This window comes from Bacillus piscicola (genome assembly GCF_022458745.1).
Lineage (GTDB): Bacteria > Bacillota > Bacilli > Bacillales > Marinococcaceae > Alteribacillus_A > Alteribacillus_A piscicola.
The window spans coordinates 1-44,344 of the sequence record NZ_JAJJJF010000017.1 but is presented as its reverse complement, the minus strand read 5'-3'; the positions used below and the strand labels follow the sequence as shown (position 1 = coordinate 44,344).

Below are 44,344 nucleotides of genomic sequence, written 5' to 3'. Positions count from 1 at the left end.
GAGGCAAAGATTCGCGCCTTAAAGGATCTTTTGCTTATAAGAATTGTATCGCAGATACGAGCACAACCTGTGCTAGTTAGTCTGGTGACGATAGCGAAGAGGATCCACCCGTTCCCATGCCGAACACGGAAGTTAAGCTCTTCAGCGCCGATGATAATGAAGGGGCAGCCCTTTGTGAAAGTAGGACGTTACCAGGCTTATATTTTTGTATCGCAATATTTTGTTTCATAAGCTTCCTTAGCTCAGTTGGTAGAGCGCATCCATGGTAAGGATGAGGTCAGCGGTTCGAGCCCGCTAGGAAGCTCCATACTTGTTGAAATTAGCGTCCTATTTCATAGGATGTTTTTTTATGTACGTGCAAGACGTGATAGCTCCAACAAGAAAAGAAAAACAACTTCGAACGCCTTTTATTACGATTGCCGAAATTCGTAACAGAGGGTGTTTTTTTATTAAAAATCTCGTACTTGTCGGTAGAGGCTCTTTACAATACGATGGAGAGGAGTTTATTCATGAATACGAGCTTTCAACTGCCTGAAAATATAACGAAGCTTTTACAGGAAAACCAACGTAAGACAAATAATGAATTTAAAGAGTTAATCCGTGGAAGTGGATATGTACCCCCAAAAAAGGATTTATTCATTGATGCCATTTCCGCACTTGGTTTGGGAAAAAATATATTATTGAAAGGACCTACCGGTTCGGGAAAAACTAAGTTCGCCGAAACACTCTCTCATTTATTTCACCAGCCCATGTTCAGCATTAACTGTTCGGTAGATCTGGATGCAGAAAGCTTAATGGGATTTAAAACATTGTCCTATAAAGATGGCAAACAGGAGATTGAATTTGTTCCGGGTCCTGTAACAACCGCCATGAAAGAAGGAACGTTCCTTTATATTGATGAAGTAAACATGGCGAAGCCAGAGACACTGCCGCTTATTAACGGTGCATTGGATTACCGAAGAACAGTAACAAACCCTTTCACAAATGAATCTATAACGGCCAAAAAAGGTTTTACTGTTATTGCTGCTATCAATGAGGGATACATTGGAACAGTGCCATTAAATGAGGCATTGAAAAATCGCTTTATTATCATTGACGTTCCCTACATTACAGGCGAATCTCTACGTCATTTAATCCGCTCCAATACGACATTGACAGACAAATCTACGATTGATTTGTTTGTGACATTGTCTTCCGATCTTATCCAGGCCGTCGACCAGGGTAAATTAGCCGAAGATGCCGCTTCAATTCGTGCTCTGCTTGACGCTTGTGACTTAAGCACCTTCATCCCTCCAAAGCGTGCTATTCTTCGGGCGATTACTGATAAGCTGGAAGAACAACGTGAAAGAGAATTCGTGAAAAATTTAGCAGAGACATTGTTCTAGAGGGGAGCATGTCAAATGAAGCCTAACCAATGGATACATACAACAGTAGACACCGGGCTCTTTCTGCAATTGCAAGATTTGACAACGATACTTAGTGGTCAGCCAGACTTCACATTTGATTTTTCCTATGGGTCGTTTATCGATAGCAGGAAAAAAATAATGACAGGCAGTCACTTTTGGGATACAAGTAATGAGCAAGACAAAATATCCGGGTATAAAACAGATCTTTTTTTGCGGGCGATTGGTACGTTAAAATATACAGCGGTCAAGGACATGCAAGTCTATTTTCGACAGACTGACCCCTCTGGCTTGTACAAATTTTCAAGACAACTTGTCACCTTACTGGAAGACATGCGCCTTGAAGAGATCATTAAACGAGAAAGGCCGGGCACAAAAAAAGACTTTGCCCGTCGCCGGAATTTTCTATATCATTATTTTGAGACACAACTGGCTGCTACTGTTACAAGAAGCTTAGCTTTGGATGAATTATTTTGCCTTATATACTTGACACTAAATGCAAATCAGCCTGACCCGTCCTTTCCCCAGGCGAGCCAAGCCCAGTTAGACCGGCTTGAAGTGTTAAAACCATATTTATACACTGCATTTGAAGCATCAAACACAAGCAATGTGATACGTCTTGCTGAAGAAATAACCGTTCAATTAGAAGCCTGCTATAAGGATATGTTGAAAGATTATTTCACCTTTCCCATCCATCATATGGAAGAACTCACGACGGATACATTATTTGATGACCTAACTCGAACGGATGAATTGGCTAATGACGATCAGGAAGCTGTTGATAAGAAAAATCAAGAGTCAATCGATGAGACTTTTTCAACTTGGCACCGAGAGAGCAAAAACAAAGATAGAAAACAGACGATGCTGCAAATGGAATTAGAGACGGGGACCAAAACAAGGATGTTGGGGGGCGCGACTAGAGAAACGGAAGATGGCGATCAGGCAATGGGTGCCATTCAGGGGACGTCGGGAAAAACCGGTAAAAATGATTATTCTGATTTAGAAACACTAGAAAAAAAAGAAAAGATTCATGACTCACAAAAGCAGAGAATGCATAAGAATGCTGATAACCAACATGCTGTGGCTGTTTTTAAATACCCGGAAGCCCCGACAGCGGCAGATCAAGCAGCTTATAAGGAGGCTGCACAAACAATTGAGACGTATAAAAGGAAGCTTACTGCAGTGATCGAGAAGACATTAGAACATAAAAGAAACGAGTCGAACGAGAACTTGGTTATGGGGCGTCTATCAAAAAAGATGCTGTCTTTAATTATTGACGATAACCCACGGGTTTTTTATAAAAAAAGGGATCAGTCAAAGGAACTAGATGCAGCGTTTACCTTGCTTATCGACTGCTCGGCTTCGATGCATCAAAAAATGGAAGAGACAAAAAGAAGCATTATTTTGTTCCACGAAGTATTAACCAGATTGAAAGTTCCACATGCTATCGTAGGATTTTGGGAAGACGCCAATGACGTTACGGACAACTATCAGCCAAACTACTTTCACGTTATTCGTTCCCATTCGGATTCTTTTCATCAACCGGAAAGCGCAAAGATCATGCAGCTAGAACCGAAGGAAGATAATCGTGATGGTTTTAGTATTCGTTTGGCAACGAAAACATTGGCAGCAAGAAGGGAGAAAAATAAGTTTCTGCTCGTGTTTTCTGACGGGGAACCAGCCGCAGCCGGGTACAATCAAAATGGAATTGTCGATACAAATGTAGCGGTGTCAGCAGCGCGGAAGAAAGGGGTCCATGTCATTGGTACGTTTTTGGCAGATGGTGACATAGACGAAAGAGAAGATGAAATGATGAAAAATATATACGGTAAAGACCGATTAATGATTCCGAGTATTTCCGACCTGCCAGATTATTTCGCCCCTCTCTTGAAGAGGTTATTATTGAGAACATTTTAGCTGTCATGTTCGGGTGTTATTCAAACTACATAGCATTCGAGAGGACCGAAGAAGACTAAGCGGGGGATGATCAATCATCCCCCGCTGTTAACTAACATTACGTGCTCCTGTGTTTATTTTGTTTAAAGTAGGCAAAGGGTTCCAGAATAGGCTGAGTGATCTTTTTGATTACGGGTGTGGAAAGCAGAAAGGCATAAATGATACAGCCTACAGCAATCAAGCTTATCTCAAAAACAGTGTCAATCCCGTCATAGAAACTCGTCTCCCGTAAATAGCGAAATAAAAATCCATGCAGCAGATAAACATACAGCGTTTGCGTAGCGTAATGAGAAAATGATTGTTTTTCAGCCGGGACTAAGGCTAAAAAAGCTAATGAAACGATTACTGTAAACACATAAGCACAAAGCCGGTAAACTCCTGCGCTGATACCATCAAAGCCCAACTCCTTATAGGATTTACTCCCGTAAAAAAGCTCATAGGGGATATCAAAGGCGTACATGTAAAGGAAAACGCACGTAATCAGAATGACAAGCGTTGCGATTGGCTTCATCCACGGGTGGGAAAGAAAGGATAAGTGACGGCGTTCTAGAAAATAGCCTGCTAAAAAAAACGGAAAAAACACCGCGGTACGAGCCAGGCTGAATACAGGAGTAATGTCCGCGTAACCAATCGCAACTCCAATCACAAGTGCAGCAATAATGAAGTAAGGGCTGAATTTAAAAAGATGCACGAGATAATAAAACGAGAACAATGTTAACAAGAACCATAACGACCAGTGTGGTTCCAGGAGGGAGAAATCAAGCTCTCTCCCATAAACATCATAGTAGAAAAACGTATAAATGATCTGAACGATAAGATAAGGAACGAACAGTTTTTGTATAGGTTTAATCATTTCACGTTTAGCCACTGTTTTTTTCGCAAAATAGCCGGATGCAAAAAGAAATAAAGGCATGTGGAAGCTAAATAAAAGCAAGTATAAGGTTCTAGCAAGTTGGCTTACACCGATAAGCGGTGTGATAGCGTGGCTGAACACCACGAGAATAATCAGGATAAACTTTGCGTTATCAAAAAAATAATCCCGTTGTTTGGGCTGTTCGGGCTGGATAGCTTCTGCTTTCATGCTGTATCACCTGTTTCATATGTGTTTGGATCAATGAAGCTGCTATCGTTTCCCAGGGCGATAGCCTGCTTCTCGTGCCTCCCTTTCGGTGCAGAACATTTCCTCGGCTATTGTCTGCCCATAATGCTGTGACCCGGGCAGATGGTAAATAAAGTCTCCGTTCGAACTGTGATTTCCTTTTATCGCTGGGTTTTCACAACTTTTTTTTGTAGTCGTTTCCGCGGCTTGGTTTTCCTTGAGGATTTCGTTCTGTCTGTTAGATTCTATGGCTTCAGGAATAAATCCTTTTTCTGTTACATACCCTTCTTCCTTCCAGATCCCTTTACCAGCTGACCGGGCTTTTGCTTCGATTTTCAGAAAATCATCCGCATAGCGTGTGTTCGGTTCGATCACATACGCAACCCGGGCGAGACCTTCCTCGAGTAGCATTCGATTAAACATCTTGTCATCGTCTACCCAAATGTAGGCTAAGAAACGCCCATAATCATCTCGAATGGTAGTGTCCACCTCTACGGACACTTCTTTCCCTGCAGGAAGATGTTCCTTAGCAAAGGTACTTGCTTCCGGACCATAAGGTTGTACGGCTTTGTTAGGATGAACGGTTTCGGGAGTATCGACGAGTAAGAGACGGATGGTCTCCGCGGTCCCATCTGCCATCTTCACTTTCAGCGTGTCACCATCCACGATTTCTGTCACGATCGCTTGTTTACTGACCTCTGACGTGCACCCAGCCAAGCTGAGAACGAAGACAATAAAAATAACGCCTATTTTTAGTATTCCAATCCTTTTATTATTCATGAAAAAGCTCCTCCTCCTTCTCAATTTTTTTATGTTAAAATGAGCCAGTAGATCATTACATCATGAAAGAGAAGGAAGATTAGTATGATGAAAAAAAGGTTTGCCGTGGCAGCCTTGATTGTTCCCTTTGTCCTCCAAGCTTGCTCTGTTACGGATGAACAACCAGCTCCTAACGAAGAAATGGAAGAGGCTGCCCCTGTTTCTACTGAGAATGAGCCAGCAGAGAAGGAAACAGTGCCTCCCGCGATAGGCAATGACGGCGTGCTGAAGGATCCAGCTGCCGTGACCGCGTTAGTCAACAAAGAGTACCGTTTGCCCGGCGACTATGAACCAGAAGACTTAACGGTTCCCGACGTTCCGTTTCCGTACGAAGAAGACGTTCCAAAAAAACAACTGCGCGAACCGGCGGCTCGTGCACTTGAGGATTTATTTGCGGCCGCAAAGGAAGAGGGACTTTCTCTTTTTGCCGTGTCCGGTTACCGCTCCTACGCCCGCCAGGAATCTATTTTTACAGCTAATGTTCAGAAGGACGGGGAAGCGGCGGCGAACAAATACAGCGCGCGACCCGGAGAAAGTGAGCATCAGACAGGCCTGACGATGGACGTGAGTTCCCCGTCTAACGATTTTGCGCTCACAACGGCATTCGGAGATACACTAGAAGGGAAGTGGCTCCAGGATAATGCCCATCACTACGGTTTTATTATTCGTTATCCTGCTGACAAAACGGATATCACCGGCTATCAATATGAACCGTGGCATCTTCGCTATGTAGGCGAGAAAGCTGCTGTCGAGATGCACGAGAGCGGCGAAACGTTAGAAGAATATTACGGAATCGGCACAGACTCTTAAAGATCAAGTACGAATCTTAGGAAATGCTGTTCCCAGTAAGCTAGTTGAGCAACAATCTGGGAACGGCGTTTCTTTTATGTCAGAATAAAACAGTCGTCTCGGCAGTGTCGGCATTAAATGAAACGTATCACAAAAGCATTTAAATAGATACTACATAGCTTGTATATCCTTGATTTGTCACATATCACAAGGAAGGAGACAGACATTGATCAAAAAGTGACAAAAAGACAATTCTCGTTTTCCCTCGGATATGATAAGATATATTGGTGTTCTTATGCACAAAAGTGCCCAGATAACTTTATAATAAGAAAAGATAGAAGTTTAAAAGAATGGGAGCGTTTTTAAGTGAATATTGATATAGACGGGGTGAACGTTCATTATCACGTCTCCGGAGAAGGAGCGGACGTTGTGCTTCTTCATGGCTGGGGAGCGAATATTCAGGCTTTTGCTCCTGTGCATCAATCACTAGAGAAGAACTTCAGAGTGTGGTCTCTTGATTTTCCTGGTTTTGGAGAAAGCGACGAGCCGCCGGAGCCGTGGACGGTCGGTGATTATACGGTTATGCTGGAAAAGTTTCTTCAAAAGCTCGAAATTGATCAGCCTATCTTGGTCGGTCACTCGTTTGGAGGACGTGTTTCGATTAAGTATGCTGCCAATCATCCGGTACGGAAAGTTATCCTAGTAGACAGTGCAGGCATTAAACCAAAGCGTAAGCCAATGTATTATGTAAAGGTGTACACGTACAAGACCTTTAAAAAGTTGTTGAAATTGCCGATTATTAATCGTTATGAAAACGACATTTTAACCAAAGTTAAAGGCAAACTCGGCTCCGCCGATTATAAAAACGTTTCGGGCATTATGCAACAGACGATGGTTAAGGTGGTCAATGAAGATCTGCAGCACCATCTTCCCCACATTAAAGCACCGGTTCTCTTAGTTTGGGGCGAGCAAGATGAAGCGACCCCGGTCGCAGATGGGAAGCTGATGGAAAAGTTAATTCCGGATGCGGGCCTTGTCGTGCTTGAAAATGCGGGGCATTATTCTTATTTAGACAAACGGAATGAATTTTTAATTATAATTGATTCTTTCCTTCAAAAAGACAAGGGGGAGAGGAAGTCATGATCACATTATTGACGTTACTTTATTTAGCTGCCTGGGTTTATTTTACAATCAGGCTAATCAAAAAAAGTACGCATATGCTGCAGCTTAACTCTTACCGTAATGAAAGGTATTGGCGCTGGTTGAAAACAAATACAGGAAAAGTGTTTACGTTTCAAGCATTCCTGGCATTGGCAGCGCTACTACCGCTTTTAATGGGGTATCAGGCGCTTGCTCTCTTTCTTGGCATTGTTGTTTTTGGCATCGCCGCCTATTTCTTCCCCGAAGAAAAGGAAAAGAAAAAGCTTGTTATCACGGCACGTGTAAAGCGTCTGTTTGCGACGACAGGAATTCTATATGCACTAACCGCAGTGATTGGTCTTCTGTTGAGTGCAGGAGAGGAGCGAACGCTTGCCTGGTTTTTATTCCTGACCATAGCTGCAAGTATTTTCGCTTACTTCTACACCTTGGCAGCGAATGTTATTAACTGGCCGATTGAAAGACAAATCAATCAGCATTATTTCCATGATGCGGAGCGGATTATTAAATCGATGCCCCAGCTTGAGGTTATCGGGATTACCGGAAGCTTTGGGAAAACAAGTACGAAGCATATTGTCGAAACGGTACTTGCTTCTCAATTCAACGTATTGATGACACCGGAGAGCTACAATACAAAAATGGGAGTCACCCGGACAATACGATCCATGCTGAAACCTTATCACGATATCTTTATTGCTGAAATGGGAGCAAAGCAAGAGCATGACATTGAGGAAATCTGTGAGTTGGTACATCAGAAGTACGGGATTCTCACCGCCATTGGGGAACAGCATCTGGAGACGTTTAAGACACTGGATAATATAAAAAAGACGAAATTTGAGCTAATCGAAACCCTTCCTCATGAAGGAACCGCCTTTTTAAACAAAGATGACCACAATATCATGTCTTACAACCAGCGTAATAAGTGCCGTACCATTTATTACGGCATTGATGCGGCTGACCTGCATTACCGGGCAACGGATATTTCGTATTCTGCCAAAGGGTCTCACTTTACCATTTTGAAATATGACGGTACCTCCGTGGAAGTACAGACAAAACTATTAGGAAAACACAACATATACAATATTCTTGCTGCTGTTGCGATTGGGTCCGAAAAGGGAATTTCTCTCGAGAAAATTGCCCGTGCTATTAAACAGGTTCCACCGGTTGAGCACCGTCTAGAATTACGAAAGCCTTCTGGCAATATCACGATCATTGACGATAGCTTTAACTCAAATCCGGTTGGATCTAAAATGGCTGTTGATGTGCTCGGGGAAATGCCGGAATATAAAGTATTGGTCACACCAGGTATGATTGAGCTCGGGGAAAAAGAGTATGAGTTGAACAAGGCGCTTGCCGAACATGCAGCAGAGGTTTGTGATTTTGTTATTTTAGTCGGTAAAAAACAGACGAAACCTCTGCAAGACGGCTTGGAGGCGAAAAACTATCCAAGCGACCAGTTTTATGTGGCGGCAGATTTACAAGATGCAATAAGAAAGATGAACGAAATAGCTCGTCAACCGACAGTGGTACTCCTGGAAAATGATTTGCCTGATACTTTTAATGAGTAGGGAAGTGGGGGAAGCCAGCAATGAAAACTAGAGTAGGTGTATTTTTTGGAGGAATTTCGGTAGAACATGAAGTGTCCGTCATCTCCGCCATTCAAGCAATGAAGGCCATGGACAGTGAACAGTATGAGGCCATACCAATTTATATCAGTAAAGACCGCAAATGGTATACAGGACCAGAACTGCTGGACATCGATAACTATAAAGAACTAGATAAACTGCTGGAGCAGGCACAGAAAGTTACGGTAGTCCGAGGAGAGTCGGACAATGTTGTTTTACAAAAAGATCCGGTTCCGAAATGGGGAAAAAGAACCGTTACAGAAATTGATGTCGCTTTTCCTATCCTTCACGGAACCTTTGGTGAAGACGGTGCAATTCAAGGGCTTTTTGAACTGCTCGCCATCCCTTATGTCGGCTGTGATGTCGCTTCTTCTTCAGCGGGTATGGACAAAGTAATGATGAAACAGATATTACGCGATTCTAAACTGCCAACTGTGGATTACGTTTGGTTTTACAGCAGTCATTGGATCGAGGACAGCACTGAAATTACGAAAATGACAGAAGAGAAACTCGGTTATCCTGTTATTGTAAAGCCGGCGAACCTCGGGTCCAGTGTCGGGATCAGCAAGGCGGAAAACAGAGCGGAATTAGAAGAAGCAGTGGAAGAAGCGATGACATTTGCTCCTAAAATCGTTATTGAACATATGGTTCAAGACATGACAGAAGTCAATTGTTCTGTAATCGGCGATTTTGAAGAAGTTGAGGCATCCGTTTTGGAGGAAGTATTGAAAACGGAAGAGATTTTAAGTTATCAAGACAAGTATGAAGGTGGAGGCAAAGGTGAGGGTGCATCGAAAGGAATGGAAAGCACAGACCGAGTGATACCGGCACCGCTTTCCGATGAGCGGACAGTCGAAGTGCAAGAACTTGCCAAAGATACATTTCAAATTCTCGGCTGCAGCGGGGTCTCACGCATCGATTTCATTATCGACAAAAGCAGCGATACCGTATATGTAAATGAGATTAATACGATTCCTGGTTCTTTGTCATTCTACCTTTGGGAGCCTGCCGGGAAAAATTATACGGAGCTTACTCACCAGCTCATTCAACTCGCTTTAAAACGCCATCGTGACCGGGAAAAACTCATTTTTTCCATCGATTCCAACTTGTTCTCCATACAAAGTACAGACGGATTGAAAGGTAGTAAAAACGGCATAAAGTAGTACAAAAAAGCCCAGGCGGGAATAACACCCCCGCCTGTGATCTTTGTGAAAAAACTCTTGCATTTGTGCCCTCTTTTATTATATAATTTCATTTGTCAGCGAAAAAGGACAAGCATTATACTGTTAGAAATAATGGCCCGTTGGTCAAGTGGTTAAGACACCGCCCTTTCACGGCGGTAACAGGGGTTCGAATCCCCTACGGGTCACCACTGTTTAAAAATTATATAAACCATTGACAAGTACCCTCTTATTTGTGTAAAATACAATGGTGTCTTATTAGTTGGAGGGGTAGCGAAGTTGGCCAAACGCGGCAGACTGTAAATCTGCTCCCTTTGGGTTCGGCGGTTCGAGTCCGTCCCCCTCCACCATATATGATTAAAAATGAATTGATTAGGGAATAGTAATTATGTATGAGCCATTAGCTCAGCTGGCAGAGCATCTGACTTTTAATCAGAGGGTCGGAGGTTCGAATCCTCCATGGCTCACCATCCTATGCGGGTGTAGTTTAGTGGTAAAACCTCAGCCTTCCAAGCTGATGTCGTGGGTTCGATTCCCATCACCCGCTCCATACATAAAGGGGCCTTAGCTCAGCTGGGAGAGCGCCTGCCTTGCACGCAGGAGGTCAGCGGTTCGATCCCGCTAGGCTCCACCATGTTTATATGAAATAAACACTGTCTATTGAAAAAGACAGTGTTTTTATGTGTTTATGCATTCGTTTTCTAGGAAAAGAATAGAGGTAGATAGTTCAATTTAGAATGAGTTAACGAGACCCTGCCTTGTTCGGTAGTTGTTATCATATTTATTTAATAGATCGTCCAGTTCCTTACTTAGCTGCACGACCTCTTTAGAAAACAAGGGCTTCTCCCATGCCAATGTATTTAAGTGTTCGCGTTTTGTTTCAATTTCTCTAAGTAACCCCTTTTTGGTAGGCAACTGATTCACCCTTTCGTTGGTAGTATTATATAGTTACCCATATTGGCTAAATAAAAAACCTCATAAATGGAAAAAATTTCAAAAAAGACTGTTCGCCACTTTTGTTTAATCAAACGTTTGTTTAATGAAGAAAATGCTGTAACAACTGAGGGAAAGAGACGACTATACATTCGTGAGTGATGTTAGGAGTACAACCATCTCTTTTGTTTGAGAACAAACTTTTAAAAAAAATATGTGGTATAATAATCCTTGGAAATAAGAGTAGAGGCTACGCACGAGAAAAGAGAGCCTGCGGCTATAGCGGATGCTTCCTGTGTGTATAACGTAGAAGCCGGCAAATATCCTGCTGTGAAGCCAGGATGCCAGGGCTTCTCTTATTTGGAAGAGGCATTGGAGGAAGAGTGATGTTTTCCGGAGCGGACTTAGATTTTTTAAATATATTAGGCATAGTGGTGGATATTGCGCTAGTAGCGTATGTTATATATAAACTTATCACAGTCATAAGAGGGACTCGTGCAGTACAGCTCTTAAAAGGAATTACGGTTATTCTTCTTGTCTGGTTTTTGAGCAGCTTTTTCGGGCTGCGGACGCTGCAATGGATTATGTCCCAAGCTGTCACATACGGACTTCTGGCTATTATTATCATCTTCCAGCCGGAGTTGAGACGCGCCCTCGAACAATTAGGGCGCGGCAGACTATTTGGCCGGTCCGCAACTCCGGAAGAAGAGAATGTTCTAAATACGATTGAAGCAATCATGAAATCAGTCAAGTATATGGCGAAACGACGTATTGGTGCCTTAATTTCGATAGAAAATGAAACGGGGATGAATGATTATGTGGAGACAGGTATCCCGATGCATGCGGATATCACATCTGAACTGTTAATCAATACATTTATCCCGAATACCCCGCTGCACGACGGTGCCCTTATTATGAGAGAAAATGAAATCGTCGCTGCTGCATGTTACTTGCCATTGTCGGAAAACCCGTTTATCTCCAAAGAACTTGGCACAAGACATCGAGCTGCTCTTGGCATCAGTGAGGTGACGGATAGTTTGACAATCGTCGTTTCCGAGGAAACTGGGAGTATCTCGGTTACGAAAAATGGCGATTTACATAGGGACCTTGATGAAGAAAGGCTTCGCGCGATGTTAGAGCGGGAATTAATCACGAATGTCAAAAACACCTCCGGCTTATGGCAATGGGGGGGTGGCAAAAATGGATAGATTGTTTAACAATCACTGGTTTGTTAAATTTGTCTCTTTGATAATTGCGATTATGCTTTATATGATGGTGAACATGAACAACGTCAGCAATCAGCCTAGCATGCTCCCGAGCAATGACCAGAGTACGTATACGATTAACGATGTCGAGGTTAAGGCTTATTACGATGAGGAAAAGTATGAAGTGGCCAGTATGGATTTAATGGTAGATGTTAAGTTAACAGGTCCTCAGACATCTATAATGTTATTTCAATTGTCAAGACCTGCCTACGAAATATACGTTGATCTTGAAGGACTTGGAGAAGGCGAACATAGTGTGCAGATTCAGCATCGTGACTTTCCGGCTGATTTAAAAGTAGCCCTTACGCCGCGTTTTACGACGGTTGATATTCAATCGTTGAAAACAGTATCTTATCCGGTGAAAGCTGAATTAACAAATGAACAAGAAGCAGAAGAAGGGTATACGTTCGGCGGACCAAAAGTTACGCCGGAAAAAGTAGATATAAAAGCTTCTCAGGCGATGCATGATCGGATTGATACGGTGAGGACCTATGTCGACGTTGCCGGGGCTGACGGGAGGATCGAGACGAATTCTAAAGTCATTGCATATGATGCACAAGGCAATGAACTAGACGTACCGATTGAGCCTGACAAAGTGTCAGTTGAAGTACCGGTTACAGAGCCCTTTAAAGAAGTTTCCATAAATTTATTACGAGAAGGCAGCATGCCGGATGACTTGAGCATTGAATCATTAGACTTGATGCAGGGAGAGGTAACTATTTTTGGGCCTTTGGATAAGATTAAGGATATCAACACCATTGAAGCTGTGCTGGATTTATCGAAAATAAAAAAGAGCGGTACAGTTGAGATAAAACTTGTTCCTCCAGATGGTGCCGCCAAGGTTAAACCAGAGAAGGTCAAGGTAGAGATTAAGGTAGGCAAACGAAAAAAGACAGTCTTAAAAGATGTACCAATTACGATAGAGAACTTCCCGGAAGATTATTCGTTTACGATTAAAAGACCAGAACAAGGAATGGCGGATGTTTCCGTATCCGGTTCATCCGCTCTTTTGGAAAACATAGAAAAAGACAGTGTCTCATTAATTGCAGATTGGGAAAAACGGGAAGAAGCTGATAGTGAAGATAGTAGCTCGATCCCTGTCACTCTTACAGGGCCGCCAGAAATTAAGTTGGAATCTGACATCAAAGAAATTGAACTTGAATGGGCGACGGAAGAGCAGTCAGTTGCAGAAAATCCAGAAAATCAGGAAAGCTGAATGGAATGAGAAGGATTACCGGGCTGAACCTCAGTCAGCTGGCCAAGGCTGTCCGGGGGGCGCTTACGCTTGTCTTTAAAGGAGAGATGGTGTGTATGGGTAAGTATTTTGGAACGGACGGGGTACGTGGTGTAGCTAACACAGAGCTTACACCGGAGCTTGCATTTCGCCTTGGCCGTGCCGGTGGGTATGTTCTTACAAAAGAAGCAGAACACGCTAAAGTTCTTATCGGCCGTGATACGCGGATATCAGGAGCTATGCTTGAAGGAGCACTTGTTGCGGGACTGCTCTCCATTGGCGTTGAAGTTATGCGTCTCGGAGTGATCTCAACACCCGGGGTAGCATATTTAGCTAAGGCAGTCAGCGCTCAAGCTGGGATCATGATTTCAGCCTCTCATAACCCAGTCGCTGATAACGGCATTAAATTTTTTGGAGCGGATGGCTTTAAGCTGTCTGAAGAACAAGAACAGGAGATCGAAACTTTGCTGGACGGAGAGGATACGATGCCACGACCGATTGGCAGCAGCCTTGGCGTGGTAAACGATTATTTCGAGGGCGGCCAGAAGTACTTGCAATTTTTGAAGCAGACAGTTAGTGAAGATTTCGCCGGGCTGCATATTGCTTTAGACTGCGCTAATGGAGCTGCCTCATCTTTAGCTCCACACTTATTTGCTGATCTCGATGCGGATATTTCGACCATTGGGAACAATCCCGATGGTATTAATATAAACGATGGGGTTGGTTCTACACATCCAGAGACTCTTGCAGCATTCGTAAAAGAAAAAGAAGCGGATGTCGGCTTAGCATTTGACGGGGATGCCGACCGCTTGATTGCTGTGGATGAAAAGGGTCAGATCGTAGACGGTGACAAGATCATGTACATCTGTGCAAAGTATTTAAAAGAAGAAGCAATGCTTGCCTACAACACAGTTGTCACCACTGTCATGAGCAATCTCGGCTTATACAAAGCCCTTGAGAAAATCGGCATTGAGACGAAAAAAACGGCTGTAGGTGACCGTTACGTGATGGAAGAAATGAGAAGCGGTGGCTACACGCTCGGTGGTGAACAATCCGGGCACATCATCTTCCTGGATCACGTCAAGACAGGAGATGGGCTTCTGACCGCACTACAATTAGTAGACATTATGAAAGTGTCTGGAAAGCCGCTTTCTGAGCTTGCAGGTGAAATGGAGAAGTTTCCTCAAAAATTAGTGAATGTCCGTGTTATCAACAAGCACGACGTTCATACCCATCCGGCTATCAACGAAGCAATCGAGAGAGTTGAAAAAGAAATGGGTGGAAACGGCAGAATTCTTGTCCGCCCTTCCGGTACAGAACCGCTTGTTCGTGTAATGGCAGAAGCGGAGACAGAAGAACTCTGTGACAAATACGTACAGGAAATTGCGAAAGTCGTAGAGAAGCATATGGGTCAACAAGAAGAAGGCTAGAAGAAAAGCGCGCAGTCCTCACTTTTTTGGAGGCTGCGCGTATGCTGTTATCACAGGTTTATCTCCAAAAAGAAAAGGGAAAGCCACGTGATGAAAAAAAGATTGAGGAACACAGCGGTTTGTAGTAAGATAAATCCATTCTAAACGGAAAGATAAGGAGGACCGTACAATTTCATAAAGAAAAGCGCCAGGACTGCTCCGAAGAACGACATTGGAGAGCAGTTGACGAGGAGGAGGTTTATCGAAAAGAATCGGCGGATGCCTCCCGGTCGCTGTGTCACGGCCGTAAATCCTGACTGAAACGACAGAGGCGACTCTGTTAACAAAGGCAGGATGATGACCTTTAAACAGAAAATAAAGGCGGGGCAGGCATGTCCCGCGGCATGCCTGCCCCCCTTTTTTTGAGGAGGTCGGTCATTACGATGTGTGGGATTGTAGGATATATTGGACACAAACAAGCAAAAGATACGTTAATAAAAGGTCTGGAAGTATTGGAGTATCGTGGTTATGACTCAGCAGGTATTGCGCTGGCAACTAAAAACGGTGCAAAACTATATAAAGAAAAAGGACGCATCGCTTCCTTAAAAGAAGCAATCAACGGGGATGTCTCAGGAATGACAGGTATTGGTCACACACGTTGGGCCACCCACGGGAAACCGAGCAAAGCAAATGCCCACCCCCACCAAAGCCAAAATAAGCGGTTCACTCTTGTCCATAATGGGGTAGTAGACAATTATCAACAGTTAAAGCGTGATTACTTGCCTGATAAACATTTTGCAAGTGATACGGACTCCGAGGTTATCGTGCAGCTCGTTGAATACTTTTCCGAGAAAGGGAAAAGCACCGATGAAGCTTTTCGACAGACTCTTTCCCTTCTGCACGGCTCTTACGCCATTGTGCTTATGGATAATGAAAACGCAGATGCCATTTATGCTGGTAAAAATAAGAGTCCGCTGCTAATAGGCACTGGTTCAGGTGAGAATGTCGTCGCGTCCGATACGATGGCGATGCTTACGGTGACAAAAGAGTTTATTGAGATACATGATGAGGAAGCAGCGGTAGTTACGAATGATGATGTGCAACTAAAAAAACTAGATGGCACTCTCGTTCACCGCGAGTCATTTCAGGCAGAAATTGATGAAGCTGATACGGAAAAAGGAACCTACAGTCATTTCATGCTAAAAGAAATTGATGAACAACCAGCCGTTATTCGGAACATTATCCAGGAATACCAAAATAAAGATGGGAATATCAAACTAGAGAAAGATATCCGTACGGCTCTAGAGGAAACGGACCGAATCTACATTATGGCGGCTGGAACGAGTTACCACGCTGGTCTTATTGGGAAAGAATTGCTGGAGAAGGTCGCGAAAAAGCCGACAGAAGTTCACATTGCCAGTGAATTTCTTTATGACGAACCGATGTTATCCGAGAATCCACTGTTCGTATTCATTTCGCAAAGTGGTGAAACAGCAGACTGCCGTGGTGTGTTAGTCCGTGTTAAAAAACAGGGGTATCGAACACTTACCGTTACAAATGTTCCAGGCTCGACGCTGTCAAGAGAAGCAGACTTTACGTTGCACACGCACGCGGGCCCTGAGATCGCGGTCGCATCCACCAAAGCGTACACCGCGCAAATGTCCGTGTTAGCCATCCTTGCGATGGACTGTGCCCATGCCCAAGGGATGAACAGCGATTTTGATGCTATGAAGGAACTGGGACTTGTCGCCAGCGTGATGGATACCATATGCGACCAAAAAGATATCATGGAACAAGTAGCACGTGATTACATGGCGGATACACGGAACTGTTTCTTTATCGGGCGCTCCCTTGATTACCATGTTGTTTTAGAAGGAGCCTTAAAGCTAAAAGAAATCTCCTATGTTCAAGCGGAAGGTTTCGCAGGTGGGGAACTCAAACACGGAACCATCGCTTTGATCGAGGAAGGTACGCCGGTCGTGGCGGTCACAACCCAGCCCCACGTTAATAGGAACACCCGCAGTAATGCACAGGAAGTAATGGCTCGTGGTGCGAATGCCTGCTTTATTAGCACAGAGGAAACACGAGAAGAAGGAGACCAGATCGTTCTCCCAACGGTACATCGCCTTCTCACACCACTTATCACCGCACTTCCCCTGCAGCTAATTGCATATTACGCAGCCATGCACAGAGGATGCGATGTTGACAAACCAAGAAACCTTGCCAAGAGTGTCACGGTCGAATAAGGTAAAGTTACAATGTTTATAAAATTGTGGCTTTGAAATAAAGTTTGATAATTTATAATAAAGATTGATCATTTGAAATAAAGATCGATAATTTATAATAAAGTTTGATAAAAACACTCCCTTACGATAGTATGTTCGTAAGGGAGTGTTTTATATTTTGGTAAATTATCGTGGTTTTTAAACAAGGGGGGGAGGAAAGTACATGAAGAAATTACCTTTAAATGATGAAATTGCTGTTGCGATTTCACAAGTAGTAGACGATGCCTTAGTAGTAACTCGTAAACCTAGTCATGCCGACCTAGATAATATTATCCTTCGTAACAAATTGGATAAAGGGGACCCGAAATTAAATGGTCAAAATACCAATGTTGGTAAAGCCAAAAGAGTAAACGCCGTATTGAACTGGGCTTTGGAATACAATCAGGAAAATGGAGAAACCTTTGTTAGTTCCCTTCTTTCTTTAATTAGGGGACATGGTGGATTTCGGGAAGATTCTCCGAATTTTGTAGGTCACGAATCTATTCGGAACCTTCGAAGTTCGTTAAAAGCTGAAGGAATTGTATTATCAAGTGATGGGATGGTTACCCCAATTTTATTGGACAACCTTACTGATTTAGAAATGGAAGAAGCTTTAATGGGTTATACCCGTCGCGCCAAAAAAGGTGCATCGGATGCAGCATTGTTAACTGGAACTAGTAAAGACTTATTAGAAGCTGTTGCAGCACATGTTATAACAAGGATGCTAGGCGAGTATAAGCAAAGTAATTTTCCAACCCTATTGGGACTTGCTTTTCATCTTTTGGGTTTGTCTACCCCAAAAACTAAAGGTGATAACGAGGTCACGTCTCGTTTTGAAAATAGCATGTACGAACTGGGATGTTCTGTAAATAATCTTCGAAATAAACAGGGGACGGGACACGGGCGGCCTTTTTTGCCCACAATAACTGATACAGAAGCCAGGGCTGCAATAGAAAGCATGGGGTTAATTTCCGAATTCTTACTAAATAAGTTAAAAGAAAAATTATAGTTATTTGAGTGAAAGGCAGCTAATAAAGAAAAAAGTGAAGAATATGAAATGACTATAAAGTGCTATCCGATTTGAAAGTTGTACATATGCAAATTGTCGTCAAAAAGTGGACAAGGGGGAACATGATTTGGCTAAACGTAAGCGCTCACAATCAGTTGATAAGATGCAAAAAGGCGGCCGTGGACTAGGTTTAGGAATAGATTATAAACCATGGCTACATATTCAGGATGTATCCTCTCTTGGACGGTCTACTCGCTTAAAGGGTATTAAAATTCCAAGACAATACGATTTCCTTTCTGATTTGGAACGAAATTACTTTTATTTACTGGAATATTCCGATGAAGTTGTTGATATCCGCGAACAGTATCCACTTCTCCCGATTGAAGAGACTTTATTAATTGCTGATGAGTTAGGTATTAAACATCCTATAGAACCTAAAACACAAGAACATATTGTAATGACAACTGATTTCGTTGTAACAACCAAAGGACAGGAGAATACCGATGTAGCACGAACAATCAAGTATAAAAAAGATTTGGCAGATGAACGCGTACTAGAAAAATTTGAAATAGAGCGTGTTTATTGGGAGCGTAAAGGAATCAACTGGGGTATTGTAACAGAAAACGAAATTTCCAAAACTATGACAACAAACATAGCATTCATTCATGGTTATGCTGATTTGAGATATATTGATGGTTTCCAAGAAATCGGGCAATCTGAACTAGATGATTATAGTGTATACCTAATAGGTAAGCTATTATCGAAAGAATTTTCTGTGAAAGAGGTTGCACGTCAATTAGAAAAAAATTATGGGTTATCAGTAGGCAGTGGGATTACGCTATTCAAGCATCTTGTCATTACTAAAACAATAGAAATAGATTTATCTGTTGAACTCGATGTTAATCAAACTGTTTCAATAAAAACCGTAAGAAAAGACTTTTCGGAAAAGGTGAAGGCGATATGATTTTTTACAATCAAGTGTATCAATTCATTAATAAGGACGATAAGAATCGTTTACGAGTGATAGAAATTAACGATCCAATTGCTTATTATGTGGATCTGCATGGAGATACATCAATGCCAAAGAAAATAGATCTTGCCACACTTGAAGCCGAGGTACAATCCGAAGTCTTATTGGCTATTCCAGATCCCTATGCAAAAAGCTACTCAGATAGTGATTTAACGGAAAAGCAACGACAGAAACGTGATAAAGATTGGCAGGTTATTTCAGAGGCATGGAATGTATCGAAAGAAAGATTATTAGAAAAGAAAACTAGAGAAGGAACGTTGGCAGAAATTGCTTCAAAGTCAGGAATAAGTAAATTAAAGGTAAAACGTGCGTTTTCTCGCTTCTGGCAACGTGGCTTAAATAAAAATGCGCTTTTACCTGACTATATGTATTCAGGCGGCAAGGGGAAAGAGAGAGACCTTTCAGAATCGAAAGTAGGTAGACCAAGAAAATATACTCTATCAGATGATGGCCAGCAAGGAATTAATATTACAGAAGATATAAAAAAACAGTTTGCTTATGTTATTAAGAAATACTACAGAAAGAAAGAGCAGATTTCTTTAGCAGAAACGTATGATTATCTACTTCGAGAATTTTATTCAGATCAATATCATGAAAATAACATATTGAAATATAAAGTGTGGGATGCTTCGAGAATACCTACTTACAATCAGTTTTATTATTGGTTTAAGAAATACGAAGATCCGCAACAAGACATTACTTTACGTATAAGTGCCAAAGAATTTGATTTGAAACATCGCCCAATATTAAGTAACTCCACTCTGGAGACAGATGGACCTGGCACTCGTTTCCAAATAGATGCGACGATTGCCGATATTTTTTTAGTTAGTTCTTTCGATAGATCTTTGGTTATTGGTCGTCCTGTTGTTTATGGTGTTATTGACGTCTATTCACGGATGGTTACGGGTATTTACGTTGGACTGGAAGGTCCGTCATGGATTGGAGCGATGATGGCTTTAGATAATATGGTGGCTAATAAAGTTGAATACTGTCAGCAATTCAACATTAATATAGATGAAAGCCAATGGCCGGCAAGGCATTTACCGGAAATTATTATTGCTGATCGGGGTGAATTCGAAGGGTATTCGGTAGATAACCTTATTAATAACTTCAACATTAAAATTGAAAATACACCTGCATATCGTGGGGATTTAAAAGGAATTATTGAACGACAATTCCGAACAATTAATGGAAAAATTAAGCGAAAAACTCCAGGTGCTATCCAAAAGGAATTTCGGGAACGTGGGGATCGGGACTATCGTTTAGATGCCAGTTTGAATCTGGAGGAATTCATCAAAGTTGTAATTCATTTAGTGTTGAAACATAATCAGAAAATCATAGAAAAATATCCACTTGAAAAAGGAATGATTACAAGTGGATTAATAGCAACACCGATTAATTTGTGGAATTGGGGTATTGCGAATAAAAAGGGACGTCTACAAACTGTAACTGATAAAAACATACTCAGAATGAATTTGTTACCGAAAGGGAGAGCGCGAATTACCCGGGCTGGACTTAAATTTAAAGGTTTATTCTATGGGTCTGAAAAGGCTCTTAATGAACAGTGGTATTTGAGACTTAAAAATACAAGTATTGAAGTTTTGTATGATCCCCGAGAAATGAATCAAATCTATATACCACACGCCGATGGGCGGGATTTTGATACTTGTTATCTATTGGAAACCAGCAAGGAATATAAGAGGGATACGCTAGAGGAAATTGAATTTTATCAGAATCTTTTAGTGGAAGCGAAAGCCGAAGAACAAGTTAAACAGAGAGAAAACACAATTAATGCGGATTTAGCGATTGAAGGAATTGTTAAACAGGCAATGGAAGACAAAAAGCAATCTGTAACACAGCCAATTAACAAATCTGAAAAGCTACGTGATATACGGGTAAACCGACAAGCAGAAAAAATGTTAAATCGAGAAAATGAAAAGTTTAATTTAGATGAAAAACTGGATGAAACGCAAGTAGATATAATAGATTTTGAAACAAAGGAAAAAATAGATAATTCACCACAGAAGAAATCAACCTCACGTCTAATGCAAAAACTCAAGAAGAAACGGGATGAGGAATTTGGCAAAAACAAATGACATGGTTGTCCTAAAAGGAGAGTTTGAGAAAGCTAATTATAAAGAACAGCCTTTAAGTGAATATACCAATAATCCTTTCATTGAGACTCTTCCACCTATTTTCAGTGAGGATGATGTGCTAGAACGATTTATGGTTACACCACGAATTAGCGAGCAAGATAAATTAAGTGCAACGAATATTCGTTATCACGTATTAAAACGAGTAAGGAATTTTATTCAGCCATTACCGATTCATTTTGAGGTAGAACGCCGATTGTCTACGTTGATTCGAAGAGGATACTTAGCACGAAATCCGTTAGACATTACATTTCTAGAGCGTGTTCGAGTGTTACATGAGTTACGTGAAGAGGAAGAGCTGGCACATAAGCATATCAAGGACCGTTTAAATTATATTCGCTCTACAGCTGATAGCTTATCCATTATAGGTATCTCTGGAATCGGCAAAACCACGGCGATTGAACGCTTACTGCTCATGTATCCGCAAGTCATTAAACATGAAACTTATGAGGGACAACCTTTTAATCGCACACAAATTGTTTGGCTTAAAATCGATTGTCCATATGATGGTAGCTTGTCAACGCTTTGCAAAAGCTTCTTCAAGGCAATTGATGATTTACTCGGTACTCGCTATCTAGAAAAGTACGGTTATTTGAATAGAGTAACATCGACAATGCTTTTGCATATGACTTCCTTAGCAAGCATGTATGGCATTGGTGTTCTAGTAATTGATGAAATTCAGCACTTACTACATTCTAAAAATGATCAGGAAGAAATGCTGAATTTTTTTGTTACACTGTCCAATACGGTTGGCATTCCAACGGTTTTAATCGGTACTTCTAAAGCGCAAAAACTATTCAAAGGAAATTTCAGACAGGCAAGACGGGCAGCAAGTGATGGGGCAATTATTTGGGATCGTATGGCAGAAGACAGTGAAGAATGGGAATTTTTTCTTGAAACACTTTGGGAATTACAGTGCTTAAAAACACATTCTGAGCTTGCAGAGGAGACAAAGAGGGCATTTTACTATGAATGCCAAGGGATTACTGCGGTTGCCGTAAACCTATTTATTTTAGCGCAGGAACGAGCATTATTTGATGAGGACAACCCGACTGAAACCATTACACCACAAGTATTAAAAAAGACTGCTAAAGAAGATATGCAAACGATTCAACCAATGATAACGGCTATCCGTATGAACAATTTAGCCGACATGATGAAGTATGAAGATATTATGATTAACCTGGATGAAGTCATGCTGAGTCATAAGCGAAATACAGAAGTGACAGGGCGGATTCAAAAGGCCTTTAAAGAACGTCAGAACACAATTCAGTACAAACGCCAAGACACAGCTGAAAGCCTATCAGTTGAAGTAGCTGCTCTTGGAATATTTGATAGTCTGAAAAGTCAGGATATCAAAAAACTAACAACACAAATAGTAGAGACTAATCATCTTGATACGGACTTTTCTCAGCTAAAATCTGAAGTTATTCAAGCAGCTATTACATTGAATCAGAAAAAGAAAGATCAAAAAGAAAAATCAAAAGTAAAAAACGAGGAAGCTTTACCTCTATTGAAACAGAGAAAGCGTGCATTAGATAAAAAGCAGCATCCGTACGAATTATTAGTTACAAATGGATACATTAAAAATCCTTTGGAAGAATTCTATTAAATCGTATTAAGTAACAATTTTTTTAAAAAGTGTAAGAAATACAATATAACGTGGTTGGAGGCCTAGAAATTGAGTAACTTGGATCATTTTACGGTTTATTACCTAAATTTTGATAAAGTCTTTGAAATAGCCATGCTATTAAACAATGAAGTTGATGTTTCTAAAGAAAAAGATGAGAACAAACAACATACATCAAAAGTTACAGCCAGAGTCGGAGCAATGCTTAAAGCTATTTTTGAAGTAGGAGGAGAAGGATCTTACGAATATGCCAAAGCATCTAGTTTGAGAAAAACTGTTGAGGTTAAGTCGACTAACTCAGTAATTTTAAGAGATGTTATTAAAGAAGTGAAATCAGAAGGTGAAACAGAGGAGTTTAAAGAAGGACAACTTGTTATTATTAGGAATGTAGACTTAAGTATTCAGAACGAAGAAGAAATGAGACAAATGAAGTTGATTAAACAAGGAATTCTTGATCGTTTCACACATGAAGACATCCCGATTGGCGAAATACTAAAGTCTTTAGTTTCAGATTATGCATATATCTTGACTGCTAAGAGTGAAGGGAATAATTACTTAATGAAAATCCCTTCAGAAGTAAATAATGAATTTGAGAATAATTATACTATTGACGATTTGGTTATGGGTAAAGTTACATTGATAGGCATTTACAAAGGGCAAAAGAAAATTAATGATTTAACAAGTACTTTTAATTACCTGAAACAAGGCGGTAATTCGTCTGTTGATGGGAATGTTAGATCGTCTGATAGAAGTGAAAATCCAGAGAGCGGTGATGCAGATGATACAAATTATCACTATATCGATACTCTCGCCATAATTCAAGAATTAAAGTTAGGGTGATAAGGTATTAATGTCCATTTTATACACTTATAATAAAGCTCATTTTCAAAAGTATAAAAAAGATCAAGAAAAGCAGAATGTCAAGGTAATATCATTTGCTCTCGTCGAATTAAAGCAAAACAGTTTAGAAGAAATACTAGGCCATAAGCAGGTTGATCTTAATATCACAGGAATCGTGCAAGCTATAGATCAAGGTGGTTCATTGTATTTAGTGGAAAAACTGTTCTACTTACTAGACGAATTTGAAGACTTAAATTTTGTTATTGACGAAAAATACGCTGATTATGCACTAGAAGTATTAGGAGTCTTCTTTAGTACAACAAAATCAGTTACATCGGGATACAATGAAGCAGAGACGAGCAGAAAGCAATCTAAATCTGCTACAAGCGTTAAAACGATCGTTAATTCACGAAAAGATAAAATGGACAAATTGAAAGATCATATTAACATAAACTTAGTTGGACATTTTGCTTTTAAAGAGGATCTAATAAACATCATCCAATCTTTTAGATTTTTCAATAAAAAGTTAAAAGATCACCCCATTTTATCAATTTTTCTAGTTGGCGGTTCGGGCCTTGGTAAAACAGAGGTGGCTAGAATGCTAAGTAACTTTTTAGATAGCCAAAGTACATTAGCGAAAATAAACTTTGCAAATTATAAAAGTGAATCTTCATTAGCAAGCTTGATTGGAAGCCCACCTGGATATGTAGATAGTGGGACAGAGAGTGATTTTGTAAAGAAGATTAAAAGAAGTAAGGCTGGCGTTGTACTGGTTGATGAATTTGAAAAGGCTGATCAGGCTGTTCACAATTTTTTTCTTCAGTTACTTGAGGAAGGGAAATTTGATGATGCAATGGGAGAAGTGCATGACTTAACTGGTTATATCATCATTTTCACATCAAATCTTAATGTAGATCAATATAATAACTCCTTATCCCCCGAATTAAAATCTCGTTTTGATTTAGTAACACACTTTGAAGTGCTGTCATTAGAAAACAAGCATTTGTTTGCAAGGCGAATCTTGAACGATTATATTCGCAGAGCTAAATTACAGCTTTCTGATAAGGATATAGAAATACTTATTGCTAGAGTGAATTTAGAACAAGAAAATAACTTAAGAAATATTAAACGGAAAATAAGGCTACAACTATTTGAGTACATAAATGAAAAGGATTTGATATAGCTAATATGCTATGCTGCATTACAAGCTTTTGATCTATTTCATGCCATATTAGGAGGTAATTAATATGCTCCCATTCTTTACGGATCCATACCCAGATGAATTAATCTATTCAGCTATTGCTCGGTACCACTTTTACAGTGGTAATATCGATTATAAAGATACGTTGGAAGAAGTATTTCAAAGTCGTTCTATGATACCGAGTGTTGAGATTGGCAGCCATTTTCGTGATTTGGCTAAACAAATGGGAGAGTATTATTCTGTAGAGTATCTGCTAGCAAAGCACACTATCTATCCATTTTATGCTCCTTTTCTTTCTGAACAGCGACAGCAGGAGATTATAGAAGATGTTCAAGGAGATGGAAAAGGGCTTTATACAAGGCTAGGGATGGTTGCAGGAAGCATTTGCAAGAAAGATGGATTGTACTATTGTCCGCAATGTGCTCAGGCTGATATGGATAAATACGGTGAACCATATATACATAGAGAGCACCAATTACAAGGCATCGATCTGTGCGCGCATCATTTGTTGCAATTAAAGAAATATCCAGCTGATTTTAAAACACAAAGTCGAATTGAATTTATTCGCTTTGATGCAAAAAGAATGGAGTTTTCCATTTTACAGGGTATTGGATATCCAGACTATTTTGATATTCGAGTAAAGTTAGCAAGAATGGCATATCAGTTATTGAACACTGACATATCGGCATTCTCACGTGAAATCATTACATATAAATACAGGACGCTACTTAGAGAAAGGGATTTGATTACTACCTCAAACAGGGTAAGACAGAAAGAATTATTCTACGCGTTTCAAGCTAAGTTTCCCAAAGGATTTCTAGAAAAATATGAATCCGCTTTAATAGAGCACGACGAATACAACTGGCTGAAGGTTTTAACTCGTAATGTAAAACGTCATGTACATCCATTGCGCCACCTATTCTTCCTATATTTTTTAGAAGAGGACGTAGAGACGTTTTTACAAGTGACTGAAGATGCGGGACCTTTCGGTAAAGGTCCTTGGCCATGTCTAAATAAGGCAGCTGGTCATCGCAAGCAATTTATAATTCCTAATGTAAAGATAACAAGAGATTTTAAATCAATTGCGCCTATTGGTACATTTGAGTGTTCATGTGGCTTTGTTTATGCTAGAAAAGGTCCCGATAAATCTGATGAAGATAAATATCGTATTGGTCGTGTAAAAGCGTTTGGAGACGTCTGGGAGGCTAAATTACGTGCTTTAGCAAACGAGAGGGAGCTAAGTATTAGATCATTAGCCAAAATGCTTGGAGTCGATTCTAAGACTGCAAAAAAATATTTATCCAGGGATGATGAGCAAAAAGAAAGGCCCGAAGATAAGGTGAATACTCCAATGCTAGAACATTATCGAAGTCAATTACTTGAGGGAATGCGGCAATATCCACATTATTCAAGAACGCAAATTAGGCAACGTTTTCAAAAAGAATATATCTACTTATATCGCAATGATGAGGAATGGTTATTTAAACGGTTGCCTGTCAGTCGAACGAAAGAAACACCGAAATCAACGGTGGATTGGGAAGCGCGTGATCGTGAATACCTATCGAATGTGAAAAAGATGTATGAAGAGCTTATGATGATAGATAAGCCTGTTCGAATCACTATTTCGATTGTTGGAAAGCGTCTTGGAATATTATCGAACTTGGAGAAACATCTTGATAAGCTGCCACAAACGAAAAAGTTCTTATATGAAGTCACAGAAACGACGCAGCAATTCCAAATCAGACGTTGTTGCAAGATTATAGACCAAATATTGCAGGAGCAAGAACCTGTCAGGTTATGGAAGGTGCAACGCATTGGTGCAGTGAAATCACATCACTTTCATGAAATTAGACCGCATTTAGAAGCGTACATGCAGCAGAAACAGGAAGTGGATAAGGATGAGTACACAACAGGTTAAAATGAAATGGCCGTTTCGGAAGGGAGAAAAAGCGAGGCTAATTTGGATTGGGGATCCCTTTCGTTACAAAAATAAAATGATGCTACATGCGTATTTTATGGCACGGGGAATAACCAAAAAATTACTATTGGATTGGGGGACGTTGCCTTGCTTTGCTATCCAGCATTTTTATAGTGATGGTGTAATCACCACAAGTCAGCCACCACAAGGGGCACGGGAAGTAGACATTACAATCTATCCGGACAGAGTAAGGTATTATGAGAAGCCCTGGAGCATTCAGGGGAGCGATGATACTGCAATTTCTCGAAGTTTCACCTTCTCCTTTAATGATAAAAATGTCATTCTGCCAGTTATTGAAGCACTGCGCAGTATTTTAGCACCTAATGGTTTTCTTTTATATCGCTTGTTTGAATCGAATTCATTTCCTCAATTTTTCACCGAAACTTACGAACCAAATAACATTCATCTTAGCTTTTCAACACTGTATGAATTGAAATACACCAAAACAGCTTTTATTTATCAATTGGTGTGGCTGTTAACGAACCGTGATTTGCGGCAAGTATATGAAAGTATCGCCTTTACGTGGCTGCAGAAAAAGACCTTGATGTTTGACTGGAGCTTCACGCAACCGATTACAGTAACTGCCCGCATAAAGGAAAACAGTAGTACGTGGACGGTATTACAAATTGTTAATGTAAAAAATAAGCATATTCCGTATGATAACATTTCCATTTCACATCCGGAAATACAAGATAAAGAGAGGTCGAAAGAAGCGAAGAAATATACATATCGCTCTTTAAATAAAAAAGATGGGGTAGAAGGTCTCGCATTAGATGAACAGGTAGATGGGTCCACTAAGGACTTTGACTTTGTGCAGATGAATCAGTTGAGACATGAATATACTTCCGTGCCAAAAATCAACCGGATGAAACGTGGCTCTTCAAAACAACGTATGGAAGAGGATGAAAATACAAAGAAATACTATGGCGTCAATGATTCCATTCGTTCTACAGCAGATGTTGGAGGCCAGCAGCTTGCAAGGGGATTGGAGCATCAAATGCTACACGAAATCCAAGCGCAAGGGGAATTACAGAACTTCATTAATGTCTTAAAAATATTAGAGCAGTTTCCGGAAGTAAAAGCGATTCGAGCTTTTACGGATGTGTTGCCAGAGGGTTCCGGAGAGCGAAAATTTACAAAGCTTAGTGACGGCGTTACAAAAAGACGATATGTGATTGCTAAGGTACGTATGATGAATGGAGGACTATTCAACGTCATTGAGGTAGAACGTGAATACCGTTCCTTATCCACACTTATTTTGTCCTCACCTGACAAACAAGATTGGAGTACAATCAATAATAATCTGCTTTTGGATCTTGTCAATGCTAGTGGTACTTGGACTCGTAAGTCATTAGCATACTTTGAAACCGAGGGAATTAACATAGCAAAAGCAAAACATAGTGGTAAAGGGATTCGAAATTGGGCTAGAATTTTATTAGGTAAGTTCTCATAATGGTCTTATCCCCTTTACTTCAGAAATTGAGATTGAAATGATTGATACCGCAAGCTATTTAGGCAGTAGTGAAATATTTTTGAGGCAAGCCTTTCCATGATAAGGAGGGAAAGTGATGGTGGACCTTTTAAATAGCATTTTAGCAAGTATAATTGCAACAGTTGTTGTTGGAGTAGGAGCTTATAAATATATAATAAATAAAAAGTATAAAAATGAAGGAATAACACAAGAAAAAGGAAAAAACCAAATTGCTGTTCAAAAATCAAAGAAAAATTCTATTAATATAGGTGGTGAGGGATCAGAGAATGGGAAAAGAGATAAATCAAAATAATGCGTTAAATCAAGTAGCATTGATCAACTCTAAGGGTAATCAGGTAAACATAGTTAACAATCCAATTGAATATATATCTATGCTGATTGAGCAAGGGAAATTTGAAGAAGCGGTCGGGATTCTCAAAGAGGTTACGGATCAGGTTGAAAAGCTCCACCCTCTTTATCCTCATTATTCATTTACTCCTGTGAATATAGGGTCAAAAATTGCGTTTGAGCATCGTCCTGCAAGTAAAGAAGTAGCTAAAAAGTACCCTTTGCATTTTAAAGGAAGTTTTTCTATTACTGAGGGACAAGCAACGGAAGGTGAGACTTTTGAAGATTTGGTAACTCGAAAATATTTTTCTCAAGAAAAAATAAGTATTGATATGAAATATATAGAAACATGGATTGGAGATGAATTAATTAATAATGAATTCTCACTAGAGCACCACGCAGTTGAGGAAGGGGAATGGTTTATTGTTCCCGAAAAGTTACCTTTCTCAATTAAAGCTAAATTAGTACTGGTGGAAGAAATAGAGAGAGTATTGGTGGATTACTTGGAGCTCAGTATTACCGAGGTTGATAATAAGAGGAATCGAATGGTGATTAGCAACATTCGCCAAGAGAATTCTCCAGTGGTTTTGAGCTTGATAATGCCGAATATTTTTGTGCATGACTCTCCAACTGAGGAAGAAAAAATAAAGTTCAATATCAGGGTACGAGAAAGTTTTGAAAGAAATGTCAGGGCCGAAAAAGTTTTTTTAGAATTTCTTAAATATGCGAGAAAATGTTCGGAGATGAGGTTAATCGCTCTTGAAACTCAAAATATATTTTTTTCATCAAAAAATGTAAGGTTGGATGATTCTCAAGATATTCAAGGTTTGAATGAGAGATTATTACTACTTTCAGAGCTCACGCGAATAGAGGATGAATTTGACATTAGATTTCAATTACCAGATATCATGGGGGATGAAGATTATGAAAAAATTGAAGTTCTTAAAGCAGTAATTAATAAAAAGGAAATAACATCTAAAATCGAGAATTTCAGTACAAATTTTGACGATAAAGATACTGTTCAAAAGTTTATAAACGATGTAGAAGACAAGCCTTTAATGATAACAGCCAATGAAAATAAGGTATTTGAGTTATTTGGGGTTCCATTCAAAAATATTGAAGCTAAACATACATTTGAAAACTTAGTTGTGAAAAACCCAGAGCGAATAAAAAAGAAATTGGAATATTTCGATGAAGGAGATACTATTAAGGTGGAACTAAAGCCAGGCACCAAAAATTACTTAGTCACTCTCTACAGTGTGAAAACTTGAATATTGCTTGACCTTATAGTTTAAGGCTTTTATGTTTCCCTTAAACCCACTTTTACAAAAAAATAGCAGGTAGAACGGTCTGGTCGCTTTCCGTGACCACGGGGAACAAAGGACGAAAGAAGCGATTCTTTCGGAACTACTTCTTTTTCTATTATTTGCCTTTATTCCCGTCATCCTTCACCTTCGAAGATGACTGTTTATCAAGATTCCAGTTTCAAATATATGGAGAAGCCTACAAAGAAATTGCCGAATTCATGGATTTCTATAATCAACGCCGCATCCATTCAAGCATTCTGGATTTATCTGCGGCGGGCCCCCCCGTCCGTATTGGGAGAAGCGATGGGTTCGTGGTACACTTTGCATGCGGATGGCCAAGTCCTGTTGAGAGATCTCATGAATATCCGAAGCAGTCGGATAGCATTGTAAGGTGTTTAATGAAAGGCTGCCATAAAGGTCACTAAAAACTTTTTGATGTTCCGGGAAAATCTGATCCAAAGCAGCCTGGAACTGAAGTTTGATATTAACATAGCTATCCGTCAAAGCACTGTGCTGCCGGGATAAATGACGAAGGTTCAGGTATTGCTCGGTTTCCTCTGGAAAACTTCCAGATCCTCTTTATAGTAAAGCTCACCCAGATGGAATGCATCAACTTTGTCCGTTTTCACTTTACGCAAACTGGTTTTTTTGGCTTTATAGGAAACCACTGGATTGATCAAATAATACGTTATGCCATGCTCTTCAAGAAATTGGAGCACAGGCTCATAATAGTGCCCCATGGATTCAAAAGATTACTGCCGGAGGTTGTCCGGAAACCTGTTCCACTTCCTCGTAAAAACGATAAAAAGCGTGAAGACCTTGTAGATGGTGTTCAAATTTAAAGCTTTGTTTATAAGCTTTTTTCTTTTCTAAAAAGGCTTGGACCTGGCTTTCTCCTTTTGCGATATCAGGCCGATGACAGGATCCATATATGACTGCCACTCCTTTAATAAATAGATTTGCCGGTGAGCTCCTCAAATCACTTGTAGTTTCATAGCTTCACTTGTTATACGGGATCGTGTCCCAACCAGCCTCAAACATGTTTCGACAAGGAGGGGTGGACAGTATTACGGACGGGATCAGTGTCCCACGGGCCAGATCGTCCTACCCCGGCTCCCTCAAACATAAAACCTATTAAAAATAGGTCAACCAGAAATGACTGGCTGACCTTATAATATGAACGGGCAGGATAGGAGTATATGAATCGCAGTTAGAATTGTTTAGGGGAAATTTGATGTGGCTTATTAAGTTTTTTGGTTTTTGGTCAACGATTGTGAGCATAGGTATTTGTTTTTATAATTGGCTTGGCTATGATGTCGAAAATATGTCGCTTTATTTATTAGGCCTTCCTAACTTACTTTTACATATATTACAGGAGCTATTTCCTGACTTAAAGGCATTCGCTGAAAACGGATTATACTTTGATATATAATATTAACATAACATATTATTTATTGATTGGTGTGATTATCGATTTTGTAATCAAAAAATTAATCAATAACTAATCATTTCTTTTTACCACAATCGGGCAGTTAAATGGTGGGGAATTCCATGTCACTCGGTACAAAACTTTTCTCGGCTGTTTTATCACCCTTTATGTAAACAAAGAGGGAAGACATGAATAATTATATTCACGATTTGCCCTAAGGGTTGTCAGTATGACAGCCCTTTTAACATTCATAATAAATTATTGTATCCTGAAATGATTAACTTTTTATTAACTTTCCGTAGAACTAAGATATGTGAGTTATAATTCATGATTCAGGAGGATGTGTATGGGACATAGAATTCTTCTCGTTGAAGATGATCCAGAAATCGCTTTTATTATAAAGGACACGCTTGAAGAAGAGGGATTTGCCGTCACAATCGCTACGACTGGTGCAGAGGGATGGGAAGACTTCCAAAAAGACGACTACAGTCTTGCTATTGTGGATCTCATGCTCCCAGAAATGGATGGCTACCGATTGTGTGAACATATTCGCTTCAAAAGTACGGTGCCAATTCTCATGATTAGTGCAAGATCGGCTGATGAGGATAAAGTGAAAGGTCTCTCATCTGGAGCGGATGACTATCTTACTAAACCATTTAGTCTGGAGGAGTTAACGGCTCGTGTGCGCTCTCACCTGAGAAGACATTATCAGTATCATTCCGGTCTCGACAAGAGAGATGTGATAGCTTTTGAAGGGCTAACGATTATTCCCTCCAGTAAAGAAGTAAAACGAAAAGGAAAGATCATTGATTTAACGGGGAAAGAGTTTGAGTTGTTGTATCTTTTTGCTTCCAATCCACATGTCGTCTTTAGCAAACAGGATTTGTATGAGCATATTTGGCATCATCCTGCATCAAGCGAAGGGGAGAACACCGTGACCGTCCATATTAGAAAGTTACGGGAGAAATTACAGGATCATTCAAGACAACCCACTCTGATTAAAACGGTATGGGGCACTGGCTATAAGTTTATTGGGGAACCGCTGTTATGAAACTAAAATATTGGCTTTCTCTCACCCATTTGATTGTCATGTTACTGCCTGTCATTGGGGTCATCCTTCTCATCTGGATCATGGAGCAGGCAGAGCAAAACCGCATGTTAGAGGAACATTTATCCGTGATTGAAGACATGCATGAAGTGGAAGGAAGTCTTCAACATCCCGCTTTATACGAGGAAGCTGACAGAGAGTATGAGGAACTGGAGCAAATATTACCGAATGACGTTGATGTCACCCTATATTCTCCCACAGGGTATGTTTTATTTTCTACATTCCATCTCCCATCCAGTTCTTATTTTTATTCACGGGAAAATTTGTACCAAAACCTTTATGAACTCGACAGGAGATACAGTAGCTATGCTCTGAAAAATCCAGTTTTTTCCGCAGGACAAATCGCGGGAGTTTATGAAATAGTAATCCCACGGACAGCGTGGGTGGCTGAAGCCAGAAGTTATCGTGGGTTGATCATCGGGGGTTTTGTGATTGGTGTTGGACTTTTTTATGTTCTAATAATGTATTGGTTAAGCCGAAAAGTGACCAATCCGTTGTTTCAATTGATGGAACAAATAAAAAGAGTGCCAGAAGGCAGAGCATTAAAGGATACTAATATTCCCAAGCAGAACGATGAAGTTGGTCATCTCATTCAAAGTTTCGAACAAATGGAGAACAGGCTGCAGAGTGCCCAAAAAGAACGTGACAAAATGCAAGAAGAAAAGAAACAAATCATGGCTTCTATGTCTCACGATTTGAAAACCCCTCTTACAACTATACGAACGTATGCGGAAACTTTGCAAAAACGTCAGGGAAAGAACGATGATCTTTTTTTCACATCAACGATTATACAAAAAGCAGAACAGATGAAACGGTTAATCGAAGACCTACACACGTTTGTACATTTACAACGAAAAGAACATGTCAATAAGAAGGTTGAAGTTGATGTGGAAGAGCTGTGCGATATGCTCTTTTCTGGTTATGAAGAATGGTGTCTATCCGAAGGCATTCATTATCATTCGGTCAACCGTGCAAAAGGAAGATTGATGGCAGACGTTTCTCATTTGACAAGAGTCATCGACAATTTGGTTCACAATGCAATGACTTATACGTCTAAAACAGGAACGATTTTAACAACCGCTTTTCAAACCATAGATGATGCTCCAGACGATCTATTCAGAGAAGCACTGGAGAGGTTGAATAAAAAAGGTCATGGATTTTGGATTGTCGTGCAAAATGATGGGCCCACAATGAGTGAGGAAGACAGTATTCTCGCCTTCGAGCCGTTTGTGCACCTACCGCAAAAAGGAAAGAAGGATTCCATTCATCACTCAGGACTTGGATTAAGCATTGTCAAGCAAATTATAGAAGAACATGGCGGGACGGTTCAAATGATCCCATGTCATCAAAAAGGAACAGTGATTGCTGTATGGCTTCCTAAAAAGTAAGGAGGAACAGAGAATGAAGGTTATAAAGTTTGGTGTAATGATATTAGCATTCTGTGCTGTTGTTGGATGCGGAAATGGTATGGAGACATCTTCTCCTGAAGAAATGGTCTCCAACGCACTTACTGAGAATGAAGAGGGAACGGCCTTTTATATGGAGACCGTCATAGATACGTATATTGATGGAGAATTAACAGAAGAGCTTTATGCGAAAGAATGGCATTTTCCGCAAGAGCAAGGCTCGAAAAATCGGAAGGAATTGACAAGAGGTGATGGAACAACAAAGTATATTGTCAGTGATGGAGAAACGTCACTGTCGTATGAAGAAGGAGCAGAGGAAGCCACTCGAAATGAAGTGATTCAAATTGAACCGACCAATGAAATGACACAGAGACTGCAAATGTTGGAAGAATATCAAGAAACACATGACATTGAGTTTGTCGGGGAAGAAGAAGTCAACGGTCACAACACGTATCATCTTGTACTAGAGACGAGAAACGAAGAGGCTATCAACGAGGATATGGAGGTATGGATTGACCAAGAAAGCTGGTTTTTGATGAAGCAAGTTCAACATATGGGAGATATTCGTTTAGAGTTTGAAGTATTAGAACTCGATACAAACCCAGACGAAGACGAGGAATTGTTCGCTCTTGACCTACCAGAAGATGTGGTGATTGTCGATGCTGCCGACCAAGAATTTGATATGGACGAAACGGTAGAAGAATGGAGTATACAAGATGTAGAAGAGTATTTTGGGCAATCGGTACTAGTTCTTAATGAAGAAGAATCCAATGTTCAATTATCTCAAATTGAGCATATACAACGATCATTCAATGGAACGGAAGAAGAGGAGATCATTTTTACGTATACGCAAAATGATGAGCCTTGGCTAGAAATGAAAGTGGATGAGGCTGAGGGAAACCAAGGAAATGAACCAGAAGAAGTAGAGATCCCAGGAAGAGAAAATCATACAATTCGTGGGAAGGAAGGTCATTCCACCGATATGGATACGCTACGCTATATTACCTGGTCTGAAGACGGTCTTCAATACAATCTTTCTAGTTCTCATCCAGAAGGGACAGTGGAAGATCTCCTTTATGCGGCGGAACAGATGGAGCTATCCTCTGATTGATTGTCAATGTGAGGGGGAGGAAGGTTGTTTATGTTTAGGGAAAATCAAAAGAATCTTGATGAACAATGCATCATGTATAAAAGCGAGAATTTTGTTATCAGCTCTATAATGATGAGCGTAGGCAATCTATCAACGTTTGACGAGTATTTTTAAGTATGTTTTTCCTAATCTCTCTACTAAATACAGTTAGTTTAGAACTCGGCTAGGTTATTTATTTGGATACTTTGCTCATGAAATTTTTAGTAAGAAGGAAACAATCCTTCTTAAATAGCTATCTTTCTGAAATAAAGGACAAAAATGGAATAAAGCCTAGTGTCTAAAATCGAGGAGATATTGTGGAAGATCCTTCTCAAAGATAGTTGGATATTTAGGTTAAAAATAGATACAGATTAAAATGGTGAAGGGGAATATGTTTTGATTGCAGAAATGTACAAGCGGCGGGAGAAGCTGGGATGGGTATTTTTAGGATTTGTTATACTGATCATCGTAGGGTGGGTGCTATTGCAGACCCCCGAAACAACAGGGGAGTGGCTGGAAATGCTGTTTTTTCTATTTCCAATTGGCCTCGTTTTCACTATTATTCTTATAAGTCGCTCGCAGTACAATAAGGTAAAAGACTTTCAGATTCCAAATTCACAACAGCAGATATTAAATCTCAATCATGTAGTAATAAAAAAGGATGTGGCCTTAATCCCAAGACTGTTGCTGTTTGAGAAGGATGGAAGATTTATCGGCATGGTAAAACCGCTGAAAATACCTTGGTGGATGTATCCAATCCTTATTCTTCGTAATTCGTTTATAGAATTCTTTCCGTTATCGTACTTGTTTGTAACACATGATGGAAAAACCCAATTCACATTCCAAAAAACAGGCTGGTTGAAGAAAGTGAAGCTAACGATTATTAACCAGGAAAATGAAAAAATTGGTACATATATACAGGAGGAACTGAAGGCTCTATTCCATATTAAAGGACAGTTGTTTAACGAAAAAGAAGAGCCGATTCTCTCCATCAAAGCATCAGGTTTTTCTGGAGATTTTAGTTGGGTTGATGAAAAAGGTAATCAATGGGCTTACTTTTATAATGGTAAGTTTCCTCACGAATACACAGACATATTCAGGGATACGCATAATGATATTGTAGAATTGTCGGATAATCTTTCCAAACAAGATAAGATCCGGATGCTTACGGTGATTGGGTATTTGTTTATGGCTCGGATAAAACAGTGAAGGCAGATTACATAGGTGTAGAAAATGCTTCATGATAAAATTGAAGGGAATAAAACTATAGTTTCAACGGTCGTACTGGCATTTTTATCAATGAATATAAGTGTAGATTACGAAAGCAATAAAAAATCTGCTAAAAAAGGATTAGTGATTTCATTTATCACTTTAGCGTTAATTAGTATTATCGTAGGCACTTTCACCTCGCTCAGTGAAGGATTTTCTACAACAGATGGCATTTTGACAGGAGTCATATTTTTAATATGTGGTTGTATTCCATTCCTTTTTCTTTTTTCCTTAAGGGAAAGAAAAGACGATGATTCCGAATGATGCCGAAAAAACAAAGAATCTTTTGGGGGATTATTTACTTAATTTTAATTCCAATACCCTTACTATATTTTTATTGGGGTAATATATCAGGTTTAATTGGCGGTGTTTTCTTTTTGTATTTAGCTTATTATATCTTTTTTAAAGGGCATTCGAACAACATCTAAATACCAAATTTCATACCCTAATGACTTAACTATCTTACGCAAACGGGCGCTTTTCCGCAACACGGATTTGCGCCCATTCAATAAAAGAACCTATTCGATGAATTCTCACCTGCTTTTTTACAGCTGTTATTCAACCATTCTTGTGTTTACATATCCCAGTAAGATAAGGTAGCCTATCACCATGACTGCGAATAATATCTTTTCACTACTAGGATAATTAATTAATCCTCCAGCTAACATAACAAGTCCTATTAACAAGCTATACGAGCCAACTATTTTCGCTAGTTTATCTTGTTCCTTGACACGATTTTGATTGAATCCAGATAATATCCATGTCTGCTTTTTTACGCCTATCAGATAAGCTATGACAAAAAGTACAATTGCAGCGATTATTAACAGTTGATTCATTTTTACACCTCTCTAAATTAGTTTCTTAAATTTATTTTCTTCTTACAATCAAAGGAACTATGTAGTAAGAAAGAATGAATGTGATTGATAAGTAAATAAGTAAATGACTTATCTTAATCGAATATTCATTAAGGATTTGTTTCGAAAATAACAAGTACACAAAAAGTATTAGATTAAAAATAGAAAAAGTTTGCAGGGAAGCATGTTTAATGTTGTTATTAACCCTTTCGTCATACTCAATTTCGTCACTTGCTTCTTGTTTCTTCACTCTGAACCATTTTGCACTTCCCACTCCAATAAGAAGACCAACTATTAATCCCCATAGTATTTGCCCTGTGATTAGGTACACAATCCCAAAACTTACAATCGAGCCAATTATTATCGTTAAAAAATTAAATTTCATCGATTTTATCCACCTCTTTTTTGGTTATTCCTCTACCCAAAATAATTCATCTACTGGACGTTCTAAATGCTTACTAAGTAGCAGGCAAACTTTAATTGTCGGATTATATTTCTGTGCTTCAATCAGGCTCATTGTTTGTCTTGTTACTCCAACTAATTTTGCAAATTCTCCTTGGGTTAAATTACCTTTTTCAATACGGGCTAGTTTCACCTTATTCTTTACTGATATCTCCTTCAAATTATTTAATCACTCCTTTTACTTACAATCTAATTGTAACATATAATTTACATTTTAAAAGTATAATTTACATCTATTTAAAGATAGTAACTAGAATCAACAATGATTCTAGTTACTGGATTCTACACGGTAATCTGAATCCTCGAAATAAATAATGCGACAAAAGGGCGCTATTGTTGAAAAAGAAGTAAGGGGTTGATACAAACTGATATGTATCAACCTCTATTTTATAAGACTTTCTACAAAGTAGGCTTGGTAATGAAATAAAGTTCAATAATTTATAAAAAAGTTTGATGAAAATAACCCCCCGGGATAGTTAGATTAGTATCCCTTTAGGGGGTTATTTGGCAGGTCTCCTTCTGCAGATTGTTATACTTTTATCTTAGCATCGGGAAAGAAATGATAAGGATGGAAATTCACATCAACCCTTGTAATACGATGTATAAGATTTTATACTGGACCTGTATTTCAGTGAAAGGGAAGATTAGATGATGGATAAAGAAATGATGAAGGGTAACATTGATCTGATTCTGCTGTCATTGATTGCGGAACGGGATTTGTATGGGTACGAAATGACAAAGAAGCTGAAACGTTTGAGTAACGAAGCGTACAGCATGAGTGAAGGAACGCTCTACTCGGCGCTGAAACGGATGGAACGCAAGGGCTTCGTGACTTCGTACTGGAGCGCACCGGAAGGCGAAAGACGGAAAAAATATTACACGATGACCAAAGAAGGCGGAACCGAACTCGAGCGTAGGCAAAAAGACTGGGCATCGCTTCATAGTCTGCTTCTTAAGGCTAGTAGAGCGTATGACACGTAAGTTGGAGGTTTATGTGAAACGAATCGCCGCACAGACTGACTGCAGCCGCTCCGAGCGGGCCGACTTATATGAGGAGATGCTGACACACGTTCTGATGCGCCGAGATGAAGAAATGGAAGCAGGAAAAACGGAAGAGGAAGCGGAGGAGGAGGCGATGAAAATGTTCGGGAAGGAAGCTCATATCGGTGACAGTTTGCAGCAGGCGATGTTTCCATACCGACGGGAGCTGCTACTCTTACTTGCCTTGCTCGGTTTTTTATTTACATTCGGGAAATATATAACGGTGCTTGTTCAGGAGCAGACAGCCCTTTGGTATCTTCTCGTTGGAACGGTCGGGCACTCTGCTGTATTATTTTTCGCATTGAACCGCACGTTTGCCGTCAATCGAAAGCTATGGCTGGCCCTTGCTTTGGTTTTGAATCTTCTGTTTCTTCTTACCCAATGGCAATCATGGACTTATTCCAGTTTCTTAAACCCGGCGCGTCCTTTGATGATACTGCTCAACTTGTATCTTCTGTATCGGACCGCATTGACGTATGAACGGCAGAAGGAACATAAAATGTCCCGGCGCCTTATCCATATCGTCAATATTACGCTCTCTCTTGTGGGTGGTCTGGCAGCATTATATATTTATCTTGTTGCCATGGGATTTGGCGCGTCCGCTGCTATTTTGTTACATGTGTTCATTCCTATGGCAGTATGGGCGGTACTTTATACGGTTCAGATTCGGCTGCTCCCCCATTATCCGAAACTGGTGGTTGGAAGCCTGATTCTGACCGTTCTCATTCTCGCGTCCGTGTTCTGGCCGCTCATCGTTCCATTTGTCATGGGATTGTTCGAATAAGGAGGCAATTAAATGAACAAAAAAGGCATGCTTATTGTATTCGGTTTCATTGCTGTCGTGACGGCCGGGCTTGCCGCGGCGGGAGGCATGGTGGAATCCAGTGAAAACACAAAGCCGTCTTTTACCGGCGAATACAACATCGGACCGGATGGACGTCTCGCTTATGTGATGGAATCAGACGACAGACAGGAGCTGTATGTGAAAGGGCGTGAGGGAGAAAGTCTAGGAGTCTACACGGCCGGGGAATCACAGAAACTGTGGAGTCCGGTGTTCAATGAAAACGGAGATTTGTCCGTTGTCGAAACGACCGGTTACCCGGAAGCTCCTCCCGGTAAACAAGAATTTCAGCTTGAATACAGCGATATTCATACGATTTCTGCGGAGGGGGGAAAGGTAGAAACGGTTCTGCAGGCGCGTGGTGTCATCACGGATCTTGTGAAGGATCCGGCACGAAAGCGCTTGATCATCAATGGTATCCACCTCAGTACGCAAGGGGAGCCGGAAGAAGGTTTCATGCCTTTCTCATCAAGCTTATATACTTTGAAGCCGGACGGCGATTTTGAAGAAATACGGTCGTTTGAGACGTATTCCCCAGGTTCGCTGAGCATAGCAGAGAACGGAAAAAGGATGCTCATGGTGCTGGCCGACGATTATGAAAACGCCACGCCGGATTCGATGTTTGAAGCCGTGCAGCGGATTTATGAAATGAACATCGAAAAGCCGGAGGAGATGAAAGTTATATCCGATAAAAACAGTAAAGTCCCGATCAGTGAAGTAGTGTGGATGGAAGATAAAAATAAACTATTATACCAGACAATCATGAATTACGGGGAAGGCGGCTTGTATGAGTACGACATGGTATCGTATGACCGTGCATCCGGAGAAGAAGGAGACCGCCTTCACATCAATGATTCCGTACAGCATGCGCAGCTCAGCGGAGATAACACACTTTTATACTATGTGAAAGAGACAAGCGAAGCGAACCAGTCAGAAACTTTTGAACTGTTCCGGTATCATCTGGAAAGCGGGGAAGAAGAGAAAATGGAGCTTCCCCGCAATAAGAGATAATAGGTAGATAAAAGTAAATATAGGGAATCAGAGTTATTCCATTAACGGGTGCTATAACCTAATAAATTGTGCCTGAATTGGTCCATATTTTTTAATTACTTTTTGCTTGCTCCCTCCGTTACGTCATAGGCTAATATAAAATTATAACAATATTGATGGAGGGGTAATTTTATGGAAAAACATGAACATGTTTTCACTATTAGTGAGTTTGGCAAGCGCGCAAGAACAACAGTAAGAACGTTGAGATTTTATGAAGAATTAGGGTTACTAATACCGGCAAAGCAAAATAGGTCTGGTCACAAGTTGTATGGGTTTGAAGATTTAGCGAAATTGCAGCAAATCCAGTCTTTAAAGTTTTTAGGCTATTCATTACAAGAAATCAAAAGTTTAATGGATAATAAATCGGATGATTTCAAGCAACTTGAAGAATCATTACCATGGCAACATAAACTCCTTACCGAAAAGAAAAATGAATTAAATCAAGCTATTGAAGCAGTAGAGCGTGTACAATTTCTTTTGCAGGAAGGAAAACCAATTACATGGACAATTTTAGGTTCACTTCTCTTTCAGATGGAAAATGAGCAAGATCAAATAGAATGGGTGAAAGAATACTGTTCAGAAGAAGTCGCCGAACAATTTTCTTCACTCCCGAAAGAGCAGCGACTGCAAATGGATATAGAAATGCTAGATTGGTTAACGGAATTGAAAAAATTAATTCGTGATGGAGCTTCCCCGCAATCATCTGAAGCATTAAATCTGGCTGTGAAATTGTCTGAGATTACAATGAAACATGTTGAAAACAAGGAAGATGCAGCAAAACAAATACAAAAAACACAAGAATCAATGGAGGGTGACACAATGGACTTTAAGTTACCTAACATTTTTACACCTGAAGAGGAAAATTTTTTAGGGGAAGTAGTGAAGTACATTAAATCTGATTATGGAGAAACTAAACAGGATAATAAGAAAAAATAAAATCCTTTACAATTGTAGAAACAGTGATTTTTACCGCAATTAACGGGCGCGATTCTCGAACTAGGGTTGGGTTGTGCCCGTTTTAATTACAGAGACTTTTATCTGTTTCCACAATTACTCAGGTATACATTTCGATTGTTGAATAAAGGTAGTATATCCTGACCATACTGGGATCAAGTTAATTGATTCATAGTTTGGAGTGTGAAAAACATGCTGTTGTCGGAAGCGTGGGAAAAGTACCAGTCTGATAAAAAAATTGAAGGATATTCCCCCTCTCACTTTGAAAATGTACGGTTTTCAATACAATCTTTTAAAGCGTTTTTTCGATGATATTAAAATGAGTGGGATTACAACAGAAAAATTGAAACAATACTTAGTTGAGGCGGGTGGACATTTAAAAGCCTCCAGTTTGGGGCATCGCATACGTTTCATTAAGTCATTGCTAAAGTGGACACATGAGGAAGGATATATTCTAAAAAATCCAGCTGCTAAATTAAAAGAACCTAAGTTAGGTCAACGAATCCCAAAATTTCTTTCCAAACATGAGATTGAACACCTCCGCGAAGGATGTCATACACCAATGGAAAATGCTTTGTTTGAGTTTTTTATTCTACTGGGTGCCGTATAGGTGAGGTTGCAAAATTAAATAGGGATGATATTAATTTCATGGGAAACTCCGTAATTGTGCACGGAAAAGGGGATAAAGAAAGGGAAGTTTATTTTAATATACGCTGTGCAATTTGGTTGAAAAGGTATTTAGAAGAACGTGATGATGATGAACCCTGTTTATTTGTTACAGAGCGTAACCCTAAAAGACGTATGAGCGTCGATTCGCTTAGATACACCGTTAAACGTATTTCTAATCGAGCTGGAATCAAAAAAACGATTCATCCTCACCAATTACGTCACAGCTATGCAACACATATGGTCGACAATGGTGCTCCACTTGAAGTGATTCAAAGCCTTCTAGGTCATGAAAAGAGTGAAACAACAAGGATTTACGCTCATCTAAGTGGGAAATTAAGACACGACTTTTATAGCAGTATTTTTAGAACAACAGAAACATTTATGTTACCGAACATATAAGATATAATAAGAGCAAAGCTTAATGGAGGTGTGTTATATGTCCATCCCCGAAAGAATTATAAAGGAAATTGACATGTTGAGTGAACAAGATAGAAAAAAAGTACTCGACAAAATCAAAGAAAAATATATGGCTACGGATGTTCTTATGCTAGGCGAAAATTACTCCTGGTGGGATAACGAGGAGGATGACATATACAATGAGTAGTAAGATGAAGCAGGGCGATGTTTGGGTGGCAGATGTTCTTTTTAAAGGAGCACGTCAAACTAAACAGCGCCCTGTTATTATTGTTGGAAATGAATTAGCTTTGGATGCAGATGTCATTATTGCACCGGTCACAAGCCAAATGGCTAGAAATCAATTTGATGTTGTTTTGGAATATTGGGAGGAAGCAGGATTATTAAAACCGTCTGTTGTGTACTTCAAAAATCACTTCTGTTCACGGTTCTGAATTGAAGCGTCATATTGGCAAGTTACATAACCATGATCTTGAGAGAGTACTTAACATATGCAAAAAGTTATTTTAGTAATGCAATTTGTTGTTTTTAGTTCTGCAAAAGGGCCAGATTGTTCAAGAAGAATTTGTTAAAGTTAAATTATAAGGAGGTCTTTTAAATGCAGTGGTCAGAAATAAGTTCACTATTAATTATAATTTTGTTATTAGGTTGGGGCATTAGTTTAATGCGCCAAAACAGTGCTTTAAAAAAAGAAAACCTAAGGCTTTTAAAGAAAACTGGAGAATATGACAATATGAAAAAAGAAGCACAAGAAACATTAAAAAGCTCAACAGAAGTAAAGACTGTAAAGTCATTAAGAGAGAAATACGGTTTGTCATTGTTAGAAGCAAAAGAAATCGTAGACTCAGTAAAATGACAGTTATCAGCTAACGGGCGCAATTGCGGCATAAATCATTGCGCCCTTCACGCCATATAAGGGCCATATAATGGAGTAAGGCTAATTGAACTAACTGGCAGGTTTATGTAATAGAAATTGAAACTCTTTAAATGTTTTAAACGTATTTCTTATGTATACTTTTAACTGGGAGGGTTAAATTTGAAAGTCATATTTTACTTGTTTGTCTTTGCTGTAGTTGTTTTTGTAAATATTGGTGGATTTATACCGTTTCTAAAGGTTGATGAGGAAGATATAGAAAGAAATATAAAGCATCTAAAAAGACAACAATGGTTCCAAAACTACCTTAATGACGAAAAATATAGGGAACTAATCATCCATAATAAAGATGTCCGTCTAGTAATTGGGAAATTCAAAAATAACAAACTTGGTAGGGTTTCTTATCAGGAAAAGTGTCAAGAAAAATTACATAAAACCTTATTAAATAATATCGCCTGAAAAATAAAATTTATGAAATAAGCCACTTAAACTTAAAAAGGTATTCGTTTAGTGAAACAAAACGTGTACTTATGAATTTCCGCAATCGGGCGCAATTGCGGAATAACATACGTAGAAATGATCAAACTTTTTTATAAAAATTGTATACGACTTCACAAATAATGAATCCATTTTGATCAATCTTTTTTCCAAAATGGATTCTTCTGTTTGTGGCAATATACAGGTTTGTGAGGTATTTTTGATCGAACTTTATTTTAAAGCTACAAAAAATTTTGCGAAGATA

The 44,344-nt window shown here is 39.7% G+C and carries 41 protein-coding genes, 6 tRNA genes, 1 rRNA gene and 2 pseudogenes; 43 read left to right on the top strand and 7 right to left on the bottom strand.

Features of this window, described 5'->3' with window-relative positions:
* Positions 1-80 precede the first annotated feature (80 nt).
* The 5 genes from rrf (at position 81) to LOR49_RS16475 (ending at position 3,320) form a co-directional block, all read left to right on the top strand.
* Positions 81-197 (top strand): 5S ribosomal RNA (gene rrf, locus LOR49_RS16495).
* A 34-nt stretch (positions 198-231) separates the two neighbouring features.
* Positions 232-307 (top strand) — tRNA-Thr (locus tag LOR49_RS16490).
* Between the two features lie 42 nt (positions 308-349).
* Entirely contained in the window at positions 350-535 is a 186-nt protein-coding gene (locus LOR49_RS16485; protein ID WP_240378045.1) for a hypothetical protein, read from the top strand.
* Positions 510-1,385, top strand: coding sequence for an ATP-binding protein (locus LOR49_RS16480; RefSeq protein WP_420830495.1), 876 nt, complete (start codon positions 510-512; stop codon positions 1,383-1,385). The genes LOR49_RS16485 and LOR49_RS16480 overlap by 26 nt, the downstream gene beginning before the upstream one ends.
* A gap of 15 nt (positions 1,386-1,400) precedes the next feature.
* Positions 1,401-3,320 carry a vWA domain-containing protein gene (locus tag LOR49_RS16475; RefSeq protein WP_240378043.1) on the top strand — a complete coding sequence of 640 codons (1,920 nt, stop codon included), beginning with the start codon at positions 1,401-1,403 and terminating at the stop codon, positions 3,318-3,320.
* Between the two features lie 97 nt (positions 3,321-3,417).
* Here the strand turns inward: LOR49_RS16475 and LOR49_RS16470 are convergent, their stop codons facing one another.
* Both LOR49_RS16470 and LOR49_RS16465 read right to left on the bottom strand, forming a co-directional pair.
* Positions 3,418-4,440 carry an acyltransferase family protein gene (locus tag LOR49_RS16470; RefSeq protein ID WP_240378042.1) on the bottom strand — a complete coding sequence of 341 codons (1,023 nt, stop codon included), beginning with the start codon at positions 4,438-4,440 and terminating at the stop codon, positions 3,418-3,420.
* A gap of 42 nt (positions 4,441-4,482) precedes the next feature.
* The gene (locus LOR49_RS16465) at positions 4,483-5,238 is read right to left on the bottom strand and encodes a thermonuclease family protein (protein ID WP_240378041.1); all 756 of its coding nucleotides are present in this window, start codon (positions 5,236-5,238) and stop codon (positions 4,483-4,485) included.
* An 84-nt stretch (positions 5,239-5,322) separates the two neighbouring features.
* On the opposite strand from LOR49_RS16465, the gene LOR49_RS16460 reads away from it, so the two are divergent.
* From LOR49_RS16460 to LOR49_RS16420, 9 genes are all read left to right on the top strand, one after another.
* Positions 5,323-6,087: a M15 family metallopeptidase gene (locus LOR49_RS16460; RefSeq protein ID WP_240378040.1), complete on the top strand. Its 765-nt coding sequence runs from the start codon at positions 5,323-5,325 to the stop codon at positions 6,085-6,087.
* Between the two features lie 345 nt (positions 6,088-6,432).
* Entirely contained in the window at positions 6,433-7,209 is a 777-nt protein-coding gene (locus LOR49_RS16455; RefSeq protein ID WP_240378039.1) for an alpha/beta fold hydrolase, read from the top strand.
* Positions 7,206-8,792 carry a UDP-N-acetylmuramoyl-tripeptide--D-alanyl-D-alanine ligase gene (locus LOR49_RS16450; protein WP_240378038.1) on the top strand — a complete coding sequence of 529 codons (1,587 nt, stop codon included), beginning with the start codon at positions 7,206-7,208 and terminating at the stop codon, positions 8,790-8,792. Before LOR49_RS16455 ends, LOR49_RS16450 begins: the two co-directional genes overlap by 4 nt.
* Before the next feature lie 20 nt (positions 8,793-8,812).
* A complete protein-coding gene (locus LOR49_RS16445; protein WP_240378037.1) occupies positions 8,813-10,012 on the top strand; it encodes a D-alanine--D-alanine ligase family protein in 1,200 nt (399 codons plus the stop codon).
* A 134-nt stretch (positions 10,013-10,146) separates the two neighbouring features.
* Positions 10,147-10,221, top strand: a tRNA-Glu gene (locus LOR49_RS16440).
* Positions 10,222-10,294: 73 nt separating this feature from the next.
* Positions 10,295-10,380: transfer RNA gene (locus LOR49_RS16435), tRNA-Tyr, on the top strand.
* 44 nt (positions 10,381-10,424) lie between these two features.
* A tRNA-Lys gene (locus tag LOR49_RS16430) sits at positions 10,425-10,500 on the top strand.
* A gap of 6 nt (positions 10,501-10,506) precedes the next feature.
* A tRNA-Gly gene (locus LOR49_RS16425) sits at positions 10,507-10,580 on the top strand.
* 8 nt (positions 10,581-10,588) lie between these two features.
* Positions 10,589-10,664, top strand: a tRNA-Ala gene (locus LOR49_RS16420).
* Positions 10,665-10,762: 98 nt separating this feature from the next.
* Here LOR49_RS16420 and LOR49_RS16415 read toward each other — a convergent pair.
* Complete coding sequence (locus tag LOR49_RS16415; RefSeq protein WP_240378036.1) at positions 10,763-10,945, bottom strand: aspartyl-phosphate phosphatase Spo0E family protein; 183 nt, start codon at positions 10,943-10,945, stop codon at positions 10,763-10,765.
* A gap of 249 nt (positions 10,946-11,194) precedes the next feature.
* Here LOR49_RS16415 and LOR49_RS16410 point away from each other — a divergent pair, with 249 nt between their 5' ends.
* The 15 genes from LOR49_RS16410 (at position 11,195) to LOR49_RS16340 (ending at position 30,066) form a co-directional block, all read left to right on the top strand.
* Positions 11,195-11,350 (top strand): hypothetical protein, encoded by a 156-nt coding sequence (locus LOR49_RS16410; protein ID WP_240378035.1) that lies wholly within the window; start codon positions 11,195-11,197, stop codon positions 11,348-11,350.
* Positions 11,350-12,171: a diadenylate cyclase CdaA gene (gene cdaA, locus LOR49_RS16405; RefSeq protein WP_240378034.1), complete on the top strand. Its 822-nt coding sequence runs from the start codon at positions 11,350-11,352 to the stop codon at positions 12,169-12,171. Before LOR49_RS16410 ends, cdaA begins: the two co-directional genes overlap by 1 nt.
* Positions 12,164-13,444, top strand: a complete 1,281-nt coding sequence (locus LOR49_RS16400) for a CdaR family protein (RefSeq protein WP_240378033.1) — start codon at positions 12,164-12,166, stop codon at positions 13,442-13,444. Before cdaA ends, LOR49_RS16400 begins: the two co-directional genes overlap by 8 nt.
* A gap of 95 nt (positions 13,445-13,539) precedes the next feature.
* On the top strand, positions 13,540-14,892 hold the full coding sequence (glmM, locus tag LOR49_RS16395) for a phosphoglucosamine mutase (protein ID WP_240378032.1): 1,353 nt from the start codon (positions 13,540-13,542) through the stop codon (positions 14,890-14,892).
* Positions 14,893-15,314: 422 nt separating this feature from the next.
* Positions 15,315-17,117, top strand: coding sequence for a glutamine--fructose-6-phosphate transaminase (isomerizing) (gene glmS / locus LOR49_RS16390; protein WP_240378031.1), 1,803 nt, complete (start codon positions 15,315-15,317; stop codon positions 17,115-17,117).
* A gap of 202 nt (positions 17,118-17,319) precedes the next feature.
* On the top strand, positions 17,320-18,144 hold the full coding sequence (locus LOR49_RS16385) for an abortive infection family protein (RefSeq protein ID WP_240378030.1): 825 nt from the start codon (positions 17,320-17,322) through the stop codon (positions 18,142-18,144).
* A gap of 127 nt (positions 18,145-18,271) precedes the next feature.
* A complete protein-coding gene (locus tag LOR49_RS16380; protein ID WP_240378029.1) occupies positions 18,272-19,108 on the top strand; it encodes a TnsA endonuclease N-terminal domain-containing protein in 837 nt (278 codons plus the stop codon).
* Positions 19,105-21,270, top strand: coding sequence for a Mu transposase C-terminal domain-containing protein (locus tag LOR49_RS16375; protein ID WP_240378028.1), 2,166 nt, complete (start codon positions 19,105-19,107; stop codon positions 21,268-21,270). Before LOR49_RS16380 ends, LOR49_RS16375 begins: the two co-directional genes overlap by 4 nt.
* Positions 21,245-22,939 carry an ATP-binding protein gene (locus LOR49_RS16370; protein ID WP_240378027.1) on the top strand — a complete coding sequence of 565 codons (1,695 nt, stop codon included), beginning with the start codon at positions 21,245-21,247 and terminating at the stop codon, positions 22,937-22,939. Before LOR49_RS16375 ends, LOR49_RS16370 begins: the two co-directional genes overlap by 26 nt.
* Positions 22,940-23,008: 69 nt before the next feature.
* Entirely contained in the window at positions 23,009-23,797 is a 789-nt protein-coding gene (locus LOR49_RS16365) for a hypothetical protein (RefSeq protein WP_240378026.1), read from the top strand.
* A gap of 10 nt (positions 23,798-23,807) precedes the next feature.
* A complete protein-coding gene (locus LOR49_RS16360; protein ID WP_240378025.1) occupies positions 23,808-24,980 on the top strand; it encodes an AAA family ATPase in 1,173 nt (390 codons plus the stop codon).
* Between the two features lie 64 nt (positions 24,981-25,044).
* Positions 25,045-26,916, top strand: a complete 1,872-nt coding sequence (locus LOR49_RS16355) for a TnsD family transposase (protein ID WP_240378024.1) — start codon at positions 25,045-25,047, stop codon at positions 26,914-26,916.
* Positions 26,897-28,429: a Tn7-like element transposition protein TnsE gene (locus tag LOR49_RS16350; protein ID WP_240378023.1), complete on the top strand. Its 1,533-nt coding sequence runs from the start codon at positions 26,897-26,899 to the stop codon at positions 28,427-28,429. The genes LOR49_RS16355 and LOR49_RS16350 overlap by 20 nt, the downstream gene beginning before the upstream one ends.
* Before the next feature lie 115 nt (positions 28,430-28,544).
* Positions 28,545-28,760: a hypothetical protein gene (locus tag LOR49_RS16345; RefSeq protein WP_240378022.1), complete on the top strand. Its 216-nt coding sequence runs from the start codon at positions 28,545-28,547 to the stop codon at positions 28,758-28,760.
* A complete protein-coding gene (locus LOR49_RS16340) occupies positions 28,735-30,066 on the top strand; it encodes a hypothetical protein (RefSeq protein WP_240378021.1) in 1,332 nt (443 codons plus the stop codon). Before LOR49_RS16345 ends, LOR49_RS16340 begins: the two co-directional genes overlap by 26 nt.
* A 357-nt stretch (positions 30,067-30,423) precedes the next feature.
* Here the strand turns inward: LOR49_RS16340 and LOR49_RS17810 are convergent.
* Positions 30,424-31,031, bottom strand: a pseudogene (locus LOR49_RS17810) (IS110 family transposase); the annotation flags it as partial.
* Between the two features lie 846 nt (positions 31,032-31,877).
* On the opposite strand from LOR49_RS17810, the gene LOR49_RS16330 reads away from it, so the two are divergent.
* The 5 genes from LOR49_RS16330 to LOR49_RS16310 all read left to right on the top strand — a co-directional run bounded on the left by LOR49_RS16330 (position 31,878) and on the right by LOR49_RS16310 (position 36,707).
* Positions 31,878-32,582, top strand: coding sequence for a response regulator transcription factor (locus LOR49_RS16330; RefSeq protein WP_240378019.1), 705 nt, complete (start codon positions 31,878-31,880; stop codon positions 32,580-32,582).
* The gene (locus LOR49_RS16325; protein WP_240378018.1) at positions 32,579-34,027 is read left to right on the top strand and encodes a HAMP domain-containing sensor histidine kinase; all 1,449 of its coding nucleotides are present in this window, start codon (positions 32,579-32,581) and stop codon (positions 34,025-34,027) included. The genes LOR49_RS16330 and LOR49_RS16325 overlap by 4 nt, the downstream gene beginning before the upstream one ends.
* A 13-nt stretch (positions 34,028-34,040) precedes the next feature.
* Positions 34,041-35,156, top strand: a complete 1,116-nt coding sequence (locus LOR49_RS16320; protein ID WP_240378017.1) for a LolA family protein — start codon at positions 34,041-34,043, stop codon at positions 35,154-35,156.
* A 414-nt stretch (positions 35,157-35,570) separates the two neighbouring features.
* Positions 35,571-36,383, top strand: coding sequence for a hypothetical protein (locus LOR49_RS16315; protein WP_240378016.1), 813 nt, complete (start codon positions 35,571-35,573; stop codon positions 36,381-36,383).
* 24 nt (positions 36,384-36,407) lie between these two features.
* On the top strand, positions 36,408-36,707 hold the full coding sequence (locus LOR49_RS16310; protein WP_240378015.1) for a hypothetical protein: 300 nt from the start codon (positions 36,408-36,410) through the stop codon (positions 36,705-36,707).
* A gap of 290 nt (positions 36,708-36,997) precedes the next feature.
* Here the strand turns inward: LOR49_RS16310 and LOR49_RS16305 are convergent, their stop codons facing one another.
* From LOR49_RS16305 to LOR49_RS16295, 3 genes are read right to left on the bottom strand one after another with little or no spacing between them, the layout of a single operon-like run.
* The gene (locus LOR49_RS16305) at positions 36,998-37,279 is read right to left on the bottom strand and encodes a DUF3784 domain-containing protein (protein WP_240378014.1); all 282 of its coding nucleotides are present in this window, start codon (positions 37,277-37,279) and stop codon (positions 36,998-37,000) included.
* A 31-nt stretch (positions 37,280-37,310) separates the two neighbouring features.
* On the bottom strand, positions 37,311-37,682 hold the full coding sequence (locus tag LOR49_RS16300) for a DUF2178 domain-containing protein (protein ID WP_240378013.1): 372 nt from the start codon (positions 37,680-37,682) through the stop codon (positions 37,311-37,313).
* A gap of 24 nt (positions 37,683-37,706) precedes the next feature.
* Positions 37,707-37,919: a helix-turn-helix transcriptional regulator gene (locus LOR49_RS16295; protein WP_275899717.1), complete on the bottom strand. Its 213-nt coding sequence runs from the start codon at positions 37,917-37,919 to the stop codon at positions 37,707-37,709.
* Positions 37,920-38,407: 488 nt separating this feature from the next.
* Between LOR49_RS16295 and LOR49_RS16290 the strand changes: the two genes are divergently transcribed.
* The 9 genes and pseudogenes from LOR49_RS16290 (at position 38,408) to LOR49_RS16250 (ending at position 44,061) form a co-directional block, all read left to right on the top strand.
* Positions 38,408-38,740 carry a PadR family transcriptional regulator gene (locus tag LOR49_RS16290; protein ID WP_338021159.1) on the top strand — a complete coding sequence of 111 codons (333 nt, stop codon included), beginning with the start codon at positions 38,408-38,410 and terminating at the stop codon, positions 38,738-38,740.
* A gap of 13 nt (positions 38,741-38,753) precedes the next feature.
* Positions 38,754-39,584: a permease prefix domain 1-containing protein gene (locus LOR49_RS16285; RefSeq protein WP_240378012.1), complete on the top strand. Its 831-nt coding sequence runs from the start codon at positions 38,754-38,756 to the stop codon at positions 39,582-39,584.
* 12 nt (positions 39,585-39,596) lie between these two features.
* A complete protein-coding gene (locus LOR49_RS16280) occupies positions 39,597-40,652 on the top strand; it encodes a hypothetical protein (protein ID WP_240378011.1) in 1,056 nt (351 codons plus the stop codon).
* A gap of 171 nt (positions 40,653-40,823) precedes the next feature.
* The gene (locus LOR49_RS16275; protein WP_240378010.1) at positions 40,824-41,627 is read left to right on the top strand and encodes a MerR family transcriptional regulator; all 804 of its coding nucleotides are present in this window, start codon (positions 40,824-40,826) and stop codon (positions 41,625-41,627) included.
* A gap of 210 nt (positions 41,628-41,837) precedes the next feature.
* Positions 41,838-42,713, top strand: a pseudogene (locus LOR49_RS16270) (tyrosine-type recombinase/integrase).
* Between the two features lie 37 nt (positions 42,714-42,750).
* Complete coding sequence (locus LOR49_RS16265) at positions 42,751-42,918, top strand: hypothetical protein (protein ID WP_240378009.1); 168 nt, start codon at positions 42,751-42,753, stop codon at positions 42,916-42,918.
* Positions 42,911-43,162 carry a type II toxin-antitoxin system PemK/MazF family toxin gene (locus tag LOR49_RS16260; protein ID WP_240378008.1) on the top strand — a complete coding sequence of 84 codons (252 nt, stop codon included), beginning with the start codon at positions 42,911-42,913 and terminating at the stop codon, positions 43,160-43,162. The genes LOR49_RS16265 and LOR49_RS16260 overlap by 8 nt, the downstream gene beginning before the upstream one ends.
* Positions 43,163-43,326: 164 nt before the next feature.
* The gene (locus LOR49_RS16255; protein WP_240378007.1) at positions 43,327-43,584 is read left to right on the top strand and encodes a hypothetical protein; all 258 of its coding nucleotides are present in this window, start codon (positions 43,327-43,329) and stop codon (positions 43,582-43,584) included.
* A 180-nt stretch (positions 43,585-43,764) separates the two neighbouring features.
* Entirely contained in the window at positions 43,765-44,061 is a 297-nt protein-coding gene (locus LOR49_RS16250) for a hypothetical protein (protein WP_240378006.1), read from the top strand.
* Positions 44,062-44,344: the final 283 nt, after the last annotated feature.

Excerpts from the sequence above, each read along its gene's own strand:
- LOR49_RS16375 (WP_240378028.1), top strand. The coding sequence starts at position 19,105 with ATGATTTTTTACAATCAAGTGTATCAATTCATTAATAAGGACGATAAG.
- LOR49_RS16265 (WP_240378009.1), top strand. The coding sequence starts at position 42,751 with ATGTCCATCCCCGAAAGAATTATAAAGGAAATTGACATGTTGAGTGAA.
- glmS (WP_240378031.1), top strand. The coding sequence starts at position 15,315 with ATGTGTGGGATTGTAGGATATATTGGACACAAACAAGCAAAAGATACG.
- LOR49_RS16480 (WP_420830495.1), top strand. The coding sequence starts at position 510 with ATGAATACGAGCTTTCAACTGCCTGAAAATATAACGAAGCTTTTACAG.
- LOR49_RS16340 (WP_240378021.1), top strand. The coding sequence starts at position 28,735 with ATGGGAAAAGAGATAAATCAAAATAATGCGTTAAATCAAGTAGCATTG.
- LOR49_RS16450 (WP_240378038.1), top strand. The coding sequence starts at position 7,206 with ATGATCACATTATTGACGTTACTTTATTTAGCTGCCTGGGTTTATTTT.
- LOR49_RS16355 (WP_240378024.1), top strand. The coding sequence starts at position 25,045 with ATGCTCCCATTCTTTACGGATCCATACCCAGATGAATTAATCTATTCA.
- LOR49_RS16360 (WP_240378025.1), top strand. The coding sequence starts at position 23,808 with ATGTCCATTTTATACACTTATAATAAAGCTCATTTTCAAAAGTATAAA.
- LOR49_RS16400 (WP_240378033.1), top strand. The coding sequence starts at position 12,164 with ATGGATAGATTGTTTAACAATCACTGGTTTGTTAAATTTGTCTCTTTG.
- LOR49_RS16385 (WP_240378030.1), top strand. The coding sequence starts at position 17,320 with ATGAAGAAATTACCTTTAAATGATGAAATTGCTGTTGCGATTTCACAA.
- LOR49_RS16320 (WP_240378017.1), top strand. The coding sequence starts at position 34,041 with ATGAAGGTTATAAAGTTTGGTGTAATGATATTAGCATTCTGTGCTGTT.
- LOR49_RS16470 (WP_240378042.1), bottom strand. The coding sequence starts at position 4,440 with ATGAAAGCAGAAGCTATCCAGCCCGAACAGCCCAAACAACGGGATTAT.
- LOR49_RS16330 (WP_240378019.1), top strand. The coding sequence starts at position 31,878 with ATGGGACATAGAATTCTTCTCGTTGAAGATGATCCAGAAATCGCTTTT.
- LOR49_RS16460 (WP_240378040.1), top strand. The coding sequence starts at position 5,323 with ATGATGAAAAAAAGGTTTGCCGTGGCAGCCTTGATTGTTCCCTTTGTC.
- LOR49_RS16290 (WP_338021159.1), top strand. The coding sequence starts at position 38,408 with ATGATGGATAAAGAAATGATGAAGGGTAACATTGATCTGATTCTGCTG.
- LOR49_RS16350 (WP_240378023.1), top strand. The coding sequence starts at position 26,897 with ATGAGTACACAACAGGTTAAAATGAAATGGCCGTTTCGGAAGGGAGAA.
- cdaA (WP_240378034.1), top strand. The coding sequence starts at position 11,350 with ATGTTTTCCGGAGCGGACTTAGATTTTTTAAATATATTAGGCATAGTG.
- LOR49_RS16280 (WP_240378011.1), top strand. The coding sequence starts at position 39,597 with ATGAACAAAAAAGGCATGCTTATTGTATTCGGTTTCATTGCTGTCGTG.
- LOR49_RS16475 (WP_240378043.1), top strand. The coding sequence starts at position 1,401 with ATGAAGCCTAACCAATGGATACATACAACAGTAGACACCGGGCTCTTT.
- LOR49_RS16310 (WP_240378015.1), top strand. The coding sequence starts at position 36,408 with ATGCTTCATGATAAAATTGAAGGGAATAAAACTATAGTTTCAACGGTC.
- LOR49_RS16485 (WP_240378045.1), top strand. The coding sequence starts at position 350 with ATGTACGTGCAAGACGTGATAGCTCCAACAAGAAAAGAAAAACAACTT.
- LOR49_RS16255 (WP_240378007.1), top strand. The coding sequence starts at position 43,327 with ATGCAGTGGTCAGAAATAAGTTCACTATTAATTATAATTTTGTTATTA.
- LOR49_RS16260 (WP_240378008.1), top strand. The coding sequence starts at position 42,911 with ATGAGTAGTAAGATGAAGCAGGGCGATGTTTGGGTGGCAGATGTTCTT.
- LOR49_RS16325 (WP_240378018.1), top strand. The coding sequence starts at position 32,579 with ATGAAACTAAAATATTGGCTTTCTCTCACCCATTTGATTGTCATGTTA.
- LOR49_RS16345 (WP_240378022.1), top strand. The coding sequence starts at position 28,545 with ATGGTGGACCTTTTAAATAGCATTTTAGCAAGTATAATTGCAACAGTT.
- glmM (WP_240378032.1), top strand. The coding sequence starts at position 13,540 with ATGGGTAAGTATTTTGGAACGGACGGGGTACGTGGTGTAGCTAACACA.
- LOR49_RS16300 (WP_240378013.1), bottom strand. The coding sequence starts at position 37,682 with ATGAAATTTAATTTTTTAACGATAATAATTGGCTCGATTGTAAGTTTT.
- LOR49_RS16275 (WP_240378010.1), top strand. The coding sequence starts at position 40,824 with ATGGAAAAACATGAACATGTTTTCACTATTAGTGAGTTTGGCAAGCGC.
- LOR49_RS16465 (WP_240378041.1), bottom strand. The coding sequence starts at position 5,238 with ATGAATAATAAAAGGATTGGAATACTAAAAATAGGCGTTATTTTTATT.
- LOR49_RS16445 (WP_240378037.1), top strand. The coding sequence starts at position 8,813 with ATGAAAACTAGAGTAGGTGTATTTTTTGGAGGAATTTCGGTAGAACAT.
- LOR49_RS16370 (WP_240378027.1), top strand. The coding sequence starts at position 21,245 with ATGAGGAATTTGGCAAAAACAAATGACATGGTTGTCCTAAAAGGAGAG.
- LOR49_RS16305 (WP_240378014.1), bottom strand. The coding sequence starts at position 37,279 with ATGAATCAACTGTTAATAATCGCTGCAATTGTACTTTTTGTCATAGCT.